Annotated in this window: 42 protein-coding genes and 1 pseudogene (1 of these 43 running past the window's edge); 18 read left to right on the top strand and 25 right to left on the bottom strand. The window is 45.9% G+C overall.

Annotated features, from left to right (window positions below; translation table 11 throughout):
• Positions 1–252: 252 nt before the first annotated feature.
• Positions 253–435, bottom strand: coding sequence for a hypothetical protein (locus RID53_RS21100; RefSeq protein WP_446370597.1), 183 nt, complete (start codon positions 433–435; stop codon positions 253–255).
• A gap of 99 nt (positions 436–534) precedes the next feature.
• Positions 535–2,886 (bottom strand): NACHT domain-containing protein, encoded by a 2,352-nt coding sequence (locus tag RID53_RS21105; RefSeq protein WP_446389959.1) that lies wholly within the window; start codon positions 2,884–2,886, stop codon positions 535–537.
• A gap of 1,226 nt (positions 2,887–4,112) precedes the next feature.
• Between RID53_RS21105 and RID53_RS21110 the strand changes: the two genes are divergently transcribed.
• Positions 4,113–5,249 (top strand): sodium-dependent bicarbonate transport family permease, encoded by a 1,137-nt coding sequence (locus tag RID53_RS21110; protein ID WP_446389960.1) that lies wholly within the window; start codon positions 4,113–4,115, stop codon positions 5,247–5,249.
• A 664-nt stretch (positions 5,250–5,913) separates the two neighbouring features.
• Complete coding sequence (locus RID53_RS21115) at positions 5,914–7,425, top strand: FAD-dependent oxidoreductase (RefSeq protein WP_446389961.1); 1,512 nt, start codon at positions 5,914–5,916, stop codon at positions 7,423–7,425.
• A gap of 29 nt (positions 7,426–7,454) precedes the next feature.
• On the opposite strand, the gene RID53_RS21120 is transcribed toward RID53_RS21115, so the two are convergent.
• From RID53_RS21120 to RID53_RS21135, 4 genes and pseudogenes are all read right to left on the bottom strand, one after another.
• Positions 7,455–8,627 carry a YbjN domain-containing protein gene (locus RID53_RS21120; protein WP_446389962.1) on the bottom strand — a complete coding sequence of 391 codons (1,173 nt, stop codon included), beginning with the start codon at positions 8,625–8,627 and terminating at the stop codon, positions 7,455–7,457.
• A 356-nt stretch (positions 8,628–8,983) separates the two neighbouring features.
• Positions 8,984–9,460, bottom strand: a complete 477-nt coding sequence (locus RID53_RS21125) for a hypothetical protein (RefSeq protein WP_446389963.1) — start codon at positions 9,458–9,460, stop codon at positions 8,984–8,986.
• Between the two features lie 2 nt (positions 9,461–9,462).
• Positions 9,463–14,634, bottom strand: coding sequence for an eCIS core domain-containing protein (locus tag RID53_RS21130; RefSeq protein ID WP_446389964.1), 5,172 nt, complete (start codon positions 14,632–14,634; stop codon positions 9,463–9,465).
• Between the two features lie 136 nt (positions 14,635–14,770).
• Positions 14,771–15,151: pseudogene (locus RID53_RS21135) on the bottom strand (Uma2 family endonuclease); the annotation flags it as partial.
• Between the two features lie 387 nt (positions 15,152–15,538).
• Between RID53_RS21135 and RID53_RS21140 the strand changes: the two are divergent.
• Together RID53_RS21140 and RID53_RS21145 are read left to right on the top strand one after the other, a co-directional pair.
• Positions 15,539–16,711 carry a GTPase gene (locus tag RID53_RS21140; RefSeq protein WP_446389965.1) on the top strand — a complete coding sequence of 391 codons (1,173 nt, stop codon included), beginning with the start codon at positions 15,539–15,541 and terminating at the stop codon, positions 16,709–16,711.
• A gap of 338 nt (positions 16,712–17,049) precedes the next feature.
• Positions 17,050–17,667: a DUF3859 domain-containing protein gene (locus RID53_RS21145; RefSeq protein ID WP_446389966.1), complete on the top strand. Its 618-nt coding sequence runs from the start codon at positions 17,050–17,052 to the stop codon at positions 17,665–17,667.
• Positions 17,668–17,673: 6 nt separating this feature from the next.
• Here RID53_RS21145 and RID53_RS21150 read toward each other — a convergent pair whose 3' ends face one another.
• Both RID53_RS21150 and RID53_RS21155 read right to left on the bottom strand, forming a co-directional pair.
• Positions 17,674–18,558, bottom strand: coding sequence for a Uma2 family endonuclease (locus tag RID53_RS21150; RefSeq protein WP_446389967.1), 885 nt, complete (start codon positions 18,556–18,558; stop codon positions 17,674–17,676).
• Between the two features lie 245 nt (positions 18,559–18,803).
• Positions 18,804–19,415 carry a hypothetical protein gene (locus RID53_RS21155; RefSeq protein ID WP_446389968.1) on the bottom strand — a complete coding sequence of 204 codons (612 nt, stop codon included), beginning with the start codon at positions 19,413–19,415 and terminating at the stop codon, positions 18,804–18,806.
• A gap of 539 nt (positions 19,416–19,954) precedes the next feature.
• Here RID53_RS21155 and RID53_RS21160 point away from each other — a divergent pair.
• The 4 genes from RID53_RS21160 (at position 19,955) to RID53_RS21175 (ending at position 26,627) form a co-directional block, all read left to right on the top strand.
• Entirely contained in the window at positions 19,955–21,733 is a 1,779-nt protein-coding gene (locus RID53_RS21160; protein WP_446389969.1) for an asparagine synthetase B family protein, read from the top strand.
• 187 nt (positions 21,734–21,920) lie between these two features.
• Complete coding sequence (locus RID53_RS21165) at positions 21,921–23,459, top strand: pentapeptide repeat-containing protein (RefSeq protein WP_446389970.1); 1,539 nt, start codon at positions 21,921–21,923, stop codon at positions 23,457–23,459.
• 517 nt (positions 23,460–23,976) lie between these two features.
• Positions 23,977–25,152 carry a diaminopimelate decarboxylase family protein gene (locus tag RID53_RS21170; protein WP_446389971.1) on the top strand — a complete coding sequence of 392 codons (1,176 nt, stop codon included), beginning with the start codon at positions 23,977–23,979 and terminating at the stop codon, positions 25,150–25,152.
• A 197-nt stretch (positions 25,153–25,349) separates the two neighbouring features.
• Complete coding sequence (locus RID53_RS21175; protein ID WP_446389972.1) at positions 25,350–26,627, top strand: MFS transporter permease; 1,278 nt, start codon at positions 25,350–25,352, stop codon at positions 26,625–26,627.
• Between the two features lie 135 nt (positions 26,628–26,762).
• Here RID53_RS21175 and RID53_RS21180 read toward each other — a convergent pair whose 3' ends face one another.
• The 3 genes from RID53_RS21180 to RID53_RS21190 form a co-directional block, all read right to left on the bottom strand.
• Positions 26,763–27,779, bottom strand: coding sequence for a potassium channel family protein (locus RID53_RS21180; protein ID WP_446389973.1), 1,017 nt, complete (start codon positions 27,777–27,779; stop codon positions 26,763–26,765).
• 305 nt (positions 27,780–28,084) lie between these two features.
• The gene (locus RID53_RS21185; protein WP_446389974.1) at positions 28,085–29,800 is read right to left on the bottom strand and encodes an asparagine synthetase B family protein; all 1,716 of its coding nucleotides are present in this window, start codon (positions 29,798–29,800) and stop codon (positions 28,085–28,087) included.
• A 115-nt stretch (positions 29,801–29,915) separates the two neighbouring features.
• Positions 29,916–32,357, bottom strand: a complete 2,442-nt coding sequence (locus RID53_RS21190) for a putative PEP-binding protein (protein WP_446389975.1) — start codon at positions 32,355–32,357, stop codon at positions 29,916–29,918.
• Positions 32,358–32,599: 242 nt separating this feature from the next.
• On the opposite strand from RID53_RS21190, the gene RID53_RS21195 reads away from it, so the two are divergent.
• Positions 32,600–33,043 (top strand): SufE family protein, encoded by a 444-nt coding sequence (locus RID53_RS21195; protein ID WP_006104027.1) that lies wholly within the window; start codon positions 32,600–32,602, stop codon positions 33,041–33,043.
• Positions 33,044–33,298: 255 nt separating this feature from the next.
• Here RID53_RS21195 and RID53_RS21200 read toward each other — a convergent pair whose 3' ends face one another.
• Positions 33,299–33,859, bottom strand: a complete 561-nt coding sequence (locus tag RID53_RS21200; protein WP_446389976.1) for a DUF4334 domain-containing protein — start codon at positions 33,857–33,859, stop codon at positions 33,299–33,301.
• 87 nt (positions 33,860–33,946) lie between these two features.
• The gene (gene rlmN, locus RID53_RS21205; protein ID WP_446389977.1) at positions 33,947–35,026 is read right to left on the bottom strand and encodes a 23S rRNA (adenine(2503)-C(2))-methyltransferase RlmN; all 1,080 of its coding nucleotides are present in this window, start codon (positions 35,024–35,026) and stop codon (positions 33,947–33,949) included.
• Between the two features lie 279 nt (positions 35,027–35,305).
• Between rlmN and kaiC the strand changes: the two genes are divergently transcribed.
• The 8 genes from kaiC to RID53_RS21245 all read left to right on the top strand — a co-directional run bounded on the left by kaiC (position 35,306) and on the right by RID53_RS21245 (position 42,650).
• Complete coding sequence (kaiC, locus tag RID53_RS21210) at positions 35,306–37,012, top strand: circadian clock protein KaiC (protein ID WP_446389978.1); 1,707 nt, start codon at positions 35,306–35,308, stop codon at positions 37,010–37,012.
• A gap of 127 nt (positions 37,013–37,139) precedes the next feature.
• A complete protein-coding gene (locus RID53_RS21215) occupies positions 37,140–37,493 on the top strand; it encodes a circadian clock KaiB family protein (protein WP_446389979.1) in 354 nt (117 codons plus the stop codon).
• A gap of 180 nt (positions 37,494–37,673) precedes the next feature.
• Positions 37,674–38,168 (top strand): DUF427 domain-containing protein, encoded by a 495-nt coding sequence (locus RID53_RS21220; protein WP_446389980.1) that lies wholly within the window; start codon positions 37,674–37,676, stop codon positions 38,166–38,168.
• Between the two features lie 51 nt (positions 38,169–38,219).
• Complete coding sequence (gene lgt, locus RID53_RS21225) at positions 38,220–39,098, top strand: prolipoprotein diacylglyceryl transferase (protein ID WP_446389981.1); 879 nt, start codon at positions 38,220–38,222, stop codon at positions 39,096–39,098.
• 662 nt (positions 39,099–39,760) lie between these two features.
• Positions 39,761–40,615, top strand: a complete 855-nt coding sequence (cobM, locus tag RID53_RS21230) for a precorrin-4 C(11)-methyltransferase (protein WP_446389998.1) — start codon at positions 39,761–39,763, stop codon at positions 40,613–40,615.
• Positions 40,616–40,853: 238 nt separating this feature from the next.
• On the top strand, positions 40,854–41,246 hold the full coding sequence (locus tag RID53_RS21235) for a zf-TFIIB domain-containing protein (RefSeq protein ID WP_446389982.1): 393 nt from the start codon (positions 40,854–40,856) through the stop codon (positions 41,244–41,246).
• 250 nt (positions 41,247–41,496) lie between these two features.
• Positions 41,497–41,979 (top strand): flavin reductase family protein, encoded by a 483-nt coding sequence (locus RID53_RS21240; protein WP_446389983.1) that lies wholly within the window; start codon positions 41,497–41,499, stop codon positions 41,977–41,979.
• A 317-nt stretch (positions 41,980–42,296) separates the two neighbouring features.
• The gene (locus tag RID53_RS21245; RefSeq protein WP_446389984.1) at positions 42,297–42,650 is read left to right on the top strand and encodes a phenylpyruvate tautomerase MIF-related protein; all 354 of its coding nucleotides are present in this window, start codon (positions 42,297–42,299) and stop codon (positions 42,648–42,650) included.
• A gap of 186 nt (positions 42,651–42,836) precedes the next feature.
• Here RID53_RS21245 and RID53_RS21250 read toward each other — a convergent pair whose 3' ends face one another.
• From RID53_RS21250 to RID53_RS21260, 3 genes are all read right to left on the bottom strand, one after another.
• On the bottom strand, positions 42,837–43,181 hold the full coding sequence (locus tag RID53_RS21250) for a DUF5615 family PIN-like protein (RefSeq protein WP_446389985.1): 345 nt from the start codon (positions 43,179–43,181) through the stop codon (positions 42,837–42,839).
• The gene (locus RID53_RS21255) at positions 43,178–43,471 is read right to left on the bottom strand and encodes a DUF433 domain-containing protein (RefSeq protein WP_446389986.1); all 294 of its coding nucleotides are present in this window, start codon (positions 43,469–43,471) and stop codon (positions 43,178–43,180) included. Before RID53_RS21255 ends, RID53_RS21250 begins: the two co-directional genes overlap by 4 nt.
• Positions 43,472–43,557: 86 nt before the next feature.
• Positions 43,558–45,159: a peptide ligase PGM1-related protein gene (locus RID53_RS21260; RefSeq protein WP_446389987.1), complete on the bottom strand. Its 1,602-nt coding sequence runs from the start codon at positions 45,157–45,159 to the stop codon at positions 43,558–43,560.
• Positions 45,160–45,277: 118 nt separating this feature from the next.
• On the opposite strand from RID53_RS21260, the gene RID53_RS21265 reads away from it, so the two are divergent.
• Positions 45,278–46,249, top strand: coding sequence for a hypothetical protein (locus RID53_RS21265; RefSeq protein WP_446389988.1), 972 nt, complete (start codon positions 45,278–45,280; stop codon positions 46,247–46,249).
• Positions 46,250–46,490: 241 nt separating this feature from the next.
• Here the strand turns inward: RID53_RS21265 and RID53_RS21270 are convergent, their stop codons facing one another.
• The 9 genes from RID53_RS21270 to RID53_RS21310 all read right to left on the bottom strand — a co-directional run.
• Positions 46,491–46,946 (bottom strand): hypothetical protein, encoded by a 456-nt coding sequence (locus RID53_RS21270; RefSeq protein WP_446389989.1) that lies wholly within the window; start codon positions 46,944–46,946, stop codon positions 46,491–46,493.
• A 341-nt stretch (positions 46,947–47,287) separates the two neighbouring features.
• Positions 47,288–47,749, bottom strand: coding sequence for a hypothetical protein (locus RID53_RS21275; RefSeq protein WP_446389990.1), 462 nt, complete (start codon positions 47,747–47,749; stop codon positions 47,288–47,290).
• Positions 47,750–48,028: 279 nt separating this feature from the next.
• The gene (gene cas6, locus RID53_RS21280) at positions 48,029–49,153 is read right to left on the bottom strand and encodes a CRISPR-associated endoribonuclease Cas6 (RefSeq protein WP_446389991.1); all 1,125 of its coding nucleotides are present in this window, start codon (positions 49,151–49,153) and stop codon (positions 48,029–48,031) included.
• Positions 49,154–49,216: 63 nt separating this feature from the next.
• Positions 49,217–49,390, bottom strand: coding sequence for a hypothetical protein (locus RID53_RS21285; RefSeq protein ID WP_446389992.1), 174 nt, complete (start codon positions 49,388–49,390; stop codon positions 49,217–49,219).
• Between the two features lie 197 nt (positions 49,391–49,587).
• Positions 49,588–50,811, bottom strand: a complete 1,224-nt coding sequence (locus RID53_RS21290; RefSeq protein WP_446389993.1) for a TniQ family protein — start codon at positions 50,809–50,811, stop codon at positions 49,588–49,590.
• On the bottom strand, positions 50,801–51,988 hold the full coding sequence (locus RID53_RS21295; RefSeq protein ID WP_446389994.1) for an ATP-binding protein: 1,188 nt from the start codon (positions 51,986–51,988) through the stop codon (positions 50,801–50,803). The genes RID53_RS21290 and RID53_RS21295 overlap by 11 nt, the downstream gene beginning before the upstream one ends.
• Entirely contained in the window at positions 51,988–54,684 is a 2,697-nt protein-coding gene (locus tag RID53_RS21300; RefSeq protein ID WP_446389995.1) for a Mu transposase C-terminal domain-containing protein, read from the bottom strand. The genes RID53_RS21295 and RID53_RS21300 overlap by 1 nt, the downstream gene beginning before the upstream one ends.
• A 294-nt stretch (positions 54,685–54,978) precedes the next feature.
• Positions 54,979–56,277: a peptidoglycan DD-metalloendopeptidase family protein gene (locus RID53_RS21305; RefSeq protein ID WP_446389996.1), complete on the bottom strand. Its 1,299-nt coding sequence runs from the start codon at positions 56,275–56,277 to the stop codon at positions 54,979–54,981.
• Positions 56,278–56,738: 461 nt separating this feature from the next.
• On the bottom strand, positions 56,739–57,671 hold part of the coding region annotated (locus RID53_RS21310; RefSeq protein WP_446389997.1) for a hypothetical protein (this coding region is incomplete at its 5' end). Its footprint extends 26 nt past the window's final position; 933 of 959 annotated nt are visible.

Raw genomic sequence — 57,671 nt, forward strand, 5'->3', positions numbered from 1 at the left:
ACCGACTCCAGTACAGAAGAAGGCTTTAGATTTATTGGGTGTCAGCCTGATATGTACCCAGTGAAGCCAAAAGTGAAATCGCCCTAAGCCAAGATAGGCATACAGTGTAGCCATTTGTCAAAGGGGAACTTCAGTCTAAAACGGCGACAAAGGACGCCTATACTGTACCTGTAGGGGAGCTTGTAGGAGGACATCACAATTTAGAAACCTGCGAAGGCAGGTTTTGTGTGTGTAGATGCGGTTCTAACCGCCCTATCCTAGTTTAATGAAGACTGCCTGTAGCAGCTTCACCAGTTCAAAGGTGACAAAAATAGCGAGGATGGCTGTAACCAAGCTATTCAAGAAGCGATTATTGCCATAGCCAAAGACAGAGGCGGTAAATTTGATCAACACAAAGGCGAGACAGGTAATGACGGCAAGTTGCAAAAAAGTCATAGGTTCTTGTTTAACTAAGTATTTTTGCTGATTAGACTATATCACCTATCCATCGACTCAGGGTGATTGGGCGTGTTGGACAACCTCTTTCAGCAATCCCTATAATAACGTTGTCTCAATCTCTTGTCTTACAGTAGCTGTGAGCTGACAATTACTCTTGAGACAGTCTACGATTAACCGATTGGCATAATCATAGGAATCAAACCGTTTTTGCCATAGCGCACCCAAGTGCCATTCATACCCTATATTTCGATGGTCAATCATTACCGATCGCAACTGCGCTACCCACTCTTGACTATGCTGACGCCACCACTGCTGAATCTTATCTTTATCGTCTTGGCAGTTAGGCAACTGCTGTTTCAATTGCCGGAGTGCGGTACTAAGTGGAGTATCTTGGGTTAGATAGTCGAGTTCAAGGGCAAGGTGTAAGGCATTGAGTCGATCATCAACCAGATCAGGAGTCAGCGCGATCGCAACGGCTAATGCTTGAGTTAAGGCTAAATCTAATCCGATATCCCCAGCTAATTCACCTGCGAGTCTAGGATCAATGGCTAAGGCTAATGTGGAGTCACCCGCGAGTCGATGATTGGGGGGTAAAGCAAGGGTTAAGTAAAAAGCCCGAACAGCCGCCGATTTATAGGAGGTGGTGACAGTCAAGGATTTTTGTCGCACCCAATCAAGTAGCCCTGGTAACGTCTGGGCGGTGGGTTCAGCAGGGGACAATTTGGCGGGCGATCGCTCGTTTTTGTGCGGCTTCTCTACCTCTGCCACAACTAAAGCATCAATCTGTTGCTTGAGGCACTGTATCATTCCATCAGCATGGGGTAACATCTGGGCAGTGAGTAAAATCACTTCCCGCCAGCGTTTTTCGGTGAAATGGGACAATAACTGGGGAATAGAGGTTTCAGCATCAGCGACAACTGCCCTTGCTGTAAAATACTCTTGAAAGGTTAAATGAGAAAACGAATAAATTCCCCTCGCCCGTTCAACTAATAACCCATGCTGTGCCTCAATGGATTTCAACACCGCCGCACTATCTAATTCTAGAGTAGCCAGATCCAGGCGATCGCCTAACTGTTGCTGTAAATAGTCACCAATCAGATGGACGAGGGTGCTTTCGGTAAAGAAGTAATCCCCTTGCTCAAACGTTATGGCGGCTATCTGACTCAGCAATTGTAGCTTATGGGACAAGGATAAATTACGATAAATATCATCCCGTTTAATCCCTCTGGCTTCATCCCAGCGAATCAGTAGCAGATCAAGTCCTTGTTTGTAGAGATCACAGCGTTTTTTGGGGAATTCTGTTTTAGTTTGAAAGACTAAACAACTCAGATTTAACAGGACGGGCGTCGTTGCCAGTTCTCGAATCGGTTGATTTTCGGGACTTTCTAACTGTTCCAGAAATAGCGCCGCTTTTTTTAATCCTGATGCAGGTTTATTCCGGGCAACGGCGATAAACCAATTTCTGACAAACTGTTCAATTTGAGGGCGTTTGAAGTCAGCCAATTCGACCTCAGTAAAGCCCGGAAATCGGTATTCTTTGGCGGCAATCCGACAGGTAATAATAATCTGGTTTTTATAATAGTGGTCGGCTAGCTGGCGAATCTGGCGAATGACGGCATCACTCCAGGTATCTGGCACTTCATCCAAGCCATCGAGTAAGAGCAATGCTCTGCCTTGATTTAAAACCGTTTCCAGCTCTGGGGCTGTCACCTGGCAACGCTCAAATTCTTGGGTAATATAGTTAAAAAGATTCCCATTATTTTCACAACAAGCATCCTCGGCAAAGTTTTTCAGGCGGATAAAAATGGGAACCTGTTCGGGTTTAAATTTACCCGTATTACATTGAATCGCCAGATATTGTAAAAATGTGGTTTTCCCGGCACCAGGTTTTCCTAATACCATTAATTTGCCATATCGTTCCACGGCTTTGAGTCCGGCAAGCCCTTCCAGTCGAACATTGCCTAAGCCCAAGCGATCAAAGTCTTTTGATTTGTCGCCTTGTAGATCGTTGAGATCGAGCCATCGTTGACTGCTAATTTCTTCGAGGATATTAACATCGACATAGAGTTCATCTAAATCAATCGGTCGGGTAATATCTAATAGACGTAGGGTTCCACATTGATGGTGCAGTTTATCATGATGCTTTTGTCGCACTTGATTGACGAGAGTATTAATATCATTGTCAATCGTTTGAACATTCGGCTTGGGATGGGGGTTAGCCATTGACGGTAACGCGGCTATTTCGTCGAGATCAAGATCGAGGCGAAAGCAAATTTCGATAAAAACGTGATGATCAACGGGTTTCCCCTTAAAAAATTTCCAAATCGGCTGACGAGTTTCTAAACCTACTTCTCCGGCTAAGTATTCCTGTGTCCATCCCTTACGCAGGAACGCTTGTTTGGCTTTTTGGATACCTTCTGTAGATGCTTTGAGCGAACGTCTTGCCATAGCCTATCGGTGATCAAGTGCAGGACAAATCCTACTGGATTTAGCTAGAGTGTTCCCACTTATTTGGTAAAATGCGACATTTTACGGACTTTTTGAGATAGGGGGAGAGATACAGCGCTTTGCGTTGTAATAAAGTACAGTAGATCAAAATCCCCCTTCAGATCCCCCTCCCGTCCCCCTATTAGATCCCCCTCCCGTCCCCCTATTAGATCCCCCTTCCGTCCCCCTTAAAAAGGGGGAGACCAAAGGATGCTTCGCTTTTTTTGCTTATGGGATTTAGGGGGATTGACAATTGTACCGCATAGCAGAGCAAACTGCTGTATAGCATTACGAGGTACGGAAAGGACATCAGTTGATCTCAAGAGGGAACAGGCAACACCTGCTCGGTAACACGCTCGGTGTGTCACAGGGAACAGTACAGAATGTCCTAACCTGTCTTGGTACTGCTATAAATATAAATCGATAACCTGGCGATTAGGATGGAGAGGTCGATCGCTACTGGCAGATGGGTGAGCGTATCAAGTTTGCCAGTAGCGTGGATGGGTAGGTGTTTTTTGAGCCGTCAACAACTCCCCCAGCGCCCCCAGCGCCCCCAGAACCCTCGGCTTCATTTATACGGGTTTTCTGATACTAGAAGGGAAACTTATGATTTGAATTGAACATTTCCATGTAGAGCGATCGCAAATTTGTGCAGATTTTAAGATAAACTTAAGCTCATAGAGATTCGGGACCTTAATAGATCTTGATCTATGGGAGGTGCTGTAGCACAGGTATTCGCGTAACACTTGTGTTGTGGAGGTGTAGCGCTGCACCCCCGCTTTCTTCAACTTTTAACCGATTTCACTTATCACAATCACCACTCCCCCAGCCAGGGGAGATGGAAGGAGGTATTCATGGCAATTTTCTCTCACATGTTTCATCGGAACTTTCTCTTACACTGCCGGCGCTTCCGCAGCCGGCTCTATTGTAGTTCCAAGTAGAAACCAACAGCAACAACCGCCAGCGGATTGGAAATCTGGGGCTAATACAACGAAGTCCGTCTTCATGGACTCTAAAGATCTATGTATGGTATGGAAATAAATTGGAATGACTAGATCTTCATCTCTGGTTGGTCGTGTTTCCCAAAGTCTGCATCGGGTTTGCGGCTTTGGGGATGAGTACGATGGCGTTTAACCTGAAGGGTTTTAACTTTATATCTGAATATCTGATTAAGGAGGAATTACAACATGGATTTTTTGTCCGATTTCTTTACGCTATTCCTGGGGAAGTTGCAGTCCCCGACACTTGGCTTTCTGATTGGTGGTATGGTCGTTGCCGCCCTCAATAGCCGACTGGCAATTCCCGATGCGATCTATAAATTCATCGTCTTCATGCTGCTCATCAAAGTCGGTCTGAGCGGCGGCATTGCGATCCGCAATGCCAATCTGGCGCAGATGCTGTTGCCCGCAGTGTTCGCTGTGATCACGGGAATGCTTATCGTGTTCATCGGGCGCTACACGTTAGCCAAGCTGCCGGGCGTCAAAGTCGTGGACGCCATTGCAACAGCGGGTTTGTTCGGTGCTGTGAGTGGCTCTACCCTCGCCGCTGGCATAACGGTACTGGAATCAGAAGGTATAACATACGAACCCTGGGCAGCCGCACTCTATCCCTTCATGGACATTCCAGCGCTCGTGACTGCGATCGTCGTAGCCAGCGTTTATGTCAGCAAGCAAAAGTCTCTCAAAAATCAGGAGTCTCTCAGCAAGGAGGAGTCTCTCAGCAAGGAGCCGGTTGCCGCAGGCGAGTATCCCACCACTAGGCAGGAGTATCGCAACCAGCAGCGCATTACCGCACAGGGGTATCCCAGCCAGGAACCCGAGCGGGTCAAAATATGGCCCATCGTGCAGGAAAGCCTCCAGGGTTCTGCCCTGTCGGCACTGCTGCTCGGCATCGCTCTAGGCATACTAACCCAGCCGGAAAGTGTCTATGAGAGCTTCTTCGATCCCCTCTTCCGTGGTCTGCTTTCAATACTGATGCTGGTAATGGGTATGGAGGCTACGGCAAGGCTTGGCGAGCTACGCAAGGTGGGTCAGTGGTACGCCCTATATGCCTTTGTGGCGCCGCTTCTGCATGGGTTCATAGCCTTCGGTCTCGGTATGATTGCCCACTACGCCACGGGATTCAGCGCTGGCGGCGTCGTGCTTCTGGCTGTCATCGCCGCCTCCAGTTCAGACATCTCAGGACCGCCCACTTTACGCGCCGGTATCCCGTCAGCCAATCCCTCCGCCTACATCGGCTCGTCCACAGCCGTAGGCACGCCGATTGCGCTTGCCGTGGGAATACCGCTCTTCATTGGACTCGCACAGGCGGTGATGGGCGGCTGATCCCAGACGGGTCGCGGTCTGCCGATGCTCCCCTTGCCCGGTGACAAACGCGGCGGCTATGTCAAGGTCTGCGTCGTCTCCATTAAACGCACCCCACTCAGAATCTTCGATTTGAGTGGGGATTCTTATGCTTGTCACTGGCGTTCGCAGCGTGTGGGAGGAACTTTTGCCTGCCCACACTAAGCGTAATTTTACTATTTGTTAATAGGGCGTACCAATACCGTGCGCCGATGTTGTAGGAAGCGGACAAGTCAGCATTGTAAGTAGGTGGATATATTAACGTGAATGGTGAAGATTGTCATTCGTCATTTGTCATTCGTCATTTGTCATACTCGCTCCCTTGAGAAGCAAGCTACGTTTATGTAAGGGTTTGAGGCTTGTTTACAAAACTTAGTATAGTGCTGTTTTCTTTTGTCCGACCACTTATGTCTCTGGCAGGATTGATGAATTTTCTAGCTTTTAAACTGAGTTAAAAACTCTAATGACTCACGCCTCTCTTTTCCTGCTTCTTATTCCCCAATCTTAACCGTAAACTTTAATGTTGGATGATCAACCCAGATTGAGTATCAACAGTCGCCTTGAAAATTGTTCCTCCCAAAGATAGATGAAAGCGCGTCCAACTCCTCCATTACAGTAGAACAATACTGCCTATTTTTATACACCCATGACTTTGATTGCTGGAAAACCTGCTTCATTTTGGATTGATTCAACGCCAACGTCTACATTTTCTCCTTTTATCAACAACCTGGTTGTCGATGTAGCGATTGTTGGTGCCGGAATCGCGGGACTGACCGCTGCGACTCTGTTAAAGCGTGCGGGTAAAACCGTTGCGGTGATTGAGTCGAAACGAGTTGCCACGGGAGTGAGTGGTCATACAACGGCAAAGATAACATCGCTGCACAAGTTAATCTATGCCGATCTTATTCAGCAATTGGGAGAAGACAAAGCCCGCCTTTATGGAGAGTCCAATCAGGCGGCAATTGAGCAGGTGGCTCAACTGGTTAAAGAGGAGCAGATTGATTGTGATTTTAGCCGTCAAAGTGCCTACACCTTTGCCAATTCTCCAGAACAGTTGAGTCAAATTGAAGCTGAAGTAGAAGCGGCGATCAAATTAGGACTTCCTGCCTCTTTTGTCAAAGAGACATCACTCCCCTTTCCCATTGCCGGAGCGGTTAAATTTGAAAATCAAGCCCAGTTTCACGCCCGGAAATATTTGCTGCATCTAGCGAAAACCATTCCCGGTAATGGCAGCTATTTGTTTGATGATACGCGAGTAGAAACCGTTGATGAAGATAGCCCTTGTCAAGTTCAAACAACCCGGGGGGTACTCAAAGCCAAAGATGTAATTGTCACCACAAATGTACCCATTCTGGATCAAGGGCTGTTTTTTGCTAAAACCTATCCGAAACGTTCTTATATTGTCGCCGCTTCGATTGATCCAGCCAAAGCACCCGATGGTATGTTTATTAGCGTCGGTGAACATTATCGATCGCTGCGGACAACGCCCTACAATGACGGTGTACTCTTACTGATTGGTGGTGAAAGTCATAAAACGGGTACAGTTACCCAGACAGAGGAACGATATCTGCGCTTAGAAGACTATGGTCGCACCCAGTTTGGCATCGATAAGTTCGAGTATCGCTGGTCAACCCAGGATATGGTATCCTTCGACAAGTTACCCTACATTGGTAAATTAACCCCAGTTAACAATCATATTTATGTCGCCACGGGATTTAGTCTCTGGGGTATGACCAAGAGTACCCTATCGGGGATGATTCTATCTGACTTGATTTTAGGACGATCCAATCCCTGGGCGGATCTGTATGACGCCACTCGCGCCACTCCGTTTATCTCGGAAACCTCGATTAAAGAGAATCTGGACGTGGGTAAGCATTGGATTGGCGATCGCTTGAAGGGGTTAGATGAGTCCTCTTTCGCTGATGTTAGCAAAGGGGAAGGGAAACTGCTCACCATTGATGGAAACAAAGTCGCCGCGTATCGAGATGAAAAGGGTTCAATTCATGCGGTTTCCGCCGTTTGTCCTCACTTAGGCTGTATCGTCGATTGGAATAGCGCTGAGAAGAGTTGGGATTGTCCCTGTCATGGTTCCCGCTTTAGTTGTGATGGACAAATTCTCCAAGCACCAGCGGTTAAGGAGATGGAACGGATTAAATAATGGTGCGTAGTGGGAGCATCTTGCTCCCCTTAGTTAATCTGAGTTTCTATCTGTGCGATCGCCTCTTCTGGGGAAGCCTCACCCTTAATCACAGAGGTAATTCCGGGTAAATAGTCATCCATCATCATCACATTGGTATAAACTAAGCGTTTGATCAGTGGAAATGTGAGGGTTGAACCTTCCATATCAATACTGGTTTTGTAGCGGATTTCTCCGTCGGTAAAATCTAATTCAAAATTACCAATAATCATGCCATAATTGGCACGGGCGATAAATTCGCCTAAAGCCCGACGCTTTGTCTTTGGCACTTTAATGGGACAAATGGAGTAAAAAACTACTTGTTGTTCTTCTTCTCTGGCGTTAGCATAGCAAGTCCATGTACCGTTTTTACCTTGGAAAGCGAGGTGCAATGTTGGTTCACCCTGAATTTTTGTATAAGTCCAGTCATCTGCGGTGAAAAAATTGGCGATTTGCTCAAAAATAGATTTATTTATAGGAGTAGCTTTGAAAGCGGCTTCTAATTCCTGAACCAGCTTATCCAGATTGAAATTGTCCAGTTTCTTGAGGAAATTGGTGCTTGCCTCAAGCATCTGGGAAGTGGCTTTTTCAGTCACCCCTGATAAATTACCCCCAGTCCAGTCTTGGAAGAAGTTGATCAGAGCGTCAGAAATTGCGTCGTTTGAATCCGACGTGGCGGCTTGGGCAAGAAGGGTTGGACTAATGTAGTCCCACAGGGTACGGTAACCTCTCTCACCTGACTCCTGGGGTTGTTTGGCTGAGAGGAGTAACCAGTTCTCGGTGGACAATAAAGGGCTGTCCGGCTGCTCTTGGCTGAGATTCAAGATATACGTTGCAGCCTCATCAACGTTGGCGGCGTGTTCTGTTAGGTGGGACAGCCAATCGGGTTTTAGAGTGGTTTCGAGCTTGATGTCTGGTTCGGGTAGAAACTCCAAAGCCTCAAGGGGGCTTCGCATTTCTGGGGTGAGATTGAATAATCTTTCAGTTTCAATGCGTTGGTAGAGTTCAGGGTTTATATGGAAGGTGAGACGACACTCAATAGCTTCGTTGTCCAGCTTAGTCAAGGTTAGAGTTACGGCGCGGACGGTTAAGGGGAATTCTGAACTAGTATCCTTTGGAAGAGCTTCGCTAACATATAGTGTCAGTTCGCTGTCCCAGTGGCAATGTTCAGTCTTTACTTCCATGCAGTTTTCTCCTACTAGCACCTACTCTATGACTTCTGTGCTGTCCTACTATGTAGCTATGCAAGCAATTCGGATATAATTATCCTTGGAGTTGTTAGGCTTCATGCTTCAATCCAACTTACAGGTGAGCGCTTGCACTCCTAATTTTTATTGTGGAGAGGTCTAATGAACTTTACTACATATGCAGGTAATTGAATCTTTATGTAGCAATCACTTTTTCCTTCACTAACTGGGGTGAAATGGGGCTTGTTTTGCTACAACTTTAAAAGAAGTGACCGCCCTTGGCTGAACTTCATTTTATGTTGTCTGTGAGATTGCCGCAGTGTCATATAACTTTCCTAAATAATATTGCAGAATCACGCAAAGCTGTCACCACGATATGGTACTGGTTCATCATAGCGCTTATTATACTCTAGGATGGCTTCGCTTAGAATCCTCAGCGCCGGATCGGATAAATCTATATCAGAGGGCATTAGTTTCGGATTTTTAACAACCTGGATGTAGTAATCTTTGCCCTTACCTACAATCGATTTACACAAGTCATCAATACCGTCTTCTGAGAGAGCGGGATCGACATAGTTCAGATAAGGTTCGGCTTTAAAATAAGCTGCAGCTTCTTCATAATTCCAACAGAACCTAATAAGTGTCCCACGGTTCATTTTTTGCAACAGCTCAACAAACTGCTCATAGTCATTTCTTGCCAGAGCGATTGCCTCCCAAAATCCATCAGGTATGTTTTCAGGTGTAAATTGTTTAAGCATAAGCAGATGAACTTTTGTGAAAAAATCATATCCTGGAAAATTTTGAGAGAAACTTGACAAACAACTGTTCATCGCTATCTGAAGTCCTCAATTTTAAGCTCATATTCTCTTAGCCATCTATACACTGTTGATGGATTTATGTTAAATTTCTCGGCGGTTTTTTTAACATTTCCATTTAGCTCAGTGAGTGTGGCTATTAGCTGTTGTTTTCTTTTTATGTCCCTTGCAGATACCTTTGTGGATGTCCTAGATACATCACCACTACCCTTCTCGACTAGATAACCTTCTTCATTATTCCACTCGTGTGTTTTATATTTAGGATTCTCTGATGATAAGTCATCAAAGGGCACAGCGGGTCCGTCACGGTCAAGCCTTGTACTAAAGTTGTCCCAGGGCAGAAGGTGTCCCTCACTTTCTAATCCTCTGTTTAGGCGCTGTTCATAATACTGGATCTTATTGGTTCCCAGATTGCTAACTGACGTAACCTCTAGCTGAAGCTTCAGGTCAAGCTTTTCCGCTGCCCTTCGATAACGGTTAAATCTGTCTATATAACTCCTACCTGTTGTTTTCCCTGATTTGATAATCGCGCCAGATTTTGCATCACGAAGAACATATATTATCTCTGTAATGGGATTAATGTTTGAGGTATTAAATTGCTTTCTCCAATCTGTAGCGTCAAATATTTGACGTTCACCTATATCTAATCCTGAGTCTCCTAAATGTTTATTCAAATCAACAGGAACCAAATCATCACCTTCCTTAATCAGACTTGGTTCATCTAATGCTCCCCCCAAACTCCGATATCGATTTCCTAGCTCTCGAAACTTCTCAGAAATATGTGCGCACTTCTCAAAAACCTCTTGATGCGCTACAAAACCCTCTTCGTCTGGTTTCTTGCCTGTGCTAAGGATAGGCTCTATTTCATCAATCTGATGCTTTAGTTGTTCGAGTTCATCCTTCAGCTGTTGGACTTGTTCAGTCTTGGGTAAAGTATTAAGTTCCCCAAGGATGTTGTCTATTTTTGTTGTAGCAGCCTCACACGCCTTGCTACAAACCCAGAGTTCTATCTTGTCGCCAATCCGTCGAGGTTTGACCTCATGATCGACATCGCCGACCTTCGTCGGCACAGTAGTCTCGGCTTCGATAGTTGGTTCTCCCACCTTTGCACTACGTCCGGCTCCAGCCTCAGTTGCCTCTTTAGTCGCTTTTTCAGCGCCAGCCTCAGCCGTCTCCTTAGCAGCTTTTTCAGCCCCTTCTTCAACGACCTCACCAGCTGCTCCTTTAGCCGCTCTGCCAAGCAGTTCATCAGCAAAGGAAATCAGTTTTTGCCCAATCTCACCTAGAGCATCCAGAACTGACTTAGCCGCACCACCAGCATTACTCAAAAGCTTGCCGATACCCTTAACAATATCGAGAACAAAACCACCCAACTTCGCCAAACCTTTGAACGCCAACCCCAACGCCTCACCTGTCCAGTCAAGAACCTTAGCGAAGATTTTGAGTACCTTCATCGCACCCTTCGCCGCTGTCACGGAACCCGCTGTCAGAATACCCAAAGCTACCTCAAAGGCGATAGTTCCCGCTAACCAACCAACGGTTTCACCCATCTGCCCTTCAGCAGTATCCTGCATCATGAATTCACAGACTTTCTGGGCAAGTTGACCTCCAGCATTGGTAATCGCTGACTCCACAGCCGCCCAAGCGTCACCCAGCTTCTGCATTAACCCCTCAAAGGTCAAACCCTCACCGCCGCTGAATGCCTCTTGCACCGCAGGCATGAAGCCTCCTGTTACTTGTTCGGCTGGGGGTTGCAGTTCTGTTCCCATCTGTTGCAATGTTTGACCAATTGCTACTTTATCCACACCTGCATCAGATGAAGCTGCTGCGGTTTGATCTGTGGCGGTTGACTGAGCAGCAGGTTGAGGACTCAGCGCCTGATTCGCCGTATCGTTGAGCCAGCTAATCAGATTACCTAACCCCTTAATCCCTTCATACATCAGAACGAATGGGTCAGTCAGCCCTTCCCAAATGCCCTTCAGTAAACCCTTAACAAATCCCAGGATAAACGCAGGGCTACCACCGCTGATAATTGTTGCCAGCTTGTTGGTAATCGCCACCTTGGGATTGATACCAGTTTCGCTATCTGTTTTTTGCCCCTTCACACCCTTAAGAAAACCAAGCACACCCGCCTTGAGCATGGGCCACAATAGCCCAAACATCGGTAAGGATGGCGCAGCTTCTAACAAACCGATAACGACATCCAGCAAGAAATCAATGATGGGCAGTTTATAGCAGTCATCCAGCATCCGCCAAGCGGAACCCGCTAAGATAACCGGAATCATCGCCGGATTAACAATAGCTAGCGCCAGAGAACTGAGAACCCCAGCGTAAGGTTCGATTTTTGCCTTGATTTTGACGAAGGCTTCCTGTACAGCTTGAGCAGCAGCTTGGAATGATTGCTGCCCCCAAGTTACTAGCTCTTTGACACCATCCGACACAGCCTGTACTAGAGACTGCGCCGCACTTAACAAGGGTACTCCAGTCACCGCTCCCAATAATCCCAGCACGGCTTCGCTCAGTTGCACAGCTTGGTTCACCAAACTGGTAACCGTGGACTGCACCGCCTGACTGAAACCCTGTACCGCACTTAAGAGTTGGGGCAAAATCGTATTGCCCATTTGTTCGTGGGCACTTTTGACAATATTTGGGTCATCCTTGTGCGCCCAAAGCCATTGCACAGACTGCACCAATTGGGGTACGAACTTGACAATCGCGGCAATTATCCCCACAGGGGAGAAAGCGAGCAACACCGTACCCACTTTTTTCAGGGGTTCGATAACTGGAGCAAATGTCACCTTAATTTGCTCCCACACTTCTGAAGCTTTGGTCTTCAACCACTCCAGAATGCCACCCTCGCCATCGCCACCGAAACCGAGTTGCTGCTTCACCCAATCCCATGCTGCACCCAGGGTATTTCGCACAGGAGCCCCCCACTCCCAGATAGTCGTTGCCAGTCCCTTAACAGCGTTAAACACACCACCTGCCACATTCATCAGCGTGTCAAAGGCTGGAGCAATGACCAAATCTGTAACTTTTTTGAATGTACCGCTAACCGTAGTAAAAGCCGTCTGGAGTTGTTTGATAACTGGGTTGTCCATAAAGGCTTGACCCAATTCTTGCAGCGACTTTATGCTGTTTGCAAATGCTTTACATGAGGCTGGGTCACCTTTGCCCAATCCCTGAATCGTGGCAAAAACTCCAGCAAAGCTGCTCTTGAGTCCAGCGATGACGCTACCGATATCGACGTTCGCCATCACCCCAGACAACCAACCTTTAACCCCCTCCTTAATTTTTTCGCTCAGTATCCCAACTGGACCCTGACGTATCAAATTAGCCAAACCTGGAGCAACTCTGGCAACCAATGCAGCAAAGGCATCTTTGCCCATCGAAGCAGCGTCTCCAACCTTATCCCCAACCCATTGAGCGCCCGAACTCACTGTATCTCCCGCCCATTTTGCACCTGCACCTAAGGTATTTGTGAAATCATCCCAACCCCATTTCTGAACGGCTTTGTTGTCCTTGGGAGTAATGTTTTCAGCAAGAGACTTCCGTTGGATTTGCTCCTCTTTTTGCTCGTTTTCGGCACAGGTTGCACACTTCATCTGGATAGATGTACCCAGGTCTTTATTATTAAACGGCTGCTGTTGCGAATTTTTTTGAACTTGTACGGCTGATGTCGATATTGAATTGGCAGATTGGGCAGGATTAATTTTAGTTTGGATAGATTGTTTATTAGAGCGTAGGCTAGTTAGTGGTTTTTCCTGGAGAGTTTTAGCTGCACCCTGCTGGATGGTGTGGGTTAACTCATGTGCGGTTAACTCATCAACATTGGGAGATTTCCCTGCACCATAGTAAATATTACTGCCATGGGCAAACGCTTGCGCTCCCAACTCCTTATTCATCTGCACGGCTGTGGAGTCGGTATGCACTCGCACCGCACTAAAATCAGCACCGAAGCGAGGCTCCATGAAACTACGCACATTCTCAGGTAAAGAATTCCCTCCACCCTGAGAACTAGCGAGACGATTTTCTATACTGGGACTGGCTTGGCTGGTATCTGAGGCGGAGCGTTGGACTAAGGAACTAATCGATTTAGCCAGAGGGGGTTTATCGGCTTCGGTTTGGCGCTGAACAGACTGAGATAGAGTAGAGTCTGGCATTGCCATGACTTTCGCCGCCATGGTATCTGCTTCTTGTTCGTATTTATCCCCTGGTTCACCAACGGTTAGTTTAGTCTGAACAGATTCGTCTTTTTCCTCTTGTTTTTCACATTCACTACATTTCGCCTGAATCGCTCCATCAGACTGTACTAGCTTTTGAGGACGTTTCTGTTCCTTGTTGTTTTTGAATTGAAGATTCGACAGAGTGCTATTTGAACCGGAAGCTGTATTATCCTCTGGGTTATCGGGTGGAGAACTGGCAAGTTGCTGATTATGAAGCGATTCGGGTTGTTTTTCTTCCGGTTCTTCTAGTGGACTTTCGCCAGAACTATCCTGACGTTGGACAGAATAATCCTGAGACAATTGTTGAGCCTTAAACTGATTCAACCCATTCAATACAGAATTAGCTCTTTGTCCTATCTGGGGTTGATACTGATGCTCTAATCCGCTTGTGGAAAGCGTCCTCTGCACTGGAGATGGCGGTGAACCTGGAGTATTAACCGGAACCTTGAGCCAGTTGGAACTCAAACGGGATGCTTTTTCCTTTTGAGCCTGTAAATCCGGCTTTTGAGATTGTGGGTGTGTACTTTCTGCTTCAGATTGCTGATTAGGAGTGACATCTTCTTCCTTTTCCTCTGTGTTAGGAGACTCTGGATTGGGTGATGCGGAGGTGGACAGTTCCTTTGGCTGAACTGTCTCCTCTTCCTCTTCGGAAGTTGTTTCAATCTCTGGTTCTTCTGGCTGCTTGCTGTTACTGTCTAATTCTTCACTGGCTGGTTGTTTCTGAACAGGTTGGGGAGGTGGGGTTTGGGGTACATTAACTGGGACATTAAGACCGTTGTAGCCGACAAAGGCTGACTGTTCTAGTTTCTGTTGCAAAAACGCCTTTTGTTCTTCAGGCGACCTTTTCACAACAGGTTTCCGCGGCTTGGGGACTTTGAAACGGCGTCGCTGCAACGGATTGGACGCGGACGTGCGACTCAACGGTGAGAAATTTTTTTTGCGGATGGGTTCTCGAAAAGACATAGCCAGACGCTTCCCCAATCAATAGTTGGTCTTTTGAGTGCCTCCCTATCCCGCCAATAGCCTGTGTGGGATTGTTGGAAGAAAATATCCCTAATCATACCTCCAAGGAGAGAAAGACACCAGAACCATTTCACGAAAATTTTCCCGGAGGATAGGTGGGTTTGATGGAATATTCACTCCCTTCTGTCTCTGAGAGAAACTCCATCACAATCCCTGGACTATCTCCTTGCAGGTGAGGCGTATAACTACGACGCACGTTTTCTGGCGATACCTGAATCCGAGGGACATACATCCAATCAGGAGCTTTTACCACAATCTTGCCATCTAACCGGGCGCAAACACCGTAATTCGTGGCGACTAGCATCGTTTCTCGCAATCGCCCTGTCACTTCTAAACTTTCGCTCAATGCGGCGGCTAATGTTGGCTGATTAATATTATCCACTGGCTCATCGGGTAAGGGAAAATCATCCGGTAGCTTCTCCCAGGTAATTTTAGGCTTGCTGGTTACCGTTGTCATCGCGTAGTCTCTCCCTATCCATAAGCTCTATTGTATAGCGCTACGCGCTAGGGAATAGGGAATAGGCAACACCTCGGCTTACTTCGGCTTACTTCAGCTTCGCTCAGTAACATGCTCGGTACAAGTCGCTCAGGGTCAAAGCGATTTGAATTTTTCTTTTATGTCCTAACTAGAGTGCGTAGTGCTATAGATATAGCAACCGCCATAGCGGTTAGGACACATCATTTATGTAGAGACGCGCCATGGCGCGTCTCTACAATGGTGCCGAAAGTCCTAATCAATGTGTTTACTGCTATAAGTAAGGAGCGCGATCGCACAACTTGATACACTAAGAAAACAGTGGATAGCGTGGCTCTATCAGATCAAACGACCAAGGAATGACTGGGAATGGCAGAGGATTTTTCAGTTGATCAGCTTTTGGACAAAATGAGCGAAGCCTACGAAGATGCCGGAAAGGACACGGGACAGTGTAATGTATTGGTCATTGGCAAAACAGGTGTGGGCAAAAGTACGCTGATTAATGCGATTTTCCAATCTCGTTTAGCCGAAACTGGGGTGGGCTACCCAGTAACCCAAACTATCCGACGCTACCGGAAAAAAGGCTGTCCGATAACGGTTTATGATACCCCTGGACTTGAACTCAATCCCGAACAGATTCAACAGGTGCGCTTAGATGTCGCGGAACTTATCGACACGCAACGGTTACAAGCCGCCCCAGAGCATATTCATGTGATTTGGTACTGTTTAGAACATGAGGCGGGACGGTTTGATGAAGTCGAGGAAGCATGGCTGAAGATGCTCAACTTGCAAGATGTACCGATTATTTTAGTCTTAACCCAAACCTTAACCCGAAAGCGCAGCGAGTTTCAAGTCTTTTTAGATAGCAAAAATTTACCCGTTTCTCAAATTGTTGCGGTTCTTGCTCAACCTAAACCCATCGATGATGAGTATACAATTAAAGCCCATGGTTTAGACCATCTGGTCGAAGTCACGGCTAATCTTTTGTCTACTGAAGCACGTAAGGCATTTCTGAGAGAACAGAGTCGCAATATTACCTTAAAAGCCGGGGAAGCGTTTAAATATGTGACCGGATATGTGGCGGGTTCTGCATTAGTCGGCGCGTCTCCGATTCCTTTTTCTGATGCACCAATATTAGTTACCATGCAAACCGTGATGCTAGCAAATATCACGGCTATCTTTGGCTTACCCTTTGATCGCGCTTTTACCAGCACCGTACTCTCAACCATTGTTGGAGTGGGTGGTGTGGCAACCGTTGGCAGATCGATCGCGGCGAATTTACTTAAAATGATACCGGGTGCTGGGACAATTGTAGGTGGTGCCATTTCCGCCTCTACCGCCGCCGCGTTAACCTTGGCGCTGGGTTTAGCTTATATCGAGTCTCTCAAATATTACCTGAAACGTAAACTGGAGGGACACGAAATTCCCCTCTCTGAACTGGCAAAAATCATTCTAGAACAATATAAATTCTATGCCCGAACGGGTCAGAAAACCCTGAAAGAGGAACCCATAACCCCCCCTCGTCAAATTGATATTGAATAAGTAAGTAGGTGGGGACAATTAAAGTTAACGGCGGAGAACTCGCTGTCCTTGAGAAGCAAGCTACGTCATTTGTCATTGGGGGTGTGGTTTGTTCTTACTTTTCACGGGATCTGGAAAACCTCTCTCCAAACCTCTCTCCTACAAGGAGAGAGGCTTTGAATTCTCCCCCTGCTTCCCCTGCTTCCCCTGCTCCCCCTGCTCTTCCTATCTACTACGTTTGAGCGCAACTCAGTATGAATGGCGGAGTCTGGGTTACAGCGCTAACCTTGACGCAAAAGAGGTTTTATGTTAAAGAGAAAGTAGATAGTCTCAAGCTTCTGGTTTAGAAGTAATCAATTGTGACTGATGAACGACTTACTCAAGATCAGTTAACGCAACTCGTTGCTGAGGTGGATCAATTAGCCAGACGCCACGAGGCTGAAATTGACCGTCAACAAGTTCAACAGATTTTGCAGGAATTGAATCTACCACCAGAGTTGCTGGATGAAGCGCTAATCCAGCTACGTCGTCGTCAAGCGTTAGCCGTTCAACAAAAACGGAATCGCTGGATTGGGATAGGAGTAGGGGTGGCGATAGTGAGTGCGATCGCGGCTTCTACGGTATTCATTGTAAATCGTCACCGTGCGATCGCGGCAGTGTCTGCTTCTGGAAGTTGCATAACCTCAAATCCCAAAACCTGTGAACCGATATTGGAGATTAATCGCCAAGAGATAGTCTACCGCGTTACCTTACAAGACGCACCTGTGGGACAAAAGCTTTCCTTACAGTGTGATTGGATTAACCCTAATGGTCAAATCGTGCATCAGAATCGTTATCAAACCAGTAAAATTGACCGAGAGGTTTGGTCTACCTATTGTCGTCATACCTTGGGTTCTACTGCAACCCTGGGGGATTGGCAAGTGCGGATGAGAGTAGGCGATCGCGCACTCGACCAATCATCGTTTACAGTTAAATAATCGGCACTATTCGCTATTTCCCAAATCATCGGGCTCAATACCTAACTCTCGTAATCGTGCGGCTAATTCTTGAACCCGTCGTTTAGCCGTTTCAGCTTCCTGTTTCGCCATTTCTGTTTCTTGTCTGGCGGCTTCTGTTTCTTGTCTGGCTATTTCAGCTTCTTGTCTGGCGACTTCACTTTCTTGTCTGGCGGCTTCCGTTTCTTGTCTCGCCACCTCTGTTTCTTCAGTGGGTAAAGGAATCCAAGTTCCCTCCAGTGTCATCCACCGTAGCCACAGTCGGTTAAACCCGCGAAAATTACCTTGCCATACGCCTAAACTTAATCCTAACTCCGGTACAGATAAACATCCTTGAGTCAAGTCTACGGATTCATAATGACCCCCAACCAGATGAAAAGCTTGCCATTCATTCGTATAGCGACTAAAAATCACATAGTAAGGAATCCGCAGAATCTCTTCATAAACTCGCCACTTTGTCAGCGGGTGTCCTAATTCGCTTTCAGTTTGACCTAAATCTTCATCTTCCGTACCTGGTGACAATAACTCCACCACAATAAACGGATTCACCCGTTCTTGCCAACACACATAACTCAAACGCATATCGCGTTCCTGATAAAGCCTGGGTACACCCACAACGCCGAACCAATCCGGACGTTTATACCAGTTGGGATGAGTCGGGTCATAATAGAGATTCAAATCACAAGCACTAAACACTCGTTCTGGATACCAATTAGTCGGTGAAAACGTCAAATACAGTAACAACGGCTGCAAAAAATGGAACTCATCAGGCAAACCAGGTTCCTCCGGATTTTCGCTAGGTAAATCATACATCGTTGGCAAAGTTTGCCACGGGGGAAGTGGGGGGTCAGTTTGGCGGGGTAACTGAGTCATTTTCTAACGAGAGTTATTGATAAAATCTCTTCCACTATCTTAACGGTTCCTAGTCAGGGATGCGAGCCTATTATCGTGTTGGGTTGCCAATATCCGACAAAATAACAACTGGTTTAATTCTTCTAAATTAAGGTAAATAGCACGCTGCTTAAACCTGGTGGGGCATTGCCCCGCCTACGGTATATCTAAAGATTTCAGCGAGCCAAAAGTATTGATTTTAGTGCCATTACAATTCAGGTGTTTTCTTAAACATCGCTCAACGTTTGTTCACCTAACTTAAAGACGAAATGAAGCAAGCCTAAAATTTCTTCAAGATGAGCAATACCATAGAGTAACGTTTCATAAACACTGCCTTGAGATGTCAGCTTATAAAACCGCCAGCCATCGCCGTTCGTCACCACTCCCAAAACATCAATATCCTTACCGATTCGGCAATTTTGCCATTGACAGGCTTGCATTTCGACCAAACATTGAGCCAATCCTTGTTCAAAGTCATCCTTTTTGGCTTCGACGATACATAAAAATGGCGTTTCTAAATAGCGTTTACGTTCAGCAATTAAATAATCAACATTACCGCTTGTTGTATTCCCTTCTAAACTAGCCCCTTTCCAAATTTTTAGCCGACCCAGTCCTTCAAGTGCTTCCTCGCAAAGGGCATCAATAATAAGCTTCTTGGATTCTTCATGGCTTTCCAAGTCAAAACGTTGTAACCTTGCCCACCGTTGTTGAAAAAAATCGCTAGGTTTAATTGGCTGAAACTCAATCTGCCAAGGGATTAGATCGATGAGGTTAATTTGCTTAAATGCCTGAGTTTTGTTAAAACTATAAAAATTTTTCTTCTTGATTTTTTTATCCATCAGAGGGTTGCAAATTGAGTCAATAATTTTTATTTTATACTATAGGGTTTGTAGTTGCGCTGTCTTCGCCATAAAGCTCACGGGTAGATCAGTAACTTGAACGGTAGATTGGGTATAGATGTGACCATTGAATCGGGCGCACGTCACTCATCCGCGTCAACTTAAGAGGAAACGCAAGCTAAGTGAGACGAAAGAATCTCGCTGCCTTAAAAATAACCCCCCTTAATCCCCCGTGCAACAAAAAGCGAAGCATCTGCTGGCTTCCCCCTTTCAAAGGGAAGAGGGGGATTCAAAGGGAGGAACGAGGGGGGTAGGGGGGAAATGTTCCCTCCCCTTGATAAGGGGAGGGTTAGGGTGGGATCAGATCAAGGTATTGCTTTCTTTTTTAGCTTAAGTTGACACCAATGCACGTCACTGCGCCCCTACAGTTTCTGGATGGAATTCTAATTCATTTTGCTTAAGTGTGACACACCACTACGATATATTAAAGTGCGTATTTCAGTGCTATTGTACTTAAATTAATTCAAGATTCAATTATTGTGAGTAATCCCTATCAATTTATCGGCTATTGGGGTATAGATTCACCCGATAAACTGGAAGCGACGTTAACCAAAATTCTCGTTGCCGCGACAGGTTTAGAAACCTCAACACGATTGAAATATCACCTTAACAAAGTCCCTGTAAAGGGTAGGTTAAATTGGTGTGTTGGTTATATTGGCAGTAATCCGACTAATTCCTTCACAAATGAAGACGGTATCATCGCCGCGTTGTCCGCTTCTGGTTTTCACGACTCAGCTGATGCTTGGGTTAAGGTAGAAAATAATTATCTAACTTTAGGACGCGAACCCTTTGGACGTGTGCCGCTTTATTGGACAAAACAGGCAAATATTATCTGGTTTGCGTCTCAATTACAGCTATTATTACCCCTACTAAAAACAGTTGAGGTGAATCATCATGGGTTGTATGGCTATAGCTGTTTTTCTTATGTTCCCACACCGTTGACGCCAGTATCTACTATTTTTTCCGTAGCGGCTGGAACCCTAGAAACCTGGCAAATTACCTCTGAACAAGACTTAACCCATAGCACTCACCGTTATTATCAATGGCAATCTGCCTCTGTACTGATTCACGATGAAGACGAAGCCGTATCTCAACTGCAAAGCCTGTTAAAAAATGCCGTTCATCGACAACTGGAAAATTTGCCCAGTGAACCTGTTGGCGTTTTTCTCTCTGGCGGGTTAGATTCATCTACAATAGCGGCATTATTAGTGCAAGCGGGAGTTAAGGTTAAGGCATATACCTTAGATTTTGGGTTAGCGGGTGTCTCAGAAGTACCCTATGCGGAACAGGTGGCTGACTATCTGCATATTCCTCTAGTTAAAGTTGATGCCACACCCCGGCGAATTAAGCAAGCGATTCAAGCGACAGCGACGGCGTTAGATTTACCTTTTGGCGATGGGGTAACGGTTCCTTTATATCTGTTGTGTCAAGCCGCCAGTCAAGAGACAAAAGTGATTTTTAATGGGGAAGGGGGCGACCAACTTTTTGCTGGATGGACAAATAAACCGCTAATTGCCGCCGGGGTTTATCATCAAGAACATCCTGGCGGACATAGCAATTTTAGCCAACAGTATTTGCGAACCTTTCACCGTCTCTGGGGATATGAGGAGCGAGTATTTCAGCATCAGGTAAACCAGGCGTTATCGGTACACCCAGAACAATGGTTAGCCGAAGCGTTAGATGCTCAGTTTACCACTACCCTATTAGACCGATTGCGTCGGGCGACGTTAATGTTAAAAGGCGCTCAAAACATCCATCCACGGGCGACTAACTTAGCATTCTCTCATGGATTGTGGGTGCGATCGCCCTTTTGTGACATTCCGTTATCCGAGTGGACATTTCAGGTACCGGGGGAGTTCTACCTGCGGGGTGCTTGTGAAAAATATATCCTCAAACGTGCAGTGGAATCTTGGTTACCGTCAGAGGTGGTGTGGCGGGAAAAACGGGGGATGGGAGTGCCGTTAACGGCGTGGTGTTTCAATGAGTTATGGTCTGAGGTAGGATATTGGTTAAATTCGGGTATTTTAGAAGCTGAAGGACGATGGCAACCGCAATTACCCCTGCAACTGATTAAAGGGGAATTTAGCGCCTATTTGCGAGGGCGACGAGTGGGTGAGATTCTCTGGTTATTGCTGATGTGGCAAGTTTGGCGTAGGAGGGTGTTAAATGAAACGGTGTCTGGGTATTCTGGGTTACATCCCTTTTGGTTACCGTCTCGGTTTTGGCGATGGTATTGGAAATTACGGGATGAGGTATGAATATTTATAGCACTACGCATTGAGGTTAGGACAATAACATTGAGTGAAAAGGCAACAGGCAACAGGGTAATGTCCTAACGTATCTTCGTAGTGCTATATGCCATCAGGTCGCCCCTACAAGCGCTCTTCAGGTATCACCAATAACATAAACGAATGACAAATAACAAAATTACCCGTTCCTTGACCCATGATAATCAGTGAAGTTTTAAACCAATACGCCACCGGAAGACGTGATTTCAGAGGCGCAAACTTGAACGGTCAATTCTTTCAAGGACAAGACCTCTCTGGGGCAGATTTTAGTGAAGCGGATATCCGAAGGACAAATTTTACCAATGCTACGTTGACGGGTACGAACTTTAGCGGTGCTAAGGCGGGACTACAACCTTTTTGGGCAACAGTTTTGGTTATCGGCTTATGGATACTGGCAGGGATATCCGGAATTTTTTCAGGATTCGCTAGTGGTTTTGTCATATTCATTTTTGATAACAGGCGTCCCGAATACATTCTGGCTGGCTGGGTGAGTTTAATCATGCTGGTCGTTTTGTTTTTCGTCATCCTCCGCAAAGGTTTAGTCGCTGTCGCTGTGCCTGGAGCGTTGGCTGGAGCTTTGGTTTTCGCTTTCGCTGTCACTGAAGATGGAGTTGTCGCTGTCGCTGTTGCTGTTGCTGTTGCTGTCGCTGTTGCTGTAATTTTCGTTTTCACTGTCGTTTTCGCCGTCGCTGTCCCCAGAGCTTTGGCTCTCGCAGTGGTTTTGGCTGGAGCTTTCGCAGTGGTTTTGGCTGGAGCTTTCGCTGTCGCTGGATTTGTCGCCTTTGCTGGAGCTTGCACTGTGGTTTTCGCTGTCGCTTTCGCTTTGGCTTTCGCTGTTGTTTTCGCTTTTACTGTCGCTGCCGCTGGCACTTTGGCTGGAGCTTTCGCTGTCGCTTTGGCTGGAGCTTTCGCTTTCATAGGAGTTTTCGCTGTCGCTTTCCCTATGGCTTGGAATGGACCTTTCGCTTTCTCCGGACCTTTCAATTTCGCTGTCGCTGCTGCTTTCGCTGTCGCGTTCACTCTCGTGCTGTTTAGTGCTGACATTGGCTGGGAAGCAATCCTGGGAGATGAGAAAAATGCTTGGATTCGGGGAGGGGCAATTGCCTTTGCAGCTATCGACGGTACCAGCTTTCGCCATGCGGACTTAACTGATGCTGATTTCACAGAAGCTACCCTCAAAAGTACTGACTTGAGACAGGCTACGCTTATTCGTACTTGTTTTTATCACACCAAACAACTTGATCAGGTTCGCCCTGGTATAACTTATATTAAAGATGCTCAGGTGCGACAACTGCTAATTACCCGACAGGGACAAGCTCAGAACTTTGACCGCTACAACCTGCGCGGTGTCAACTTACAAGGGGCAAACTTAGCCGATGCTAGTTTTATCGGTGCTGATTTAAGCGAAGCCAACTTGCAAGATACGGACTTATCCAGAGCCAAACTCGTCCAAACCCAACTCGATTACACCGACTTAACCGGAGCTACATTAACAGGTGCTTGTATTGAAGATTGGGGTATCACTCCAGAAACCCAACTCAATGGTATCAAGTGTGATTATGTCTTCATGCGCCTAGCCGATAACCTTGACCCCAATCCCCACCGCAAACCAGATGATTGGAATAAGAACTTTGAAGATGGCGAATTTGCCGACTTCATTGCACCCATGGTACAAACCCGGGTCTTCCGTAGTTAGTGTACTAAATTGTTAGTTTAATTTGCCAGAATATTGGAAAGCAATAGCTTTAACCATTTTTACCCGAATTTCAATTTGTTTTGAGGTGGTTAAAGTCTACAGTCCTTGTGTGGTAGGCTTCCTGATTCATTAAAGTTGATAGTTTAGCACACTAAGTCCGGAAGACCCATTTTTTACAATCTATAAAACATTGCAAGCTTTGCCATCGGGAAATTTAGAACGACTTTTAAGGGAGAAAAATGAACAAGTTAAAAAGGAAATAGGTTGGCTGGAAACAACACTTAAGGAATACTAAACTATTATAATTGTTAAGAATCTATGATAGATTAAGCATTTTAAGGCACTTAGGTGCTATTGGTACACCTAAATGTTGAGGAATGTAGGGACGCAAGCCTTACGCCCTCACATCAGAACAAAGGGCGACCCGACAAAATTGATAGGAAAAGAGTTGTTCATTGATGCAGGCGGGTCGCCCCTACAAACACCGATATCACCAATGACGAATAACCAATGACTCATGACGAATGACCAAGAATTACTGAATATCTACGGTTCACCCCTCTATGTTTATCAAGGCGATCGCATACGGGATACAATTCGTTATATCTCTTACGCTGTCCCCTATCCGCGCACTCGGTTCCAGTTTGCCAGCGTGACGAATGGTAATATCGCGTTGCTGCAAATCTTCCAGCAAGAGGGGTGGGGACTTCATGCAAACACCCCCGGAGATATTTATTTAGGTTTAAAGGCGGGATTCACCCCGGATAAAATTGTTTACAGTGGCAGTAATTTAAATTATCCAGAAATGGAGCAAGTGCTTCACTGGGGAATTACGACCTTAAATTTAGATAGTATTTCCCAATTAGATTTATGCTGTCAAGTCTATCACGCCTTAAATTCTAAATTACCCCGATTAAACTTAGGATTACGGTTAAATGTACCCGAATTAACTGGGGATAGCCGCATCGGGGTTAGACCCGAAGAATTCCCCGATGCGCTGAACCTTACTCAATCAGCCGGATTACAACTCAAAGGTATCCATTTCTATCGCGGAACTGGAACCAATGCAACCAAAGCTTTTACCCAAGTAATTGATTCCTTATGCGAGATTGGTCAACAATTACCGGATTGGAACTATTTAGACTTTGGCGGTGGATTTGGTTATCCCTATCAGGGGAATGGCGTCGCTTTTGATTGGCAAGGATTTGGTCAGGCGATAACTCAGAAACTTGAGACAATTGGCAGACCTATAGACTTAATTATAGAACCTGGACGTGCCGCGATCGCAGGATGTGCGTCCTTGTTAGCGAAAGTCGTTTCCGTCAAGTGGCAAAATGGGAAACAAATTATCGGTGTTGATACCACAGTAGCAAATTTATCCGTTCCTTCGGTACATGGTGGCTATCGAAAAATTATCAGTTTCACCGATACCCAGGGTGAACTGTATCCCACCGATGTGTGTGGAAATACCACCTATTCACGGGATTACTTGGGGCGCAACTGTCAACTCCCCGCCTTAAAGATTGGAGATGTTATCGCGATTCTCGATAGCGGTGCTTACGGATATGCGATGTCGTCCCATTTCTTACACCGTCCTCGTCCGGCTGAGGTTTTAGTCGAACAAGGAACTCACCGATTAATCAGAAAACGGGAAGATTATAGTGTTTTGTTAAAAAATCAGTTATTTGCTTAATTTCCCAGGTGCGTAGGGGCGCACTGACGTGCGCCCTTTACCTAATGTGCGCCTTAGTAAACCTCAAAATTTTTTTTAACGCAGAGGGACGCAGAGATTGACGCAGAGGGACGCAGAGGAATGGAGAGGAATGGAGAGTATGTGAGTGAATTTTTTAGCCAATTACAGAAATAGTTAAAAATACAAATTGCCTAATTATGAAATGTATTCAATGTCAAACTGATAATAATCTCAAAGACCGCACCGCCAATCAAGGACGCTGCAAAAATTGCGGTCATCCCTTTGCCTTTGAACCCACAACTATGGGTCAAACCAAAATCACTGATCCATTTTTTGCCAAAGCTATCTCGGATCTCTCAGTAAATGGGAGTCTATACTTTACCCCTCAACAATTATACTACCTTATCAACAAGAGAATTAAACGCAAGAGCAACAATATTGTCCTGCAAATATTTGCCTGGATTCTGATTGTTATTATTCCTTACATCGGAATCCCGCTCTTAATTTTTGCCTGTTACCAAATCAGCAATTCTGCCAATACGCTCAGAAGAGTCCGTAATCGCAATGCTAGATATTTACAAATTATTGGTGGATTTTTGCTTCTCTATGGAATTTTATTTCTTTTATTCTTTACCGTCGATGGTAGTGGAGGTAACTGGCTGATTTTTTGCCAATTTGCGATAACTATTATTGTCGGTATGTTATCGTTCTATTTAGGAATTCGACAGTCGCGTCGCCAAAGCACATTCTTCCAAACCGTTTCGATTACACTGAGTAAATTCCAAAGTTGGTTAGAACGGTGGCAACAAATTAATGGCACAGTTGAACAACTTTTACCCTCTCCGAATCAGAAACGTTTACCCACATCCATTAATCCGGATATCACCGCTTATAGTTTTGACCGAGTTGTCGTCTGTGATAGTGCCACAATTGCTCAACTGCTGATTGCTAATAATTTTCACTTTGAAAATAACTGTGCGGTGCTAAGTATTACTGGGTATCCCCAAGGCATTTTTTCAACGGTATTAGACATGCTGAGACGCAATCCCGAATTAAAGGTTTACGCCCTACATAATGCCAGTCCTCATGGTATCACCCTGATTCATAACCTGCAAACAAGTTCCAATTGGTTTGCTGATAGTACCGTCACCATTTATGATTTAGGATTACTTCCACGTCATGTCTTAAATAGTCGCAATCTTTTTATTCAATCCTCCCCACAGTCAGCAGAAGAGGCGGAACAATTAGGGTTAGAGGTACGACTAGACTTATCGGGTGAAGAATTTGCCTGGTTAAAATCCGGGAATTTTGTCGAGTTGGAATCATTTACACCGCAACGACTATTACAGATAGTGACTCAAGGAATTAACCGGAGTCAAATTAGCACAGGGGGGAGAGATTCAGTATTTATAGACGTTGAGAGTGAGAGTAGTAGTAGTGATGTTTATTTGGTTGCATCCGACAGTTTTGGTTAAAAATTACAAGCCAATTCCCCCCTTTTGAAGGGGGATTTAGGGGGATCTAAACTGTATTTAATGAAAACTAACAGGGTGAAAGATATTTGACGGTAAAATCGGGCGCACGTCGGTGCGCCCCTACGGTTACTAATTTTAGTATTTCCGTTTATTCAACCGTTTAATCGTTTTATAACTGTCTCGACTAATCGTAACAATCATCTCATCGCCTCCCTGTAATACCTCATCGGCTTGGGGAAATCGAATTTGCCGCCCATTGGCTTTATATAACACTAACCCCGCCACTTCTAACTGATTCTGTAACTCAGCAAAGCGTATCCCATCCAACTGACTCTGGGATGTAATCAGAAGTTTTGTGGTTAAAAACACCTCATTTTGCACCCGTGTGGTACTAATAATATTTTCATCATGGGCGGCTTGGGCAAATGTCGGTGCGGCTAATGTGGATGTGGAAAACACCAGTTTAAGATTAAATCCATTCTGAATTTTTCGGGCTAAGGTTTGGTCATAAATTCTCAATACTATCCGCACATTTGGCTCAATTTCCTGCGCGGTTAATGCACCTTCTAAATTAGCCAAATCATTATCCGTACAAAAAATAATGGCTTTGCACTTAGCAACCGCTGCTTTAGTTAGGGTTTCGGCTTGACAAATATCACCGATAATGTAGGGAATATTTTGATTTTGCAAGAGATCAATCTGTGTCTCTTCATTTTTCTCAATCACCAGAACCGAATCCCCTAACAGTAACAACGTGTCGAGTATCTTTTGTCCAACTTTACCAAAGCCGCAGATAATTACATGATTTTCCATCTTATACGTTTTTTTTCCTGTTATCTCCAAGAGCTTATTCTTAATTAACCGATCCACCACTAAACTAAATAGAATGGCATAGCCCCCAGCCCCTGATAACATCAGGTATATCCCATAAATTTTAATTCCTAACGGTGCAGCAGCTAAATTAAAATCCCCGAACCCAATGGTGGTGACAATCGTGACAACAAAATAAACGGCATCAATATAACTGATAGATAAACCATAATGAAAAACGAATACTCCTAAAACAATGTTCGTGAGTAAGAGAAGAGTAAAATAGGTGGGAGAGTTGAGCCGCATTGAAGGGGGTGAAAAAGTACGGTAGAGACACGCCATGGCACGTCTTGTCGGGGCAGTTTTAGCTATTATCGTCTTTGGACACCCTGATATTATAAAACCCGCCCCAAGTTGTGAGTCATATAATTATTTGTAGCAATCACCAGAATCATTGTTACCTTAAATAGATGCAGTTTCAGCAAATCACAATAACAAATCATATCATTTCCGCTTTTTCCAGAATCCCCTAAAATCTGCCACGCCAACCTTTAACCCCCTCCGCGTACCTCTGCGTTTTCCTCTGCGTCCTCTGCGTTAAAAAAATACAATCTCGATGTCACCCATTTGCCCCCAACCCAAACACATCAATTCAGCCAATATTCCAAACTCACCAACAACCAAAGTTTAACCCCATACCGCCTCCAGGTATCTCCCCGATACTCAATCCAATCGCGAATTACTGACTGATTTAAATAAGGCGCGATCGCGGATTTTTTGGACAACAACAATGCCTTGGTTTGTCGTTGCCAATAGTGGCGGAACCAAAACTGCACTGGAACCATCATCCCGCTTTTGGGTCGCTGAATAATCTCCCTAGGTAAGAGATCGGCAACCGCTTGCTTGAGAACGGCTTTCTCCTGATTCCCTGCTAGTTTATATTCCGGCGGAATTTCCATTGCCATTTGCACAATTCGCTGGTCAAATAAGGGAGAACGCCCATCTAATCCAGCGGAACGGGTCAGATTATTCACCTTGGTTAAAATATGATCCGCACCTTTAAATTTAATATTAAGCCCCATTAACCGATTCAAATACTGTGCTGATGAAAACAAATCCGTCTCAAAGACAGAGGGTACAGAGTTAACCGCGTCCCATATTTCAGCTTGAAACAACCTCGGCAAATCTGGAGCGCATTTTTTAAAGGAGTTCAAATAAGCCGCTACTAAATTAGGATTATTTTCCGGAGAACCATATAACTGCTTGAGTAACATTGGCTGATTTTTCGGTCCGCCAAAACAAGGATCTCCCCCTTCACCATTGAGGATAATCGTAACCGCTTCCTTCGCTAGTTGCGCTAACAAATAATTGGGAACCGTTAACGGATCACCAATCGGATCATCCAACTGTGCCATGGTTATCGGTAATTGTTGCCACATCTGTTCTGGAGTAATTTCTAAGATATGGTGTTGCGTGTGGCAATGATGGGCAACTAAATTGGAAAAGTCTAATTCATTGGGACAATTGGCGCCAAAATGAATCGAGTAGGTATGAACCGGATGCTGATGAAACTTAGCCGTGAGTGCGGTGATGCAACTGGAATCTAATCCCCCCGATAAATAAACCCCCACCGATTCATTGGTAGGTAAGTAACTCTGAACTACTTGATCGAGGCGCGATCGCAACTGCTGAGAGTGCCATGATAAATTTTGCTGAGGATGGGTAATTTGCTCTTGCGGTTGCCAGTAATAGTTGGGTGGTCCATCAGGTAACTGCAACACCGTACCTGGACGTAATTCCCGCACCTGTTGCCAAAGCGTGCGTTCTCCAGGGACAAAAGCACAACACAAATAATCCCGCAACGCAACTAAATCCAAGTCGGCTGAATGGTAGGGGCGCAGGGTTCTCAACCGAGGCGCAATCCAGCAAGAGGAACCCACAATCGTATAATATAACGTCCGACCGCCGACGCGATCGCGCACCAACCACAACCTCTGACTCGGTTGATGCCAAATCGCTAGTCCAAATACCCCTTCCAGGTACTCTAAACAATCTTGTCCCCAGCGTTCCCACAGCAGCGCCACCAACCCTTGATCGGTTCCCCGCCAATCCCCAGGTTCAATTCCCACCTGTTGCAATAATCGGGCAGAATTACTTAACCAAATATCCCCCACCACCCCATACTCTGCTTGAGGACTAAAAGCGGGTTGAATCTGAGTTACCGCTAACTGGTTAGGAATCAAGAACGTACAATCAGGGGGTTCAGCGCGAAATTGCCCCCAGGCTAACAACCAACCTGGGTGAACCGAGGGAATGGGTTCCCTAACCTGTTGATCAGTTAATCGGGACAATAACCATCTCATAAGCTGTCATGCATTTAAATTGGGTATTAGTAGCGAGCAAGATGCTCGCACTACAAAGATTGCGCCATTATTGATATTAAGGTTTAAATGCCGAACAGCTTATCCAGTTGAATCCTTACCCTTCTAATGAGCGCCGTGCAGCCTCTAAAAGTAACCGTTGTTCTGCGCGAGCGATCGCATAATAAGTCGCTTCCACATCACTGACATCCACAGAAATAGACTGAATTCCCCATTCCACCAAGGATTCCACTACTTCCGGATACTGGGCTGGGGCTTGACCACATATTGCACAAGGAATCCCCGCCCCTTTTGCCATATCGATCAACTGCTTAATCGCTCCCATGACGGCGGGATGGCGTCCATCTAACGTTGAACCTAACTCCCCCAAATTGCGATCAGCAGCTAATAACAATTGCGTTAGATCATTCGTACCAATCGAGATTCCCTGCACCCCCGCTTTCACATAATCCGGCAGTAAAAACAGTATCGATGGCACTTCTGCCATAATCCAAAGTTGAAAATGAGGATTATCCATTAATCCTGCTTGTTCCACCCGACGGCGACAAAAGACAAACTCTTCAACCGTCCGCACAAATGGCAACATTAACTGAACATTACTATACCCCTGAGCATAAAGTTGATGTAATGCCGCCAGTTCCAAATCAAAACTCGTCGGATCATGTAAATAACGATAAGTCCCCCGCCGCCCCAACATTGCATTCACCACCGATAAGGTTGAACCATTCACATTCGACGTATCCCCATGGATCAATTCCGCTTCACCCCAATCCAGGGAACGATAAAATACAGGTCGTGGCATCAACGCCGCCGCAAACTGCATGATCAATTGGGCAAGGCGGGTGATTAACTCCTGTTTCCGCCCCTGTCGCAACCATTCCTGGGGGGGTTGATTATTCAATACGTCCAAAATCATCAATTCCGATCGCAATAAGCCAATCCCATCAATGGGTAAATCCCGAATTCGTTCCAGAGATTGGGTTTGGCTGAGATTCACCAACAATTGAGTCGCAATCGGAAATCGGTTATACTGCCTCTGTGATGGGGCATCGGCAAGGGTTTCCTGCTTCTCAATAGCGACATCTACGGCTTCTTCAAGCTGTTTAGCATCCCTGGCTAAACGTTGAATTTCGCCGCGATCGCCATCTACCAACAGTACCTCCCCCGTTTGTACCAATTGGGTAATCCCAGGAACATTAACCACCGCTGGAATCCCCAATTCTCTCGCCACAATTGCCGCATGAGACGTCATTCCCCCCTGTTCCGTCACCACCCCTGCGGCTTGTCTTAATATAGGTAGCCAATCAGGAGCAATCGTTTGAGTCACTAAAATCCGATTCGGAGGGATAGTCCGCCAATTTTGTTCCTCCCCAATCATCACTTGCGCCACGGCTGTTACTTGTCCAGACGCCGCCGATAATCCTCGCAGTGACTGAGGTTGGGAGGGGAATGATTCAGCAGAAGAAGCAGACTGAGGGCGAAATTGAGTCACGTATAGCTGAGGTTCTGTCGTGTTGGGAATTTTACAAAGAGTCCAGTCAAAAGAAAAGGGGGGATTGAATTGGGTTTGCAGTTTTCTGGATAACGCCATAATCGGTTGCCAAGCGTTATCGTCCAAAACAAACTGCTGCTGTTCTCCTTGGCTGAGGGGATAAGCTTGCACGGCATTTCCTGTCGGTTCCGGGTTCAGCCGATAGGCGAGGGTTTTATTTCCTGGTTGACTTAGCAAAAGTTGATCGGTGGGAACCGCAATTTGATAGGTATCGGGTAAGACTTTACCCTGAGTAATTGCTATCCCTAGTCCCCAGGTGGCTTGGATCTGACAGAAATCAGATTTCGCCTGGAGAACGCCAGAGGCTAAAGTGTCATAGATCGGTTGTACCAGAACCGCTAAATTAATTTGATCCAGTCCCATGCCAACCCGTTGCCAGTAAAATAAGCTTTTGGCTCGAAACAATTCTGCCCACACCTGCTTTAAAGTATGGATCAGAGCATCCGGCTGTTTGCGGCAATAATGAGATGCTAAAAGTTCTGGAATCGGCGCAAACTCAGCCCAATCCTCACGGTTAACCGGATGAGTAGACATCGGCGTCCGCGATCGCACCTCAGGAAGTGACATAGAAGGCTGTAAAATCAGGGCGGGAGCGTCTAGAGTTGACCCTGCATCCAGAATCTGCGATCGCCAACCGTCTGATACAGTGGCAGAGGTAATCACTTGGCGAATATGTTGAGCAACCTGTTGCAACTGACGGGGATTATCAACATTCACGTACAACGAGGACTGGGGTAAATCGGCTAACAAGGGTTCTGATTGACTTAAATCAGCGATGACTTGCCAAAACGCGATCGCTGGAATCACAAAGCCGCGAATAACCGGATACCCTTGTTGCCCAAGTTGACTTAAGCCAAAGGCTTTCTCTCCCACCAGGGAACGTTGTGACAGTTGAATCTGATCCAGCCAGTAGAGATTGTCCACAATTTGCTTTGGAATACCACTCGCGGTTAAGTGATCTAGAATAACGGAAACTCGATTAGCCAACAGTGTTGAATGCGTAGGGGCGGGTTTAGGGAATCTCTTGTCGCTATTGATGATAACGTTTGTGCAAAACCCGCCCTAACCAAGTGTGTAGGGGCGGGTTTCACTACTATCGTTTTTGACCTCACCCAGATGTAACTAAACCCGCCCTGACTAAGGATTGACTTCTGTTTTCTGGGTTGCATGAGTAGAATTGCATAAGTCTTGTTAGGATAAATGTGAACAGTAGGTCTTGAATACTGGGTATGTCATCAACCTCAACCCCTCTACCCGATTCCCTCGCCAAAATTGTGCAGCGATTTAAGCGACGGACGAATCCTAAACAACGGTATGAACAGCTTCTCTGGTATGCCAAGAAGCTTCAGGATATGCCAGAAGCAGACAAAACACCGGAAAATAAAGTCCAAGGCTGCGTTTCCCAGGTTTACATCACTGCCAACCTAGAAGACGGCAAGGTATGGTATCAAGGAGATTCAGACGCCCAGTTAGTCAAAGGGCTAGTGGCGCTGCTGATTGAAGGGTTGAATGGGCTTCCCCCAGAGGACATTGTGGACGTGTCCCCAGAGTTTATCCAAGAAACCGGGTTAAATGTCAGCTTAACCCCCTCTCGTGCCAATGGCTTCTACAATATTTTCCAGACGATGAAGAAAAAAGCCCTGGGATTCAAACTAGCAACGAATCCTAGTTAGGGGTTGCTGAATAAGTGCTGTGGTGAGGGGGAGCGGGAGAATTCAAAGTCTCTCTCCTTGTAGGAGAGAGGTTTGGAGAGAGGTTTTCCAGATCCCGTGAAAAGTAAGAACCTACTGGCGTGGCACAGCTAAAATGGTGGAACAGATTTCACCATTGAATCGGGCGCACGTCTGTGCGCCCCTACGGTTTCTGGACATAAGGTTAACTAACCTATCAAATGATGCGTCCTAACCGCTATGGCGATTGCTATATTATTAATGGGTGACACTGCGCTTAAGCACAAAAAAGAACGGTTGGGGTGAGCGTTTCAAATCCATAATTCCTAACACAGTATTGTCATCTACTTTCCGAAACGAGTCATTAATCGGCAAATGATCATAGATCATCGTGGCACTGACTTTTCCTCGATAGTCCATCATTCGGAGTCGCGCTTGACTTTCCTCAGTTTTCACAAAGGGTTTCAGGAAGGAATTCGTCAAGCTTAGCCAAGGTTTCAGAGAGTCATTTTTGAGAATTGGCAAATTAAAAAGTACGTTAATTGCTGTGGGATGGGGCGCAACCTTAAAAATTGTTCCCTGGCTATCTAAAAATAACAATGGGTGAACTGTCTCCGGATCAACAAATTCTTTTCCATACCAATTCAATGTTTCTAAGAAGCCATCCAGATGGTGATCAGTATGGAGTCCCGATCCTTGCCAACGACCAATCATAAAGTCTAAATCCACGGGTTCGAGAGCGTCAAATAATTGTAACGCTGTTTCGGTTGTCGTTTTCCCTGCGTTCAGAACCGACTGGCAGCTTTCTACTGTTTGCATGTTTTTAAGGATTGTGTAATGGTGGCGATCGCGAGTTGTTTAGCCTGTCTCCTACCCTGAAGTCCTCTTGCCTCTACCTTTCTTTTATCAAACCGTTGAAGCCCTTAATTGTCCACAGGCGGCGTCTTTTTCTAAACCGCGAGAACGACGCACACTGACGGCAATGTTATGCTGTTCTAATGCCTCAACAAAGGCTTGAATTCGCCGGGGACTAGGACGCTGATAATCCACTTCGCTAATTGGATTGTAGGGAATCAAATTAACGTGACTCTGAAATCCGCGTAGGTGTTGAGCTAATTCTATTCCATGTTCGGGTTGGTCATTTAGTCCGGCTAAAAGGATATATTCAAAGGTAACTCGGCGTCCGGTTATCTTGACATAATCCCGACATTCCTGTAGTAAATCAGCTAACGGATAGCGTTTAGCACTGGGAATCAATTGTTCGCGTAGTTGCTGATTAGAAGCGTGGAGACTGACAGCAAAGGTCAATTGCAGTTTATGTTTTGCCAGTTGACGAATGCGATCGCGAATGCCTACGGTGGAGATGGTCAGCGATCGCATACCAATGCCAATATCTTGATTGAGCGATCGCACAGCCGCGAGAACCGCCTCTAAATTCAGTAAGGGTTCTCCCATGCCCATAAATACAACATTACTCACCCGTTGCCCAAAATCCTCCTGAACCGTCAAAACTTGATCAACAATCTCGTGAGGGTGGAGATTCCGGGTAAATCCGCCTTTCCCCGTCGCACAAAAGTCACACGCCATGGGACAACCGACTTGGGAGGAGACGCAAACCGTTAACCGATTAGCAGTGGGAATCCCGACGGTTTCAATAATATTTCCATCTGCCAACCGCAGCAAATATTTGACCGTGCGATCGGGAGCCTGAGAGCGATAATGTAGAGTAGAACGACCAATGGGGACATCAACTAAGGCTTGCCGCCATGACTTGGAAAAGACTGAAATCTCACTAAGGCGTCGCACCCCTTTTTGATAAATCCAGTTATGAAGCTGGCGTCCCCGATAGGCAGGTTGTCCTTGCTGTTGTACCCAATGGGTTAACTCAGCCAAACTTGCTCCTAATAGCGGTGTTTTGGTTCCATTTAGCGGACTCTTTTCTGGGGATACGGGGGAATGGGAGGACGAGGTGACGGAGTAAGCCATAAGCCTGATAATTCTTTACTGCACTGATTGTTGATTTTGTCAAGATTAGTAGCCGGACTAGAGGTGAGATTGAGGCAGTCGGGTCTAGATCTAATTCTACCGCCTCAGTAAGAGTTGAGGTGGGAAACCATAGAGATAAAATGAAGGACGAATCAACCGAGAGAATAAATGGACTCGATTAAAATCGCCAAATTCTCTCTAAGTAGGTTAATAGAGATAAATCCAACTTCCGACAAGTCCTGTAACTATTCCTCAACCCCTTATATACACGAATGACAAATGACAAACGACAAAAACAAAGCCCAGCTAATTAAATGTCCAACTGGCATTCAGGGACTTGACGAAATTACCAATGGTGGATTACCTCAAGGGCGTCCTACATTACTATGCGGCAAAGCCGGCTGCGGTAAGACACTGATGGCAATGGAATTTCTGGTACATGGTGCCACGGAGTATCAGGAACCAGGTGTTTTCATTTCCTTTGAAGAGTCACCCGATGAACTGACGCAGAATGTCGCTTCCTTCGGTTGGGATTTAACAGCATTAGCTGATCAGAAGAAACTGGCGCTTCATTATGTGCATATTGATCGCACTCAGATCCAGGAAACTGGCGAATATGATCTCGAAGCCTTATTTATTCGTCTCGGCTATGCCATCGACTCAATTAATGCCAAGCGGGTTGTCTTAGACACCCTAGAGGTTTTATTTGCCGGATTGCAAAATAATGCGATCGTGCGTTCTGAATTGCGGCGACTGTTTCTGTGGCTTAAAGAAAAGGGCGTGACGGCGATTATTACGGGTGAAAGTGGTCAAAATACGCTCACTCGTCAGGGTTTAGAAGAATACGTTTCCGATTGTGTTATTTTCCTCAATCAACGGATCATCAATGAACTGGCAACACGACGATTACATATTGTCAAGTATCGCGGTTCTAGACATGGTACAAACGAATATCCATTCCTGATTGAAGACGACGGGATTTCTGTATTACCTCTCACCTCTGTGGGATTAGATTACCAGGTATCCAATGAGCGGATATCTACAGGCGTTGAGCGCTTGGATAGCATGCTGGGAGGTGCAGGCTATTTTCGTGGCAGCAGTATTCTGATTTCTGGTACAGCGGGAACAGGTAAGAGTTCACTGTGCGCCCATTTCGCTGAGGCAACTTGCTTGCGGGGAGAACGATGTCTCTACTTCGCCTTCGAGGAATCGGCTAGCCAGATTATCCGCAATATGCGATCAATTGGCATCGATTTAGAACCATCTGTACAAAAAGGTTTGTTAAAAATTCAAGCCATGCGTCCAACCTTTTATGGGTTAGAGATGCATTTAGTCAAAATTCATCGTTTTGTTAATAAGTTTAAACCCACCGTTGTGATCATCGATCCGATATCCAATCTGACGGATATCGGTAACTATATGCAAGTCAAATCATTTATGATGCGTCTGGTTGATTTCTTTAAAACGCTCCAAATCACCACGGTTTTGACCCATCTAAATTTAGGCGGAAATCCTCTGGAACAGACGGATTTAGGTATTTCCTCGTTAATGGATACATGGTTGCTGTTGCGGGATGACGAAAGTAGCGGTGAACGCAATCGTTTACTGTTTGTCCTGAAATCTCGCGGCATGAAACATTCTCATCAAGTCCGTGAATTTCGTTTGACAGATACAGGGGTGAAATTAGTAGATGTGTATCTGGGAGCAGGTGGTGTCATGGCGGGAACCGCACGAACCATCCAAGAATCACAAGAAAAGGCAGAGGCATTAGTTCGCCGACAAGCCATTGAACGTAAGCAACATGAAATCGAACGCAAACGCCAGATTATGGAAGTTCAGATTCAAGCGTTGCAAGCTGAATTTGAAACTCAAAAAGAAGAAATCGAGCAAATGATTCAGCAAGAGAAGTTGCGGGAGAAGACACTGATCCAAGATCGTCAACTAAGGGCGCAGATACGTGATTCTGATTCCCTAGAGGAGATGTAAGGATAAGAATTAATAAGTAATACATAATACATAATCAAAAAAAATGAATCCTTTAGCAGATCAGTTTTAGAGGAAGTCACGGTACAATGACTAGATTAGTATTATAGGGAGGCAAAACAGCATCGTCATGAATGATTTCGACAAAAATAATGACAAGTCGTCGGAGTTAATCGAAGACTCTCAATCTAGTTTAGATTCCTTGGTTAACCTGGAGGTAGAAACTTATGTTTTTCGTTTGTATGTTGCTCAAAATAATTTCAAATCGATCCAAGCGGTTAAAAATATAAAAAGCATCTGTGAAGAACACCTAAAAGGACGTTATGAACTGGAAATTATCGACATCTACGAAAATCCAGAACGTTTAGAACAAGAACAGATTTTTGCTGTACCAACTCTGATCAAAGAACTTCCTCCTCCTTTACAGCGTTTAATTGGGGATATGACCGATAAGGAAAAGGTTAAGATTTGCTTGAGTATTTGATCAATCAACATATTTTTAATACCAAGGGTCGATTAATTGATTGATTGAGTATAAACCTGCTCAGAATGGATGAGATTGAGCATTGATTAGAAAATTTTTCGATAAACTGGTAACATTATCAACACATACATAGACCTACAGCATCTAATCTGCCGTCTCATTAGAGAAAACAGCTAAACCGTGAAACCCAATCGTATTACTCCTGAACCTGGTCAAGAATCTGTCTGGGATTACCCACGTCCTCCTCGCCTAGAGGAGACAACAAAGCATATTCGGATAATCTTTAACGGGATCGCGATCGCAGATACCCGACGGGCAAAACGGGTATTGGAAACCAGCCATCCTCCCTGCTATTACATCCCACCGGAAGACATTAAACTAGAACATTTAGCCAAGACAGGGCGTAAAAGTTTTTGTGAATGGAAGGGAATGGCTGGATATGCCGACGTTGTGGTAGGTGACAAGCGGGCTGCCAATGCCGCCTGGTATTATCCTCAGCCAACTCCAGAGTTTGCTTCGATTAAAGATCACGTTAGCTTTTACGCCAGTAAAATGGACGCCTGCTATGTCGATGATGAATTAGTTCAATCTCAACCGGGGGACTTCTACGGGGGATGGATCACTAACGATATAGTCGGACCCTTCAAAGGTGGAGCCGGAACAATGGGATGGTAGAGTTAAAATGCTATCCAATCGGACATTTGTTTAGTCTCCGCCATACCCACGATGCTGCAAACCATACCTTCCCTGATCCTGGCGTTTCAATTTGCCTCTCCAGGACCCATTCTGGTGAAGCTAGGACCACTGACGATCCGGTGGTACGGTTTATTAATTGCGTCAGCCGTATTAATTGGAGTCAGTCTATCCCAATATTTAGCCAAACGCCGTAACGTCGATCCAAACGCGATCGCGGATTTAGCCATCTGGCTGGTGATTGGGGCAATTCCCTGTGCCAGACTTTACTATGTCTTGTTTGAATGGGAACAATACGCCCAACGCCCGGAAGATATTATTGCGATTTGGAAAGGGGGTATCGCCATTCACGGTGCTATTTTGGGTGGACTTGTCGCCACGATCATTTTTGCCCGGATTCAGAAACTATCGGTGTGGTTATTAGCCGATTTGGTTGTTCCTTCGCTAATTTTGGGGCAAGCTATTGGACGTTGGGGTAATTTCTTTAACTCAGAAGCCTTTGGCAGTCCCACAAATTTACCATGGAAACTGTATATTCCTCCCCAACAGCGCCCTCCAGGGTACATCAATTATCAATATTTCCATCCCACGTTTCTTTATGAGTCGCTGTGGAATTTATTGATTTTTGCCATACTGATCACCTTATTTTTTCGGGATTTGAAACGAAAACCGCACCTGAAAGTTGGCACATTGGCCCTAATTTATCTGGTGGGTTATAGTGCAGGTCGCATTTGGATTGAAGGATTACGAACGGATAGTCTGATGGTCGGACCTTTACGCATTGCTCAAATTGTCAGTTTAGTATCAATTCTCTTGGGATTGGCAGGTTTAGCATGGCTCTACTGGTTCCGTCGTCCTCTCCCAGATGTTGTACCACCAGAAAATCAGCAATGGGATACGGTTGCTGAGTAGCACAGGGTTCATTGGTGTCAATTTAACGCTAGAATACCATCTACATACAAGTTTAAACTGAGACCTGCGGCACTCTTCACAAACTCCAAAATACGGTGAGGTGGAGAATAACAAAAGTACCGTAGGGTGGGCATTGCCCACCAGCTTTAAGTCAGTGGAATTCTACTTAATGTAGTGAGCAAGATGCTCATACTACGACAAGGATTCCGCAATTCTTGACATTAAGGTTTAAATGCCGAACAGTTTAACTGAAATAACAAAAGCCCCAGAGAAAAAATCTCTAGGACTGAACCAGGGTGCATCTACCATTTCTTTCTTCTTATCCCTATGAACCTGATCCGGAAAAGTCGTCTAAAAATAACAAAAGCCCCAGAGAAAAAATCTCTAGGACTGAACCAGGGTGCATCTACCATTTCTTTCTTCTTATCTCTATGAACCTGATCCGGAAAAGCCGTATAAAAATAACAAAAGCCCCAGAGAAAAAATCTCTAGGACTGAACCAGGGTGCATCTACCATTTCTTTCTTCTTATCTCTATGAACCTAATCCGGAAAAGTCGTCTAAAAATAACAAAAGCCCCAGAGAAAAAATCTCTAGGACTGAACCAGGGTGCATCTACCATTTCTTTCTTCTTATCCCTATGAACCTGATCCGGAAATTTATATGTATCAAAGTTCTGACTCTACTCAACTTCAAAACCCTCTCCCTTCCCTAGCCCCAGCCGTCTACATTATTGGTGCTGGACCTGGAGATCCGGAGTTACTAACCGTTAAAGCGTTGAAAATGCTGCAAAAAGCAGATGTTATTTTATTTGCCGACTCCTTAGTGCCACCACAAATTTTGCAGGAAACCCGTCCGGATGCAGAAATTATCAGAACTGGGAATAAAACCCTAGAAGACATCTTACCCCTGATGATTGAACGAGTGCGATCGCAAAAATCGGTAGTTCGTCTGCATTCGGGTGATCTAAGTCTATACAGCGCCATTCACGAGCAAATGCAAGCCCTTACCGAGGCGGAAATTCCCTTTGAAGTGATTCCTGGCATTAGTGCTTACCAAGCGGCGGCAGCTAAACTAGGCGTTGAACTCACCGTGCCGGACGTGGTACAAACCATTATCCTGACGCGCATTAGTGGTCGAGCCTCAGCCGTACCTGAGTCGGAAGAATTAGCATCCCTAGCCGCGCATCAAGCCAGTCTTTGTCTTTACCTAAGCGCTCGTCATATAGACGCCGCCCAAGCCAAACTGATGCAACATTATCCAGCAAATACCCCGGTTGCTGTCTGTTTTCGGATCAGTTGGTCAGATGAAAAAATGTGGCTTGTCCCTCTAGAGCAAATGGCAGCACTCACTCACCAGGAAAATCTAATTCGGACAACACTTTATATTATTAGTCCCGCCTTAAAAACACCCTGGTCTTTACCTGAAACAATATCTAGCCAAGATACCAAAGTAGGAACACGTTCCCGCCTTTACCATCCGGAACACTCCCACCTATTTCGCCGCGAGGGGAGATAGGGGAGCTGGGGGAGCTGGGGAAGCTGGGGGAGCTGGGGAAGCTGGGGAAGCTGGGGAAGCTGGGGAAGCTGGGGGAGCTGGGGAAGCTGGGGAAGCTGGGGAAGCTGGGGGAGCTGGGGGAGCTGGGGAAGCTGGGGGTAAGTGAAACCCAACAGGCTAACGGATGGCGTTAAAATTCCTATCATTAACTCTGCGAGTATAGTGATTGTATTGCCTGTTCCCTGTTCCCTAGTCAACTATGAAGCCAACCGTTTGTCCTAAATGTGGTGCAAGCTTGGAGTCTATCACTCATGGTGGCATAGAAATTGATCGCTGCTGCAACTGCAAAGGAATTTGGTTTGATTCTCTGGAAGCTGAAAAACTCAAGCGGATTAAAGACTCCGAGAGTTTGGACATTGGAGATCCAGAAACGGGACATCAATTTGATCAAGTAGATGACGATGTATATTGTCCTCGCTGTGGCGCGACGATGTTTCGCATGATTGATATTGATCGGTATAGTATCTGGTATGAAAAATGTCCCCAGTGTCACGGTGTCTGGTTAGATGCGGGTGAATTTAAGAAGTTTAAGCGGAATTTCTCAGGCAAAGGGATTCTAGGTCGAGTTCGCAAAACCTGGCGTCCTCATTAGCTTGTCTGTTGTGGGAGGGTAATGTAGAGACGCGCCATGGCGCGTCTGAAAGCTGGGGAAGTTAATTTAACACTCACTCAGGGCGGGTTTAGTCACATCGGGGTCAAAAAGAAACGATAGTAGTAAAACCCGCCCCTACAAACCATGTTCCCTCGAAGGTCGTGAAGGGTCAACACTCTCCCCTGCACCCAAAACCCCTAACCTCTTGGTAAACTGAATGCCATATCTGTGCAACTAGGGAGAGGATGCCTTGCTAGACGAACAAGCGAAAAAAAAGATGCTGCGTAAGATTCCGCATGGTCTATATATCTGCGGCGTCAAAGACGGTGATAACTTAAACGGTTTCACTGTAAGTTGGCTGATGCAGTCTTCCTTTGAACCGCCACTGGTGGTTAATTGTATTAAGAGAGAGACAGGTTCTCACGAAATGCTGAAAAAAAATGGTGTGTTCAGCATCAGCTTCCTAGAGAGTGGACAAAAAGACATGGCAGCGAAATTCTTTAAACCCCAAAGCCGGGTTGGGAATAAGTTCGCGGATGTGGAATTTTATGAAGGAGAAGCGACAGGCTGTCCAATCATTTCTGACTCCCTCGGTTACATCGAATGTAAAGTCGTCGATTCGGTGGAAAAGGGAGATCACAGTGTTTATGTGGGTGAAGTGATTGCCGCAGGTGTCCACCGGGAAGGAGAACCGCTTTTACTCGAAAGCACCGGTTGGCAATATGGTGGCTAGAGACTGAACGCCAATTTCCCATATCCCAAATGGTTCTAACTCAGCTCTGGCAGCAGTTAAGGGTAAGCTGATTTGACGTAGAGTGGGCAAGAGTTATAAACCTAAACACCCTTCTATGATCATTTGTTGCTCTTGCCAACCACCGGGTAACTGGGGATTTATAGCAGTACTAAGACAGGGCGTAAACATGCTTTACTGTTCCCTGTTCCCTGTTCCCTATTCCCTCTTGGACTAACTGATGTCCTTTCCGTACCCCGTAGTGCTATATGACCAGTGCTGCAAGATCTCAGTTCTAGTGAAGTTGAAAAAATAAGCCTATGCCTCTGATTAAAGTTCAATCATCTGTCAGTAATCCAGAACCTACCATAGTGGAAGGGTTGCTCAAAACCCTTTCCGGTAAGCTAGCCCAGCATGTAGGCAAGCCTGAATCCTATGTGATGACGGCATTTGAAGATGGTGTATCCATGACATTTGGCGGTACTGTTGAGCCAACCTGCTACATGGAAGTCAAAAATATTGGCACGATGAATCCAGCCCAAACCCAGGCAATGAGTCAAGACTTTTGCCAGGTGATTAGTGAAAAGCTGGGTGTCCCGATTAAGCGAATTTATATTGAGTTCGCTGATGCCAAGGGTAGTATGTGGGGGTGGAATGGTACAACCTTTGGTTGAGGGGTTGGTTTTATCCTGATTCAGCCTTTGCTGTTTTCAGATGAACCCAAAGTAAGCCCCCCTTTTTAAGGGGGGTTTGGGGGGATCTCTACCGTGCTGTATTGGCACGCAAAACTAACCTAATCAAGGTCAGCATCCAATCCTATTGGCTATCGAGCGTCATCTTTGCAGGATTTCTGGTAATTGTTACACATACAAAAGCTGGTTAAAAACTTCATCGGCACTCAGACTATTCAGAATGATACCGACTCGTTTAGCAATCTCATAAGCATTATTTTGAGGTGTGACAATGATGCCTGAATGCTGTTGTCCTATTTCGATGTAGCTCAGGTGCAATCTTTCATAATCCACTCGATTGTGAGTCAATAGACATCGCTCTTGTGCAGCAGCATAAGCCAATTGTTGCTGATCAGAGCAACCCGCCATCCCAGCATCAAGAGTTGTTAGGACATCCAAACCTCTAGCTCTTAGGAGAGTGGCAACCAAATTAGCAATATCCTCATCTGTGTAGAGTGACGCAAAGATTTTCATTCCGCTTCTAAGGCTTTGCGAACTGCGGGATGAATCAGATCGTTTTGGATTCGATTTCGCTCAATATACTCATTGATTTCAGCCTGGTTATCTAAATAGAAACTCAGGGCATCAAAGACTTGAGCCAGAGTAAGCTGGGGATACTGAACCGGAATTTCTTCAGGAGGAGTACCCAATCGCCATAAGCCGACAATGACTCGCACCGATATGCGCGTCCCGATTATAATCGGTTCACCGCTTAAAATGTCTGGATTACGAGTGACATATCTGGAAACTGATGTAGTCGTCATTAATCAAACCCTAGGAGATAGCTCATTTTTATTATCATCCTAACTACGGGAAAGCTGCATCTGTGTGCAATCAAGCGGATTCGATATCACTTAGAGAACCAGGAAATGGGTTCACAGGGATAAGAAAACTGGTCATTATCAATCCCTGTGGTTTCGTGATCCAATACTTGCATCACCTGGTTATAAAATGCCTCCGCTTCGGGAGGGGAATCACCAATACAGGTTAATCCCAGTTTGCCAAACTCCGAGAGGGCGCCCATCAGATGAAACACGTTGCCCGTCCGGGTACTGCTATCAAAATGCAGGCGATAATGGGTAATAATATCCATCAGATCATTAGGCATTAACCCTCGGTAATGATCCCGTTGTAAATTATCCGTAGCAATGTAATATTTCTGGCGACCTTGCTGGCTGTGAAATAAACCCGTTGAGGCGTCGTAATGACCATTGGTTAAATACCGCAGCGACATAAACGGATGGGTGGTTCCCCCTTTGCGTAAGTTAATTTCGATCGCCTGTAAATCCCAAACATTCTCCCCCTTCTCCGGCTGGTGAACGGCGACAAAATCCACACCATACCGTTCAATCGCACCTTTTTCTGCCAAGGCTTGTCCCACTTTAATTCCCATCTGTTGTAAGGGTAAGCGATAGGCAGCATCGGCGGGAAATCGACAGCCCAGATAAATCTGACTATCGGGACCCCCTAAAATTTGATCATGGGTGGAGAGTATCTTCACGTCACCATTCGGGGTAATATACCCTTGCACACTGGGCGATCGCTTGTTCTCTCCTTCGATAAATACCTCGACAATTGCGCCTAATTCGGGAATGCGACTGGAAAATTGAGTCCAGGTTTCATTATTTGCCTGAAAGCCTAAATGGTCTAAGTCTTCGTGGATAGCGGCAACCCGTTGATCATGGGACGCTTTTCCCGGTGCTGCGTCGGGGATTTTTCTCAAATCCAGAATCGCATTCCCTTCCCCAGAAAAGCCTTCATTGAGTTTAATCACCATCCGCTTTAAATCAGGATGACGTTCCCACAACACAGCCGCCGCTTCTACCAACTCCTCCACCGTCCACAGCGTTTCGCAGCCATCGGGATGGGGGATACCACTGAGTTTAAAAATTTCCCGACTCCCACTCTTGGTTCCCCAGTGGAGTAAATCAGGGTCAGGTGCCAGAAGGGGTAGACTGAGTTTTACGGATAACTCTCGCTCAAACTGAGTGGAATTATAACAGACCATGTACGACTTGTGGGGACGCAACGCCTGACGAATTCGCGCCATTAACCGGGGACGTTCTAATATTTTTTGGCTCAGGGGTTTGAGTGAGGCATCATAGGTGGAGAGGAGCATCAAACGCTCACGAGCGTGAGAAAAGGGAATGCCGGGTAACAGTTGTAAGTAATAATCAATGACTATCGGTGATAGGGGGACTGCTGTCACATAAATGAGGCGAGTGCGGGGATTGCGTAAGCGAATCAGGGAAAATAACAGGCGTTCCTCATAGTGCAGAAAACCGGGAATCTTCGCCAGTTCCCGCTGATCAACGGTAACAGACGGCACCACCAAGATGTCGCGATCGTCCTGGTCAAATAGATCAATACTAGACCAGCGATCGCGCAACTGACTCTGAAGCCGCCGAAACCGTTCTGCTTGTGTGGAGGAGGAAGAATTCAATCCATGCATTGCCCCTGAACTGCCTCAATATTATACATAGCAATAGTAACGGTTACTTGGCACAACTGTGATAGTGTAAACGTTAATCTTTGAAAAGCAATCAACGTTTACTGGCGAAACATCAAGGATGAGCCTCTATCCCAAAACCAAAGCGCTGGAAGGGCGGATCACTATTTTTACGCGAGTCATCAGCATCATGTTTATGCTGTTTGGTATCGGTGCCGCTATTGCCCAACTGGCTAAAATCTCTCCGTTTTTAGAGTCCTATCCGGGCTGGACGTGGAATTTGAGTAATATCAGTGCCTTAATTTTAGGTATCCTGTTGTTCCTGTTGGGAAAAAGCCCAGCGATTAAAAGGTTGGTTCATTTTTCCCTGTTTTCCGGGCGAGAAACAATGAAGCGGTTTCTCTTAGTTTTCCCGATCTTTGCCACGATTATTCTGCTGCTGATCAAATTTCGCCTCGGTGACAGCCGTTCCTATCGGATGATTCTGGATGAGGGGGGATTTATTGAATATGGCACGGTTATTGCTTATTTCCTGGCGGGTGGATTTTCCATACCGATTGGTCGTTATTTTTTCCGGCTGCGTCAAAATGTTTTTGGCTGGGGGTACTATCTCTACAGTGCCTTTTTTCTTTTTGTCGGCTTAGAAGAGGTCAGTTGGGGTCAACGCTTGTTTGGCTGGGAACTCCCCCCTTTCTTTGAAACCTACAATGTTCAAGAAGAATTCACGATTCATAATTTGGTCTGGTTTCAGGATTATTGGGGGGAAGGAATTATCGGGATTAGCTTTTTATGTTTGTTAGGGATTGTTTTCTGGTATCGTTCGCATCGACAACAGCAGCAAGGGGGTTATCACTATCTCACTTATTTAATCCCTAGTTGGTTTTTGGCGATATTTTTTAGTTTAGCGTTGGTTATCTATGTCATTCTTGAATATACCGATGGGTTGGGATTCGTTATTTCCAGAGATCAAGAGTTTGCCGAACTCCTTCTATCGTTAGGGTTTTTGTTTTTTGTGATCGTGAATTATTTCCGGCAGGTATTTGACTTTGGAGTCTTAAAGCCAAGAGCAGAAGATAGGGAGTTACGTCTTTAAATCTTACTCAATAGCGAGCGAGACGCTCGCACTCCTGGCGCTAAAATTGTGGAATAGGTTGGGTTCGTCGTAGGGGCTTTAGCCCCTGATTGATTAAGTTTTCTGGGTGTAATGCTAATCCACCCAATTAGGTGTGTCACGCCACGACTGGACTGACGCAGCTAAAATTGTGGAATAGATTTGACGGTGAAATCGGGCGCACATTGCTGCGGGAAAAGGGCACACGTCAGTGCGCCCCTACTTACTGGAAAATGCTTTTAATTATATCGGGAAGATGACGATCGCCGGAAAAGAAATCGATACCAACTAAGGATTTGAGTAAGTACGCAAATAGGAATAAACTGGCACTCAGTAGCAGGTTTGCGCCTAACAGTAGGATAATCGCCGCGATGACATTACCTACTTTAGCCACGCCTTTGGGGATATAACGCCGGGGTTTTCGTCGCCTATCTTTACCGACTAATAACACGACATAGAAGCGGGTGACGATTAAATCGACTAGAAATCTTAAATCGACAATCTTGGGCGATGGCTTGGGAATTGCCTCATCTAACAGATTAAATATTGCCTGAAGCTGTTGGGTGTTGAAACTTGCCCGGAGTTCTGGCTCCATTTTGTCGATATAATACTGGGGCGTGCGATCGGCATAGTTGGGGATTTTTTGCTGAGATTGTCCCGGCAAGGTTGAAGTTTTCACTTTATTGTCTCCTTGATTAATTTGATACTTAAGCCGAGAACTAAAGTTCTGGCTTAAAGCTTAAACCCGTTAAAACGGGTTCAAAGGATTACTCGGTTTTTTAGCTTTAGGTTTCGGAATGTTATGTCCTGACGTTTGAGGTTGTAGGTTGGGTTTCGACTTCGCTAAACCCAACAGAATAGAGGAACTAAGGTTCCTTACTACAAGCCGGATATACTGTAGGATGGGTACTGCCCACTAGCCTTAAGTCAATGTTATTCAGGTTAGGATACATTGAATCGCTGATACGAAAAGGTAGCCGTAATAATCCTTCGGCTTTCTGCTTGTTGCTCGATCAACGATTAACGTATAACTATCATGTCCAAAATTCGACCGACGGCTAACCCACTAAAAGCTAGGGTGACTAAAAACCAAAAGGCTTGAGTGTTTTTCAATCCGGTGGCTTGTATCGGTTGTTTGGCAAAGGCTACGCCAAAGGCTAGAATTATGCCTAAAAGCCAGATCACAAATAAGGCAATGACTAACAGTTGAAAATTGAATCGTAGACTGGGGGGGTACGCCCTGGCTAGGGTGCCGATCCAGACAACACCAACTACCCAAGTGATGGCTAATGCGATCGCGCTTTTGCCTCGCCAAGCTAGGTGTACGGTGACGGCTTGGGTTCCTAGCCAAATTAGCGCCGGGGCTTGATAAAGGGATAATAACCAGCCGGCTACTGTGTATCCGATGAGGAGACTGATTAGATGTAGCCCCAGTAGGGATTGTCCGGATTCGATTCTTGGTGTAGACAGTTTTTGTATCATTCGGGGAATCTCATGCTTTGTCTTTTGTCCTTCTTAGATTCAGGATTCCCGTTTTTTTGGCGAAACTCACAACATCGGAAATGTTTGGGCTGAAGGGGTGACAAGCTAAGTCAACGGTAGGCAGGGTTTGGGGTTTGGGGTATGGGGGTGCGGAAGTGCAAAGTTCATTTATCGGTGGGGAGGGCGGGTTTTGTTGTTCCGTTATTGGTGGATATTTGAATTGAGTCCCTAAACCCGCCCCTACAATTGTCCCTAAACCCGCCCCTACAAAAATACTTGTTATCTGTCATTGTTCAAGATGGCACGGCGGGCTAATTTGGTGTAAGTTTTGACGGTTTGGTAACGCATATCCAGATCATCTGCGATCGCGTTTAAGGATTCACCCATTTCTCGTCGGGCTAATATAGTCGCCCAGGTTTCGGCGATGTCTTGCGCCCGATTTCCTCCCTGGCGCTGGCGTTGGGCGAGAAACTGTTGGGTTAATTCGCTGATGCGTTCGGCTAATAGGGTTTCTATTGAGGGGAGGGCGGGGGTTTCGGGGGATAACCAGCCTAAGCGAGTTTGTCCTAAACCAAAGGGGGTTTTGTGTCCGGTGCCGCAGTAGGGGGCAAATTGGGCTAAGGTATGGAATAGTTGGCTAAATTCTGGGTGTTGGCTGGCACCTGAATCCAGTCCGAGGGCGATCGCACCTGTGAATCCGGTGACGACTCCTTTCTTTCCGGCTGCGACTTTCATCGATTCTAAACGGTGACGCTGAATCACCACGTTTTCCTCTACCCAGTCTAAAAAGGCGGTTTGGTTAAAGGGGTGATCAGAAAAATCATTCCAGCGCCGCAAATAGCTGTGGAAGAGATTCGTGGGAACCGGTAAAGGAAAATGGTGTCCCTTGCGGCGAAAGCTGGTGGGGGTGAGGAAGCTGAGGCTTAGGGATTGGGGTAGGGTGGGGATTGGGGTGGATAAGTTCGGATACGTGGTTGGTGCTAAAGCGATGTGCCAACGGCTAATTTTGAGGACAGCACGACGTAATTTAATCATATCTGGCAGGTGATCAACCCATTCGGCTAGCCATTGGCTTAGGGGTTGGTAAAGGGCGGTGATGTACCAACGGTAGGTTGTATTGGGTTTGAGTTTGAGGTTTTTTCCAGAGGTGAGGAAGTCTCCGTCTAAGCGGGAGAGGGTGAAGGGTTTCTCAGATTGACCATCATGGAGATAGGCGGAGAGTTCGGGGTTAGTTTGGCGAACTTGATCTAAGAACCAGGCGTGAAGTCCGACGGTGTATTGAGTATAGAGGGAGTCTGGGGCGTTGGCGGTTAATTCTAAGACAAGTCCGACTAATTCTGTATCCGCCGCCCAGGGATGGCGGGATGGAGGGGGTTGGGTTTGGCGGCGTTTGCGGGGTGCCATGATGGGGTGAATGCCGGATTTTTAAGGGGTTGCTCCTATATATATAGGGTAAACTGAGTTGTCTCAAACCTGTTTCATTAACTTCCCTGGCGAATTCAGCTCGGTTAAATGACGAGTAGCACTGTCTTCGAGCAATTGACGGATGAAGTTTGGATGTTGTGAGTTAATTAAATGTAACAACTCTCGATACAACCGACAAGCCGATGAGCCAATGAGGTTAGATCTAAAAGTTTCCATCCCCTTTCGGGGAAGTGAGTTTGTCAAGGCTGCAACCTTAGTTGTCACTTGAACCATATCCTGTCCAAAGTGGAAGCATAAGCTGTCCCCAAACCTGTGGTCAATTTATGCTTCCAGTGAGTAGGAGAGGTTAACTTGACTTGAACTGGAAACAAGTAGCTACCTGGAGAGAGACTTGGCAAATAACCTGATTAGACCTAGGACTTTTTGATTGTTTGTCGGTATAACCTGTAACGAGCCGAAATTTGGTGACACAAGTCAGGGAAAAATCGGGAAATATCTCCAGGATCATATCCAATAGTAGCAGCCACTTGTTTGAGAGACTGCGGTGGTTCCAAGGACAAAGCTGCCTCTAAGAACATTTGTACTTTCACCCCATCAAAGCGCCGATTAGTTTTTCTGCGTTGTTGAGTGACAGGCAAAACCTTCAACGATAGGGGTTGATGTTTCATCACCTGTCCAGTGAGAACATCTTCTAAAGGAATAGAAAGACACCAACAGACTCTAAGGAGCAAACCTAATTGTGCCAGTGCCTGACCACATCGCCATTCTCCTGGTACGGAAGCACTCAGGTAGATTAACTCAGCAAAAGCTTTGGCATTACCGTTGGTAGCTTCTTGGATACATAAGTCAATGGCTAATGCGAGATTTCTGAAGGGTGGAGGAGACTGGAGAGCAGGTGCAAGCTCGATAATTTTTCCCACGGAGTACACAACAAAAATCTGCCAGTCCCAATCGGGTTGCTCTACTGGGGAAGCGTCCACAGAGGTATCGCCATTCGTCAAAATTGAATTCACACCCAACCACTGTTGGCATCTAGAGCAGAAACCCGGTCGGGAATTCCACTCTAGAGGGTAGAGCAATCGCTGACAATGAGGACATTGATGCCATAAAACTTGTTGATGAAAAGGACAAGTTGTCACTACCTGGAGCGACCATAATAGAGGCTCGTAGATGGGTTTCCCACAACGCTCCCAATCGTCATAGCAGACGGGACACCAAGCCTTATTGGTACGCAGTAAACCTCGCGACGGTAAAACGTTAGCCCAACTTAACAAAGTCAGAAACCGTAACTGATGTTGCTTTGTTCGTGCTTCTAACACATGAACTGGCTCAGATGCCATAATTCCCATGCCATTCCAGGCTCCCGTATCGTTGAAGAAGACACGGAAAAACCATCGGGATAAACCTTGATGCTGATTGCCTTGATATCGACTGACTTGTGGAGCTACTTCTTGAGCTAACAAAATGCCCGTAGGCACCCGATGAGCTGCTGCTAACCGAGCCACATAACTGGTCAGACTTTCTACCATAGGTGTTCCTACACCAATGGGTTCAAGAGGATGCAAGCGGCTGCGCTCTGGGATTGTTGTGGTTTTTGAATACCATAGTTGATGATTACTCCAGCTTTCAACTGACACTTGGAGCACCTCCGATGACATCCCGTTGAGGATTACGCTCTCCTGGACGACGTTTCTTGGTTTTCTTCTCTTTTTTGTTACCCGTAGAACGGGTCGAGCTATTGAGCAAAGCTTCTGTTGCTGTTGATGGCTCCTTCACGGTTAATCCCAATTTTTGACGCAATCGACCCAGTTCGCTCTCCGATTCTAGTAGCGCTTTCTCGCCTTCTATCGCCTCAGTTGCCATCTGCATACATTTAGACACACTGGGAGCATAAGGTGTAAGATGTGCCAAGCTAAGAGTAGAGGCGGATTCTGCCAATGCTTTTCTCAAGGCTTGTGTCAGCCAATTCTTAACTATCCCTACACAACCGATACTGCGTTCATAGAAGTATTCCCAATGCTGCTCTAAATCAGGGGTTTCTAACAAGGGCATTTGGCAGGCAAAACTCTTGAGTACCCGTTTGAAATCTTTAACGTCCTGTGAGCAATCCGCTTGATAACGAGGAAAGTGAATATCTAGGCTGCGACGGCTCAATTGACCGCTTAAGTTCCTTAACTGTAGCAGTTCATAAGTACCAAAAAGTCCATGCCGGGTGGACGTGAAACTTGCCATTGACTGAATGGCATCCATTTGGTCTTGTTGTCTTCTTCCCGATGCCATTTTAGTGAAGCGCTGGGCTTCATCAACTAGAAATACAATTAATCTCCGTTGTTGAATAATCGCCGCTACATCTTCTCGTAAATCTGACAGGTTAGCTTTTGATTTAATTAGACGTTGAGAAGAGCCACTACCCTCAATTCGGCTACTGCCAGTTCTGAGTTTATAATCAACGAAGGGGTCAGCCAAAGCTATCAAGACACTTTTGTAATAGTCTTTCCAGTCAAAAGACCCGGATTCAGGAGCGCGAGCTTCTACATAAGCAACAGGGATATGTCCACAATCAAGTTGTATGGCTCTGGAGTTCTGCTCTATGAGCACTTTCACAACTTGATGGAGTAAGGTTGTTTTCCCCACCCCAGTAGGGCCAAACAAAAAGATTAATGAAGCGCCTCCAGGATTATTGACGGCATCTATTACAGCTTCATACGCAATTTTTAGTCGCCTGTGTACTACCGTACAACTTTCAAAGTAAGCCAGTTTTTCTGCTGGATTGACGGCTAAAAGTTCTGGAGGAAAATTCTGGGAAGACGGCATTACCAAAACTCCTCATAAGGTTCAATTTCTTCCGAGTCAATCTCATCTCTATTAGGAGAGACTTCTTGACTTATAGGAAGTGAAAGGCACTCGGCGGCTGGAGGCTGTTCTTGAAGTCGCGAAATTTTTCCTCCATCAATTATTGCTAAAACCTCTTTGGCTTCTACATCCCGTAACCGTTGCTCTAAGATAACTTCTTGGGCTTCTGTACTTGCTAAAAATTCAGCTAGGGCTTTGGCTGTGATTGTAAATTGTTTGGAGTAATTCTTCTGCTGTTGACGCAACTGTTCACTAGCTACCATTATTTCTCGCTCTGAGTGACCCACTAAGCGGCTATAGTGCTGCGAGATGCAACTTACCCACTGACCTTTAATGTAAGCATAGGCAATCCCAGCATCATAGGGGTCATAGCGCACATTTACTTGGGTTTTTTCAATTTCCGGATTTCGGAAACTATTATGCCAATAGTAGATGTGGTTAATTTTGACTCCCTGATTGGGAATTACTTTGGCAGTTCCTTTGGGGGTCGTTGGTAGGGTCAAAATCCGGAAAGTTTCATCATAAGGAATCAGTTTGTGTGAGCGGAATCCGGTTTGCAACAAGCCATCTTCAAACGCCGCTCTTGGGCTTTGTCCTAGTGCCGGATGCTCCTTGTTGTCATAAAATTTATAAGCCCAATCGCATAGATTCTGATATAAACTTCCTAGAGTCCAGATGGCTAAATTACGAGGATTAACGCTTTTCGTCACAGCCCGATAATTCCTGTTAATTTGCGTATTTCCCCAGAGATTGTGAATGAACATGGTATTGGCTGTGCCGAACAAGCGCTCGCATACTGAACCAAATCGGGGTTTGGCGGCTGGTCGGGTTTTCTTTGTGCAAGAGTAAGCTGCCAGGAGCCGCTCGAAGTAAACACTCATGAATTCTTTGGCTCCATCCACCACTATCGTGTCGGGCAATCGTCCATGACGATGGACACACTCGCGCATCACCATCATGCAACTACGATACGACGGTGGGTCAAAGCACAGATAAACGGCTAGTATTCGTCGTGAGTAGGCGTCTGTTAGGAAGGTAGCCCAAGGGCGACCCAGATTGATTGATGTGTGGGAGCTAACTAACTCGATATCTAATTGTGTATGGTCAATATGGCAGATTTCAAAGGGTCGTTGTCCATGCCTGGGGGTGTTTACCTCTAGTTCCCAATAAAAAGGTTCGTGCTTGTAAGCGGCTCGGCGTCCTTGCCTGTTTACAGCCTGTTCGTAGTTAGATTTTTGCTGAATTTTTCGGACAAACGTTTTGTAGCTACAAGGAGTGATTCCCTGCTGAGAGCAGGCTCGTACCAGTGAACTATAAACGGCAAATTTTCCTTGTTGTTTGAGATTTAAATAGCTGTTATCAATGAATTCGTCTACGATTTTTTGTGTCGTTTGAGGCAATTTAGGTTGGTGGTTGCCTTTAGAGCTGACGCGGGGCAACAAGCCCACATAACCGCATCCATATTGCTCAACTGCGTTTCGCCACGAGCGCAACCAACGGCGAATTGTACGTGCTGAAACGACCTGATTTGAGGTTTGGAGTTCGCCCGTTAGGTAGGGAGAAATGATGGAATAGCGGCGGTTGGCTTCTACACAATCATCAACACTCGCCTTGGCAAGGAGGTCATTGACTTCTCTAGAAGATGGGGATTGGATGACAACACCTGTTAACTCCCCCTGTTTTACTAATTCCAATAGGGCTTCGTTGGGCAGTTGGATGACTTTTGCCTCTTCATTGAGTAGGGCTGTATGGGTTTCTCCTCGATTGAGAATCGATAAGCTTTTTCCATTCCATACCACAGAAGAACCGGGTTTTAGATCAACTAAGTTGCGGGCTAATTCTAAGGTTGATTTTCCTCTCAACTTGGTTGTTTCGATTCGACAAGCTTTCTGATTAACCGGAAAGATTGGAATCTGTGTACCAAGTTGCGCTATGTTGACACCCCGCCAATTCACATTTAAATAATTTTGGGCAATTAGGGTATAAACCTCCTCACAGTTGTACCCCTCTTCTAGCAATTCACCTAAGGTAATTCCTGGATGAAGTTCCACCCGTGATATGATCTCGGCACAAACTTTCTCTTCTACAGAAACCTGGGATGGGTGCAAGTAGTCTTCGAGAAAATGAAGATTATTTTGGAAAACCCAGTCAATTTCAGCGTTGCAACGGATGCGATAATATAATCCCAAACTTTGTGCTACTTCAACTCCTGGGGGACAGTGCCATTGACCTTCACCTTCTCGCACGTAACGAGCAGGCATTTTGACTGATAGTCGCACTAATTCATCCAGTGTTTTCCACTCTTCCCAACCAGCACAAGTCTGACGCAACACAAAGAAATCTGGGGTATGCAGGACTCCTACTTTCCGACCACTCAGAGCAATGTAGCTCAGTTTGATGCCACTGGGTTGGTCGTAATATTCCAGTACATCTGGGTCATATTCCATCTCATAGATGCCTGCCAATTCGTTGTGGTGGCTCTCAAACTGAATCGTTACGCCCATTTTCCGGCTGGGGTAACGACCACTCACGTTCCCTGCCCTACTGCGTACCACACGCGACGGCGGCGAACTGCGTAACAGTTCGATGTATTTCCTTGTCGGTTCTGCCAAGCCTAACTGCTGACACCACCGCACAAACTGCTCGCCGTCCAGCATATATTCCTTTGCCTACGCAGCCATGAAATGATGTCTTCAGTTTATCAACAAAAGGACATCTTATCCTTCCAATTTCAACTTGTGGACAACTTATGGTTCTACCTAGCTGTTCAAGTACCTGTTCTCCCGACGACAGCATCAGAGTTTTTACCTTGTTGGCGGACAGCTTATGCTTCCACTTTGGACAGGATATGGTTCAAGTGACACAATCAATTGCCCATTCCCCATCTGCCAAGTGCTTCTCAAATTGCACCCGCCAAGTTTTCCCGCGCCAATCCTTAATCTCCAATTCCTTCATGGCTGCTCACCTGTCAGAAACCATTGCAGCCAGCCACTTCTGACTCTCAACCAATTGCCAGAACTAGACGACTTAATCCGTAAGTCCAAATGTGGTCCCGTTGAGCCGCCACTGTTCCCTGTCCAGGCGATCGCTCTTTTTCTGTTGACTTTAATCTTTTGCCCCGGTTCAACTAAACACCGGGACAAGTGCAGCAGTTTAAACTGGAGTGTGGGGAATTGCTCAGACGTGAATGTGGCATACAAGCCAGCCGCGTCACCTCTGGCACATTCGACCCAACCGTCAGCGATCGCATACAAAGCCGTCCCCGCTGGCGTGGCTAAGTCAACCCCTTGGTGATATTGACGCTTCCCTGAGATGGGGTGAATCCTCCACCCACGCGGCGATGTAACTTTATAGCCTGCGATGATGTCTCCCAGTTGAGGATTTTTCTGGAATTTAACATCCCATTTATAAATATGAGACTTGTTGATCTGATCTGGTGTTTTTTCTAGAGACTTACCGGAAAGGAGTGCGATCGCTCTCCCTCGATGCTCCCTTGTCATCCGCTCAACGGCGCTATCTAAGGTATGATACCCGTCGCTGATACTTCCTTTGGCGTTGGGATGTCCAGCAAATACAGTAGAGTAAAGCTGTTTAAGTCCACCACCTTTAAACCCACGTTTAACCAAGTATCGCTCAACATAATCCATCTGCTCAACCTGGCTTTTATGGGCTAAGGCTTCTGATGTGGTTCCCAGTTCAGCCGCCGTGGAGGACATAAATTGAATAAGCCCGACGGCGCGTCCCCTACCTTTAACAACGGGACCTCTAATACTGGGGCTAAATGTTCCAGCAGTTTCAAAACTAATCAGTGTGGCTAAGTCAATGGGGTCAGCGTTGATATTAGCCGCGACTTGTTTGATTTTCTGTGCAAATGGGGTTAGGTGTAGAGACGTTGCATGCAACGTCTCTACAGGTTTAGCTGAATCGGATTCCGGTTTGGATTCCGGTTGAATCGCTGTTTCCTGGACTTGTTCTACACCATCTTTAAACCAATCAAAATTGGGACTATAGTCTTGACTGTTTGCCAGGTTGAAACTGATTAATGCAGTGGCTGCGATCGCTAATATCTGATTCCTCAATCTAGATTTTTCTAGAGATTTAGGGGAATCATCGATCGCTCGTAATAACTGACTGACTCGGCGGTCAATTTTCCAGAGGTTCGTTCTCTTGAGGGTTGCTAGTTCCTGCTCCAGCTTCCGAATTTCCCTCTGTAGCTGGTTGGTGCTTAGGGTTTGTGTTGCTTGTGTCATTGGTTAGTAGATGCCAGGTGAGTAAAAGCAAGCTAATCGCTAAGATGAGTAATGCGAAGCGCTGAAGTTTTATTCGTCGCACTTCCCGCTGGAGCGATCGCAAGTGCTGAAGTAATGCCCTACGGCTGGGTTGTGTCTCTCCCTGATTTTTTCTCGTTACAAACTTCTTGAATGGTTTGAGTTCCATAACAAAAAAGGCAAAAAAGGCAACAGGCAACAGGCAACAGTTCCTACTTTCTGATGGGTTGCTGTTGGGAGTATTTGGGTAGGGAGTAGGAGGAAGGAAGGAAGGAAGAAACCAAGCGTGTTTTCCATATCGCTGATTGGTGCCAGCTTTTTACCTATCCTGGCTTTATGAGTGCCACGCTATGTCTCGTTTAAACCTCCTCTCATCCTTTAAACCCTAATGGCAACCGCTATATCTGTTGCCTGTTGCCTGTTCCCTGTTGCCTCCTGCTTTCTTACAGTTCCTGGGCTAAAGTAATTGTTTGGGCGATTACGTTGGCTAAATCAGGATGTTCCACAACATAGCGATCGCTCCCTCTCAAACTGAGGATTAAGTCTCGTCCAAAGCGGAACGCGCCACCGCCCCCAACGATTGAGGTTTCTATCTCCGGAGGTGTACAGTCGGTGATGATTTCGGCAATCTCGCCAATGTACCATTCATGGGCGGTATCAATTGCATCGGCGATGGGGATGGGTTCGGGTTCCCCCTGGGGCTGATAATAGTCCTCACAGTTATTTACAGCGGTGATAAACTGGGGGTCTTCTGGGTCATTAATCCCGGCTTCTTCTGCGACCCATTCATAATATAAGGATGTGCCTTTGCCATCAAAGGACTGACTGCGGTTATCGTCAAAGAATCCATCAGGGTCAATAAAATCGCACAACAGGGTACGATAGCCGATATCGTAGCAGGCTTGCCAGGAATCATTGGGTTTAGATTCTGCGATCGCTAACTGACGATAAGCCCCAATGTGATAGCCTTCTGGCACTACCTGTAATGTCTGAATCGTGGCTGATTTGCGTCCTTGCGGCGTAGACCAAGTGAGGGACTGGCTTAGGGCTTTCTTGGCGGCTGTCTCCTGTGCTTTGAAGTTTCCTGGGGTGAAGAATAGGCTCAGGCTGAGATGGATGTCCTCACCGTTTCCTAATCCCAGTTGCTCGAGTGCTAGAATAACTCGCAGCTTGAGATTGTCGGTTTTATCCCCGTGCAGTCCGGACTGGCTGGTGAGTGTGGCTCCTTTGCGATCGCTGGTGTAGGTTTTACCGCGATAGGTGATTTCTATGTTCCCTTTAACGGTTGAGTTTCGGGTTCTTACTCGTGATTTGCCACGGGGTATCTCGGTGAGATAGTTGAGCGTGCGCTGGATGGCGAGGGCGGGTTGATCCAC

It is taken from the genome of Coleofasciculus sp. B1-GNL1-01, assembly GCF_040220235.1.
Classification (GTDB): Bacteria; Cyanobacteriota; Cyanobacteriia; order Cyanobacteriales; family Coleofasciculaceae; genus Coleofasciculus.

Bases quoted from the DNA above. Each gene is read 5' to 3' on its own strand.
- RID53_RS21300 (WP_446389995.1), bottom strand. From the start codon at position 54,684: ATGCTGGACGGCGAGCAGTTTGTGCGGTGGTGTCAGCAGTTAGGCTTG.
- cas6 (WP_446389991.1), bottom strand. From the start codon at position 49,153: ATGGCACCCCGCAAACGCCGCCAAACCCAACCCCCTCCATCCCGCCAT.
- RID53_RS21110 (WP_446389960.1), top strand. From the start codon at position 4,113: ATGGATTTTTTGTCCGATTTCTTTACGCTATTCCTGGGGAAGTTGCAG.
- RID53_RS21250 (WP_446389985.1), bottom strand. From the start codon at position 43,181: ATGAAAATCTTTGCGTCACTCTACACAGATGAGGATATTGCTAATTTG.
- cobM (WP_446389998.1), top strand. From the start codon at position 39,761: ATGTATCAAAGTTCTGACTCTACTCAACTTCAAAACCCTCTCCCTTCC.
- kaiC (WP_446389978.1), top strand. From the start codon at position 35,306: ATGACAAACGACAAAAACAAAGCCCAGCTAATTAAATGTCCAACTGGC.
- lgt (WP_446389981.1), top strand. From the start codon at position 38,220: ATGCTGCAAACCATACCTTCCCTGATCCTGGCGTTTCAATTTGCCTCT.
- RID53_RS21175 (WP_446389972.1), top strand. From the start codon at position 25,350: ATGAAATGTATTCAATGTCAAACTGATAATAATCTCAAAGACCGCACC.
- RID53_RS21100 (WP_446370597.1), bottom strand. From the start codon at position 435: ATGACTTTTTTGCAACTTGCCGTCATTACCTGTCTCGCCTTTGTGTTG.
- RID53_RS21295 (WP_446389994.1), bottom strand. From the start codon at position 51,988: ATGCCGTCTTCCCAGAATTTTCCTCCAGAACTTTTAGCCGTCAATCCA.
- RID53_RS21120 (WP_446389962.1), bottom strand. From the start codon at position 8,627: ATGGAAGTAAAGACTGAACATTGCCACTGGGACAGCGAACTGACACTA.
- RID53_RS21275 (WP_446389990.1), bottom strand. From the start codon at position 47,749: ATGATACAAAAACTGTCTACACCAAGAATCGAATCCGGACAATCCCTA.
- RID53_RS21235 (WP_446389982.1), top strand. From the start codon at position 40,854: ATGAAGCCAACCGTTTGTCCTAAATGTGGTGCAAGCTTGGAGTCTATC.
- RID53_RS21255 (WP_446389986.1), bottom strand. From the start codon at position 43,471: ATGACGACTACATCAGTTTCCAGATATGTCACTCGTAATCCAGACATT.
- RID53_RS21125 (WP_446389963.1), bottom strand. From the start codon at position 9,460: ATGAACAGTTGTTTGTCAAGTTTCTCTCAAAATTTTCCAGGATATGAT.
- RID53_RS21215 (WP_446389979.1), top strand. From the start codon at position 37,140: ATGAATGATTTCGACAAAAATAATGACAAGTCGTCGGAGTTAATCGAA.
- RID53_RS21195 (WP_006104027.1), top strand. From the start codon at position 32,600: ATGTCATCAACCTCAACCCCTCTACCCGATTCCCTCGCCAAAATTGTG.
- RID53_RS21180 (WP_446389973.1), bottom strand. From the start codon at position 27,779: ATGGCGTGTCTCTACCGTACTTTTTCACCCCCTTCAATGCGGCTCAAC.
- RID53_RS21305 (WP_446389996.1), bottom strand. From the start codon at position 56,277: ATGACACAAGCAACACAAACCCTAAGCACCAACCAGCTACAGAGGGAA.
- RID53_RS21150 (WP_446389967.1), bottom strand. From the start codon at position 18,558: ATGACTCAGTTACCCCGCCAAACTGACCCCCCACTTCCCCCGTGGCAA.
- RID53_RS21140 (WP_446389965.1), top strand. From the start codon at position 15,539: ATGGCAGAGGATTTTTCAGTTGATCAGCTTTTGGACAAAATGAGCGAA.
- RID53_RS21155 (WP_446389968.1), bottom strand. From the start codon at position 19,415: ATGGATAAAAAAATCAAGAAGAAAAATTTTTATAGTTTTAACAAAACT.
- RID53_RS21105 (WP_446389959.1), bottom strand. From the start codon at position 2,886: ATGGCAAGACGTTCGCTCAAAGCATCTACAGAAGGTATCCAAAAAGCC.
- RID53_RS21260 (WP_446389987.1), bottom strand. From the start codon at position 45,159: ATGCATGGATTGAATTCTTCCTCCTCCACACAAGCAGAACGGTTTCGG.
- rlmN (WP_446389977.1), bottom strand. From the start codon at position 35,026: ATGGCTTACTCCGTCACCTCGTCCTCCCATTCCCCCGTATCCCCAGAA.
- RID53_RS21170 (WP_446389971.1), top strand. From the start codon at position 23,977: ATGACGAATGACCAAGAATTACTGAATATCTACGGTTCACCCCTCTAT.
- RID53_RS21115 (WP_446389961.1), top strand. From the start codon at position 5,914: ATGACTTTGATTGCTGGAAAACCTGCTTCATTTTGGATTGATTCAACG.
- RID53_RS21165 (WP_446389970.1), top strand. From the start codon at position 21,921: ATGATAATCAGTGAAGTTTTAAACCAATACGCCACCGGAAGACGTGAT.
- RID53_RS21245 (WP_446389984.1), top strand. From the start codon at position 42,297: ATGCCTCTGATTAAAGTTCAATCATCTGTCAGTAATCCAGAACCTACC.
- RID53_RS21265 (WP_446389988.1), top strand. From the start codon at position 45,278: ATGAGCCTCTATCCCAAAACCAAAGCGCTGGAAGGGCGGATCACTATT.
- RID53_RS21285 (WP_446389992.1), bottom strand. From the start codon at position 49,390: ATGGAAACTTTTAGATCTAACCTCATTGGCTCATCGGCTTGTCGGTTG.
- RID53_RS21200 (WP_446389976.1), bottom strand. From the start codon at position 33,859: ATGCAAACAGTAGAAAGCTGCCAGTCGGTTCTGAACGCAGGGAAAACG.
- RID53_RS21185 (WP_446389974.1), bottom strand. From the start codon at position 29,800: ATGAGATGGTTATTGTCCCGATTAACTGATCAACAGGTTAGGGAACCC.
- RID53_RS21130 (WP_446389964.1), bottom strand. From the start codon at position 14,634: ATGTCTTTTCGAGAACCCATCCGCAAAAAAAATTTCTCACCGTTGAGT.